Here is a 44,391-nt window from a genome sequence, read left to right on the forward strand (position 1 = left end):
CCCGAGCCCCCGGGCACTCGACGTACGGACTGCCGACCATGGCGAACGACCTCACCTTCAGCATCACCAGGACACGGTTCGACGAGGACTACTCCCCGTCGGACAGCTCCCGGCTGACCACGAACTTCGCCAACCTGGCGCGCGGCGAGCACCGCCAGCAGAACCTCCGCGCCGCCCTCGACATGATCGACCGGCGCTGCAACGACCTCGCTGGCTCGGCCGGCTCGGCCAGCTCGGCCAGCTCGGCCGGTGATCGCTACCGCGTCGAGCTCGACATCGTCTCGGTCACGGCGCACTTCGTCGACCGGGGTGCCGCGGGCGAGTTCCCGTTGCTCGAGATGCTCGACGTCACGATCGTCGATCGGCACACCGGCGAGCGCCACCAGGGGATCCTGGGCAACAACTTCTCCTCGTACCTCCGCGACTACGACTTCGCCGTGCTGCTGCCGTCGCTCGACAAGAGCGCTGGCATCCCTTCGGACTTCGGCGAGCTGCACGGGCAGCTCTTCCAGCGCTTCCTCGAGTCCAATGCCTTCCGGTCGCAGTTCGATGCCGAGCCGGTGGTCTGCATCAGCGTCTCCACGAGCCAGACCTACCGGCAGACGGAGTACGTCCACCCGGTCCTCGGGGCCGAGTACGACCACGAGCACTCGTCGCTCACCGACGACTACTTCGGTCGGATGGGCATGCAGGTGCGCTACTTCATGCCCGCTGGCGGGAAGGCGCCGCTCGCGTTCTACACGCGCGGCGACCTGGTCAACGACTACTCGGACCTGCAGCTCATCGGCACGATCAGCACCATGGAGACGTTCCAGAAGATCTACCGACCGGAGATCTACAACGCGAACACGGCCGCTCCGAGCACCTACCGCCCGAGCCTCGCGCACACGGACTACTCGGTGCCCTCCGTCTCCTACGACCGCGAGGAACGGAGCCGCCTCGCGATCACCCAGGGCCGGTACACCGAGGAGCACCTCGTCACGCCGCACCGGGCACTCCTCGAGCGGTGGGCCACAGGCGCCGCCGTCCCTTCCCTCTGACCGACACCCCACCCGACAGGAACCACCTGCACATGAGCACCCTCCTGCCCACCGCGATCGTCGGCAGCCTGCCGAAACCGTCCTGGCTCGCCGAGCCCGAGCGACTCTGGTCCCCCTGGCTGCTCGAGGGGGCAGCACTGACCGAGGGCAAGCAGGACGCACTCCGAGCCGCTGTCCATGAGCAGGAGCGGCACGGCCTCGACATCGTCAGCGACGGCGAGCAGACGCGCCAGCACTTCGTCACGACGTTCATCGAGCACCTGGACGGCGTTGACCTCGAGCGCAAGGAGACCGTCCGCATCCGTGACCGGTACGACGCGGCCGTCCCCACCGTCGTCGGTGCCGTCAGCCGCCGGGCGCCCGTGTTCGTGGACGACGCTCGCTTCCTGCGTGCCCAGACCGATCGCCCGATCAAGTGGGCGCTCCCCGGCCCGATGACCATGATCGACACGCTCTCCGACCAGCACTACAAGAGCCGCGAGAAGCTGGCGTGGGAGTTCGCCACGATCTTGAACCAAGAAGCCCGGGAGCTCGAAGCGGCCGGCGTCGACGTCATTCAGTTCGACGAGCCCGCCTTCACGGTCTTCCACGACGAGGTGCAGGACTGGGGTGTCGCCGCACTCGAACGTGCAGCCGAGGGCCTCCGCGCCGAGACGGCCGTGCACATCTGTTACGGCTACGGCATCGAGGCGAACAACAAGTGGAAGGAGACGCTCGGGGCGGAGTGGCGCCAGTACGAGCAGTCGTTCCCGCTCCTGCAGCAGTCGTCGATCGACATCATCTCGCTCGAGTGCATCCACTCCAAGGTCCCGCTCGAGCTCGTCGAGCTGATCCGTGGGAAGAAGATCATGCTCGGGGCAATCGACGTCGCGACCGAAACCGTCGAGACCCCGGAGGAGGTCGCGGAGGTGCTTCGTCGTGCCCTGGAGTTCGTCGACGCCGACAAGCTCATCCCCAGCTCCAACTGCGGAATGGCTCCCCTGGCACGGGGTGCCGCGCTGGACAAGCTCGGCGCGCTGGCGGCAGGGGCGGCCATCGTCCGAGCTGAGCTCGTCGGCACCGCCGTCCCGTCCGAGCGCTAGACGACACCAGCTGCAGGGCGGCTCACCTCCGGAAGGAGGCGAGCCGCCCTGTTCGTCGCGTCCGCAAGGTGCTCGGCACTTGATCCGGCCTGGAGGCTCGGCTGCCGTCCGACCGACAGGTCGCCTTGGTACCGGCGTCACTCGTCTACTGAATGCTGACCGACGGACCGACAGGGCCAGCAGCGTGGAGCACGAAGCTGCCTACCGATTGCTCGATGCGCAGCGGCGACGCTCCAGAACGCTCCCGCAAGCAGCACGGCGGCGCAGAGGATCACCGCGGACACGTCGTTCGTCCGCCCCGTCACAGCTGCGGCCATCCCGAGCGCGATGACGCCGCCGGCAGCAACACTGGTGGGCAGCACAGCAGCCTGATGCCCTCGGCGCCAGGTTGCCGCGTCGTGCATCGTCGCTCGCGTACGAACACCGACGATCGAGTTCCGGCCGATCACACCGCGCGCGGGCAACACGGCGAAGGCCACGGTCAACACCGCAGCAACCATCTCGACGAAAACCATTTGCTGTCTCACTTTCTCATGGGGGAAGGAACCAGTACGGAACTGGCGGGACTTCACCGCCGCGCCTCCTGCTCGATGAGCGCCGTGGCGATCGTGTCGGCCGCATGGGGAGCCTTCGCGAGCGTGTGGACCGCGGCGGTGATCCCTGCCGCATTGGCGATGACCGCTCCTGCCGCCCGCACCTCGCCGTTGATCCAGGTCGATGCTCCTTCTCGCTGCCAGCTGACCGAACGAGCCGGCTCAGCACCAGGCTCGAGCGCCCAGTCGGCATAGCGACAGAGATCGTCGAACGCGGACCAGACGCCGCCGGCAGCCGCGAACGACGACTCCCCGAGAGCCCACGGCTTGATCGGACGCCCGAAGAGCCTCGGCACCACGCGCTCTGCCGGAGCAGGCACGAGCACCGCCGTACTGATCCCCGCCGGTTCGAGAACCTGCTGGCGCACGGCGGCGAACCAGTCGCCGTGCACGGCGTCGAGCACGGCGCCGAGGAGCGCGTACCCGAGGTTCGAGTACACGAACCGGCCGCGGGGTGCGACTGGTACCGCGGCCGCCAGCTCCAGGGGAACGCCGACGGCCTTTCGGTACGGGTCGCGAAACAAGCTGTCGCGGATCGCGGCCGGAAGCCGCGGCAACCCGGAGGTGTGGTGGACGAGGTCAGCAACGGTCATCTCGGCGTCGGGCACATCGGGGAGGTAGTGCACGACCGGCCGCTCGACCTCGAGGGTGAGCCAGGCCGTCGTGCCCACGAGTCCTTTCGTGATGCTCCCCCACTCGAGCAACGAAGCGGAGGCGTACGGCCCGCGGGGCTCACGGAGCGTGTTCCAGCCATCGCCGGCGCGAAGACTTGCGCGCCAGTGTCCAGAGCTCTCAAGCGGATTCCGCACTGTGTCCCTCTCTCTGCAAACGGGCCGAGATGCGGGCGGCAGCGCCGTCCCACAACGACCGAGCGCGGCGCTGGAGACCGACGACGTGGGCGTTCACGAAGAGCAGATCAAACGCGGCCATCACGAGGGCGAACGACGTCAGCCCCATGAGCACGGCAATCGCCAGGTGAAAAGTGAGCATCGCCGTCACTGCGACGGGCCTCCCCGCACGGAAGAAGACAAGGACGGGGAAGAACACCGAAGTGAGGACAGTGACGTATGCACCGATGACCATCAACCAATCGGACTGCACGAGCAACGGGGTGATCCCCGGGAGGAAGAACTCCGGCACGTTGAGGATGTAGTACAGGGCCGTGCCGTCTTGCCAGAGCTCACCCTGCACCTTGTACAACCCAGCCATGAGGTAGACGACCGTCACCTGGGTCACCAGGAGCAGGAGTCCCGTGTTGTTGAGGACCGACGCGAACGGGCCTGCCTCCCGATTTCGACGTCCTTTGACGATGGTGAACGCCGAGTAGCACCTGGTTAGCAAGAGGAAGAGCACTGCTGACGCGGCCAAGGCATCGCCACCGTCCATGAACGCCGGGTTCGCCATGTAGAGCGACCAGAGGAGCACGTAGTGCGCCGCGAGGAACGGACGGCCACCCGCGCCGAGCGTGACAAGCAGCGCGACCACCAGGCCGATGTGAAAGACGACCTCGAAGAACACCACCGAATCCGACGCTGCGTAGAGGCTCCAGGTCCCGATACCGGCCGTGTAATCGCGGATGCCTTCGAGTCCGTAGACACCGTCCGGACCGAAGAACGTTGATCGCCCCGCGTACTGCCTGATGTACAGCGCCGCCGACACCACACCGATGACCGCCCTGAGCAGGCTCAGGGCGGTGGTCGCACGAGGCGCGTCCACCATCCAGTCGGCAACGGCACGGATTCGGGAACGAAGCGCGCGGGTCACAAGGGGATCCATTCCGAGTCTGTGATGCGAGGCTCTGCGCGGGCTGCATCGTCGCTGCGCTTCGACCACGGCGGGAGCGATTGGACGACGTATCGAAGTTGCACGGCAGAGGGCTGGTCGTCAGCGTTTATCGCGGATGGGCACAGCACCCGCAGTGCCGCGTAGCGAGCCAGGACGCGCTCTGCTCGTCGCTCGGTCCCGACGTCGGAGGGCACGAGGTCTTCCTTGCCCTTGGTCTCGAGTCGTTTGCTGATGTCGTCCTGTGCAAAGCGCTCGACGAGAGCATTGCTGACGATCCGGCTCTCACGATCCGGGAAGAACCTCGACGATTGGGTCCGCGCGATGGCGGACGAAGAGATGTCGGTCCAATCCGTCGCCTCGCCTTGGCACCGCACGCGAGCAACCACACCGCGCTCATCGCTGATGGGATCCGGCGCGAAGAGCTGCCAGTTCTGGGAGAGGTGTGGATTCAGCAGGGACGTCACCGGGGCAACGTCGAACTTGATCGGCGTGACCGGACCAGCCAGCACCAGGGCGCAAGCACCGAACGTTCCCGCGACTGCCACTCCAGTGGCTGCAAGCAAGGACTTCTGCATGGTTCTCCAGGAGGAAGGGGCCCGCCCACTGGGACGGGCCCCTCGTACTCGTCAGCGATCGAAGTAGGCGGACTCGAGCTGTGCCGACGGCTGCCTTGCCTCCGCGGCGAAACCGAGGATGCTCGCGAGACGAGCGACGTTCCCCGCCGCCCGCGGCGCATTGGCCGCCTTGAACCCTGCTGCCAAAGCCTTCGCGACACCCACCACTCCGCGCTGCTCTGGCTCAGAGGCCATCGACGAGGCACCGTGGTTCGCGACGACCTCTGCCATCGCGCTGGACTGCTCGTAGGACCCCTGAGCAGCCTGAGCCGGCGCAGTCAGCAGGAACGTGCCTCCGACCGCGACTACAGCAGCGGAAGCGATGAGCTTCGTTCTGAACTTCATCTTCGAACTCCAATCTGTTGTTTGGAGTACCTGTGTATCAGTTGCAGACCGACAGGTCTACCTGTCAGACGCGATGCAATTGGAGCTCGAAGCCGCGGGCGTCGACATCATCCAGTTCGACGAGCCCGCCTTCACCGTCTTCCACGACGAAGTGCAGGACTGGGGCGTCGCCGCACTCGAACGCGCAGCCGAGGGCCTCCGCGCGCAGACCGCCGTGCACATCTGTTACGGCTACGGGATCGAAGCCAACAACAACTGGAAGGCGACGCTCGGGCCGGAGTGGCGGCAGTACGAGCAGTCGTTCCCGCTCCTGCAGCAGTCATCCATCGACATCATCTCGCTCGAGAGCATCCACTCAAAGGTGCCGCTCGAGCTCGTCGAGCTCATCCCGAGCTCCAACTGCGGGATGGCTCCCCTGGCGTGGGGTGCTGCGCTGGACAAGCTCGGCGCGCTGGCGGCGGGTGCGGCCATCGTGCGAAGCGAACTCACCGGCACTGCCGCGTCGGCAGCGAGCTAGCGGCTCGGCTCCGCAGGGCGGCTCAGCTCCACAGGACGGCTTGCCTCAGCAACGAGGCGAGCCGTCCTGCACGTCGCGTCCGCGAGGCGCCTGGCTCGCGGTCCGGTCTGGAGACGCGGCTCGGCTCCGGCCAGCAGCTCACGTTGGCCGAGCGCTCCGTTCTTCGGGCCTGACCGTCGGTCAGCTCCGCTTCGTCACTCCTGGCTGTCGAGAACCATTTTGTCGAAGTCACCCGCAATGCACTGCGAGCTGCCGTCGATCGTGTACCCCCGGGGATCGGCGCGGAAGTCCGAAGAACTCACCGGACCGCCCCTGCCCCGCACTCCGAGGATGGGGTCCTCCCCGCCGGTCTGGTAGCGCTCCGTCGTGACCCCGAGGTCCTTCCAGTGACGCTCCACCGCAACGACATCCGCCTTCGGGTCAGCGCTCGCAGAACGGACCATCGCGTAAACGTACTGGACGCCGCCTTGCCCCATGCCGAGACCGCACTTCCCGAGTCGCGGGCCGTCACTGGGCTCCCACCCGCTACCGACCACGCTGGTCGATCCGTCGACGAACTTGACGATGGACTGTCTCGCTTCTTTCGCGTTCATGCCAGATCCTTCGCTGCAACCAGTGAGAAGGGCGACGGTGAGCAGGGCTGCTCCTGTTGCCCAGAGGACGGTGACGGCTTTCCGCCGAGGTGGTTTCATCTGGCAGTTCCTTCCAGATCGGCTCGCTTCAGCGAGATCGGCGTGATCACTTCGTCAACAGTTCTGGCTGGCCGGTCGTGGCGTACCCGACGTTCTGCAGCGACTGCGTGTTCTCGTCGAGGTACCCGCCGCCGTACCAGGTGTGCACCCCGTGGTCACGGACAGGTTTGAGGCCCGGCGCCCCGTCAGCGCCGAAGCTCGTCGCGCCGAACTCCGGAGCAGTCGGATCTTGATGATGGTCAGAGCTGAAGTCACGCCCGACCGCCGCCCATTCGTCGCCACTCCAGTGCTCGATGATCGGCTTCACCACTTCTGCCTGCCCCGCGTAGACCGCATCCGCATGAATCTCGTCTGCCCCGTGGATGCTGTCCGGGATGCCTGCCGACGCGATCGCGGTGAACGAATCGACGTGCACACCCTCGGTCGTGAGGGCATAGGACGCAGTCGTCGTGCCGTAGGAGTGCCCGAGGACGTTGACCGTGGGAATCGTACCGGCCCTCGTCGCATCGAGGCCCGTGATCGACGCGGCCAGCTTCTCTCCACCGGCTTTCGCGAAGTCGCTGCCGAACACGGCGGCACTCGCCGGCGGGACCGGCGGCGCCTCGTACCCCATCCACGCGACGACGGCGTTCGTGGTGCCGCGACCCGCGGGGACCGCCTTGGCTTGCTCGCTGTAGACGTTCTGAGCGGCATCCGTCCAATCGGTCATGCTGCCCGTGCTCGATCCCATCCCCGGCACCGCCCAGGTGACGTTGGCGGCTTCGTCGAGATCGCCGATGGAGACCGCTGCCAGGGGCGGATGGTCCGCGCTGAGCACCGTGAGCGTGCGCGGTGCACTCGGACCGCCGGAGCTGAGAGAAGACTTGATCGATTCGAGTGCGGAGAGGTCTTCGGCGTTCTTGCGCGCTTCAGCGCTGTAGACGCGGTCCGGACGATCGAGGTCGTCGAGGAACTGTTTCGCGGACGCGATCCGGCGATCGAGCACGGCGACGTTCGCAGCGCTGCGTGCCCAGTACGGTGCCCCTTCGAGATTCCCCAACACGGTCAGCACCGAGGTCGGAAGCAGAGCGAGGTCCGTAGCGTCTTCCCTCGTGAGACCGAGGTCCGTCCACACCGCGGCGACCTCGGTCGGGGTCAGTCCCGTCGTGAAGAGCCGCTGAACGTCTCGGACGAGCTCGTCGTCGGTCACCCTGTCGATCGCGGCATTCGTCAGTGATCCGACGCCCCCCGCCTGCTCGAACGCGTCGGCGATGCGGTCGATCCACGCAGCATCGGCTCGGTTCTCCTCGAGGAACCGTTCGAACCCCGTCACGAAGGTGCACCCGTCGATCGTCACCCAGGAGCACGACGCGGTGAAGGTCTTCCACGAGCTGGCGAGCGTCGAGGCCTTCGCTGCTACAGCAGCATCGTTCGCCCGGCTGACCGTGCTGAAGTCGCGTAGCCGTGCCGGGTCTGCCGAGCTCCGCCCCTGACCCGTGCCGCCCCCGGACCGCCTGCGTTCCCGGGGTGCGAACGCCGCATGGATCAACGGCGGTCGCACCGCAACCTCCGACGGTTTCGGTGCCAGGATCACGACCGGGGGCAGGGTGCTCGTGGCGATCAGCGACGTCGCCGCAGCGTGCTGGCGTCTGCGATCGGCTTCGTTCCACGCGTCGAGGGCGTCCAGCCGGTCTTCCTCGGCTTCCGCAGCGGTCTTTGCGTCGCGCACCTGACCGACGAGGTCGTCGAGGACGGACGCCAACTTGCCCCGGTCGGTCGACTCAGTCGAGGCAGACTCGGTGAATCGGTCCGCGTAGGCTCCGGAAAAGTCAGCCGCTGCTTCCTCGACGGCGGACCGACGAGCCCCCGACTGAGCGCGAAGCTCGTCCTTCGCCGACGTGGCCGCTCTGATGACGGCGTCTGCCGCCGCCTCGTCGAACTCGATCTTTCCCATGACGTCCCCCTCCGGCCCACCCCGGTCCGGGTTCCGACCCTAGCGTGAAGCTCCCCCTGAAGTCACGTATTCCACATGCCAGTTTTCGATCGGGCGGCTGTCCGAGCTGCAGGTCATCACTGGCCTCCCACTCGTCGCCGACCGTGCTGGACGATCCGTCGACGCACGTGACGATGCACTGTCATGCGGGAGCTCCACCCAGACCGCTGCGCTGTAGCAACATCTCCACGATCATCTCGTGAGGCGCTCGAGCCGGCCGCGCGGGCGCTGACACAAACGGGTCAGGCCTGGGGCGTTGACTACACGCATGATCACCAAGAGCATGATCTACGGAGGTCAAAAGCGCGCCAGTTCGAGATCGCGACGGCGCATCGGTCGGCAAGGTCGCGCAGGTCTTCCCCTCCGACGAGGACGGCAGCGCTGCGTTCGTCAGCGTCGCGACAGGACTCTTCGGAGGCCACTCCGCGCTCGTCCCGGTCGAAGACGCCACCTTCGACGGAACGGATCTGCACGTCGGGTACGCGAAGAGCGCGATCAAGGGTGCACCCTCCCCCGGAGCCGGAAACACCGTGTCCGCCACTGAGGCGAACGCCGTCCGCAAGCACTTCGGGCTGTCCCCCATTGGCAGAGCGACCGGCGACATGGGTGATCCGCACGAGAACCTCGATCAGGCCGGTACAGGTCCTGCGGGAGCAGACGACAATGAGGGTGCAGGTACGACGCCTCCGGCATGAGCAGCGCCGGTGACCCGAGGAAGCGCGGGAGCGCGGGGGCCGCCAGCGCGGCGCGAACTGACATCTTCCGAGGCGAGCTGTCGGGGCGGAGCTGACGGTACTGCTCCATCTCCTCGGACTGGAGGCACGGTGCCAGCTGGCACCGCGCCTCCAGTCAGGCACAGGGTCGCGGACACGCGGACGGCGGGGTGCCCCTCACATGTCGGCGATGAGCCGGAGCGTGTAGCCGTCGGGGACCGTCTGGTGTTCGACGTAGTGCACGGACACCGGCGTAGCGCTCGACAAGCTCGGCGCGCTGGCGGCGGGAGCGGACATCGTCCGGAACGAGCTTGTCGCCCCCGACGGCAAGTTGGAGCACTGGCCGCTGGGAGCCCCGGCCGCACCATGAGACGAAGCAACCTCACCCCTAGACTCGCCAGACGCTCGAGAGCCGTCGCCTTCCACTGTGGGCGGGTCGCACGGCCGCGCTGCTGGGCATCGTGCTCGTGGCGTTCACCCTCCGCCAAGCGGTCGCTGCGGTCTCGCCGATCATCGGCGACATCCGGACCGACTTCCCCGTCTCGAACCTCGACGTCAGCCTGCTCGGCACCCTCCCGCCACTGCTGTTCGCGGCTTCGGGATTCACGGCACCACGCGTCGCACGGCGGCTCGGGCTCGACGGCGGGATCGTCCTCGCGCTGGCCCTCATCACCGTCGGCCACCTCGTCCGCGCGGTCGCACCGGGCGTCGCGATGCTGCTCGTCGGCAGCATCCTGGCCTTCGCCGGGACGGGTGTCGGCAACGTGCTGTTACCGTCCGTCGTTCGTCGCTACTTCCCCGACCGGGTGGCCCTGCTGACTGCGGTCTACGCGTGCATCGTGGGGGTCAGCACCGCGGTGCCGGCCGCTCTGGCTGCACCCATCGCGCAGTACGCCGGCTGGCGGACCTCACTCGCCGTCTGGGCAGTGACCTCGGCGGCAGCACTCGTCCCTTGGCTCATCGTCCTCGCACAGCAGCGCCGACTCCGCCGCACGGACGCCGGTCTCGTCAGCCCCGCACCCACCGAGGTCGTCACCCGTCTGTGGCGATCCCGCGCCGCGCTGTCGATCACCGCGCTCTTCTCCTCGAGCACGATCTGCACCTACGCGGCCTTCGCCTGGCTGCCGGAGATCCTGCAGGACGTCGCCGGATCGACACCGACCGAAGCGGGCGCGCTCCTCGCCGTCACCGGCGTGATCAGTGTTCCCGGCGCGCTGATCGCTCCCCTGCTCGTGCCCCGACTCCGCAACGTCGGCTGGCTGATCGCCGCCGGCGTCATGAGCTTCGCACTCGGGTAGCTCGGCCTGCTGCTCGCGCCTGTGCCGCTCATTCTGCTCTGGGTGCTCCTGATCGGCTGCTGCTCGATCCTGTTCCCCGTCTGCCTCGTGCTCATCAACGTCCGCACCCGGACACACAGCGGAACCGTCGCGTTGAGAGGATTCGCCCAGGGCACCGCATACGCTCTCGGCGCGCTCGGCCCGCTGCTCGTCGGGCTGCTCCACGACGCCAGTGGCGGCTGGACACTGCCGCTACTGTTCCTCCTCGCCGTCACGCTCGCGGCAGCGATCCCGGCGATCACACTCGGCCGTCCGACGTTCGTCGAGGACGAGCTCAGCCGGTAGCGGATGCGACCGACGCGGTCCATGCGATCAGCTTGAGCGGACATAGTCCGAAACGAGCTGTCGGCAGGCAGCTGAGTGCGCTGCTCCGTCTGGTCGGCCTGGAGGCTCGGTGCCGGCTGGTACCGAGCCTCCCGTCCGGATCAGGGTCACAGACACGCGGCGGCTGCGCCCCACCCCTCACATGTCGGCGATGAGACGGAGCGTGTAGCCGTCGGGGACCGTCTGGTGTTCGACGTAGTGCACGAACACCGGCGCTGCCTGGTCGGCCGTGAAGAGCTCTGACGGGTGCCGCGGCTCGTGAGCAGCCTGCACGTCGATGGTCTCGGTGAGCGGTTCGGCGAGGTCGTGGTCACGGCCGATCACGTAGAACCGGTACTCGCCGTCGTCCTCAAGACGGCGGAGCTCGACGCTCATCTTCTCCGCGGTGCCCCCGGCCTGGAGGTAGGAGTTGCCGTACTCGTCAATGACCGACTGCGGACCGGCGCGCCAGGTCTGATCGTCGATCGATGCGGAGAAGACGAGCCACGCGAAGTGGTCGCCGTTGTCGAGCAGGCCAAGGCTGCGGCGGATCTGGTCAGGGATCGGGCGGAACGTGTCGTTCAGGACGCTGCTGACAGAACCGTTGGTCTTCATGATGATCAAAGCGGGCTACTCCACGTGCTCGTAGGCGACAGAGGTGATCTTGATGCGCTCCCCACGCAGCGTTGCATACGCAGGCTTGTCATAGGAAACGCCGTTGTCAAACGCCTCCTGACTGGCGTCCTTCGACGTGCCACTCTTCACTTCAATTCCTTCGTACGTGCCGTCCGCCTTCTTCACCAGACCGTCGTAGTACCGAACCCGGTCTGCTCCGTCTTGTGATGCGCGCACGCGAGTGACGTCGACGTCGACGCCACGCTGCTCCTCGTACTGCTTGAGGCCCTGTGCCTCCTTCTGAGCGGAGTCAGCACGCGCCTTGTCGTTGCCCTCCGACCGGTACTCACCCTTGTTGTTGCGCCCGGGATGGTTCTCATTCGGGCCGTTCGGGTCTTTCTTCGCCTGCTCGACGTGGTCGGTGCGGTTGGGGCTGACTCGGTCATCGGTCATCGCGTGCACACCGAGCTGGCTTGCGCCTGCTGCAGCCGCTGTGGCACCCGCTGCCATCACCGCCGCACCGGAGATGTTCAACGGCACTCCGGCGATCGCTCCCACGCCGGTGATGTCGAGTGCGACACCCCCGCCTTCCATCGCTGCTCCTCCAACCATCGTCGCCAGGCCACCGAGGAGTTCGATGATCTCGTCCGGGTGGTGGACCATGGCATTGCCCATCGAGGCGAACACGTTCCCGGCGACCGCTGCAGCATCCTGCACGTACGGCCACGCCGCTTCTGCTTCCGCGCGGAGGACTGCCTCGCCCACGTCTTCGAGATTCCCCAAGGCGTTCAGCACCGAGGTCGCCGCGACCTCGGTGGGGGTCAAGCCCTTGGCGAAGAGCCGCTCAACATTGCGGACGAGCTTGTCGTCGGTCATCTTGTCGATGGCGGTGTTCTTCAGGGACCTATCGCTCCCAGCACGTTCGAATGCGTCTGCGATGCGGTCGATCCACACAGCATCAGCGCGGTTCTCCTCAAGGAACCGCTCAAACCCCGTCAGGAAGGTACACCCGTCGATCCGCACCCAAGAGCACGAAGCGGTGAACGCCTTCCACGAAACGGCGAGGGTCACGGCCTTTGCTTCCGCAGCTACGTCATTCGCCGTACTGACGGTGCTGAAGCCACGCAGTCGTGCCGGGTCTGCCGAGCTCCGCCCCTGACCCGTGCCGCCCCCGGATCGGCTTCGTTCGCGAGGTGTGAACGCCGCGTGGATCGCCGGCGGTTGCACTGCGACCTCCGAGGGTTTCGGTGCCCGGATTGCGAGCGGGGGCAGGGTACTCATGGCGATCAGCGACGTCGCCGCGGCTTGCTGGCGGTTGCGTTCGGCTTCATTCCAGGCATCGAGGGCGTCCAGCCGCTCTTCCTCGGCCTCCGCGGCGGCCTTGGCGTCGCGCACCTGCCCGGCTAGGTCGTTCAGGACCGACGCCAGCTTGCCCCGGTCAGCCGACTCGGCCAAGGCGGACTCGGTGAACCGGTCCGCGTAGGTTCCAGAGAAGTCTGCCGCTGCATCCTCGACCGCGGACCGCCGAGCACCGGCCTGAGCGCGGAGCTCGTCCTCCGCCGATGTGGCCGCCCTGATGACGGCATCTGCTGCCGCTGCGTCGAACTCGATCTTCCCCATGACGTCCCCCTCCGACCCACCCCGGTTCGGACTGCGACTCTAGTGGAAGGCTGCGCCTGAACCGTCTTCTCCTCAGATCCCGCCTCATCGCAGGCGCCTGCAATCGCAGAAGTCGGTGCGAACACCTCGAATAACCCGCACGTTCCGCCCGAACTCGTCGAACTCGTCCGCGGGAAGAACGTCATGCTCGGGGCGATCGACGTCGCGACCGAGACCGTCGAGACACCCGAAGAAGTCGCCGAGGTCCTGCGCCGCGCGCTCGCGTTCGTCGACGCCGACAAGCTCAGATGCTTTGGTTCATTTTGACAGAACTCCTTGTGCAGCCAGGACACGGGTTGGCACAACAAAGCGCCCCGCAGGCCGAAGCCAGCGGGGCGCCCCAGAGTCACACCAGGATCAGAAGTCCCAGTCCTCGTCCTCAGTGCTCTCCGCCTTGCCGATGACGTACGACGAGCCAGAACCCGAGAAGAAGTCGTGGTTCTCGTCCGCGTTGGGCGACAGCGCCGACAGGATCGCCGGGTTCACGTCCGTCGTCTCCTTCGGGAACATCGGCTCGTAGCCCAGGTTCATCAGCGCCTTGTTGGCGTTGTAGTGCAGGAACTTCTTGACGTCCTCGGTCAGCCCGACCTGGTCGTAGAGGTCCTGCGTGTACTGGATCTCGTTCTCGTAGAGCTCGAACAGCAGGCTGAACGTGTAGTCCTTGATCTCCTGCTTGCGCTCCTCGGAAGCGCCTTCGAGGCCCTTCTGGAACTTGTACCCGATGTAGTACCCGTGGACGGCTTCGTCGCGGATGATCAGGCGGATCAGGTCAGCAGTGTTCGTGAGCTTCGCACGCGAGGACCAGTACATCGGCAGGTAGAAGCCGGAGTAGAACAGGAACGACTCGAGCAGCGTCGACGCGACCTTGCGCTTCAGTGGGTCGTCACCGGTGTAGTAGTCGAGGACGATCTGCGCCTTCTTCTGCAGGTTCACGTTTTCCGTGGACCAGCGGAAAGCGTCGTCGATCTCGGGCGTCGACGCCAGGGTCGAGAAGATCGACGAGTAGCTTTTGGCGTGCACCGACTCCATGAACGCGATGTTCGTGTAGACGGACTCCTCGTGCGGCGTGATCGCGTCGGGGATCAGGCTGATCGCGCCGACGGTGCCCTGGATGGTGTCCAGGAGCGTCAGACCCGTGAACACGCGCATGGTGAGCTGCTGCTCCTCCGGCGTGAGGGTGTTCCACGACTGCACGTCGTTCGACAGCGGCACCTTCTCGGGCAGCCAGAAGTTGTTGACGAGGCGGTTCCAGACCTCGACGTCCTTCTCGTCCTGGATGCGGTTCCAGTTGATCGCGCTGACCGAACGGATCAGCGGGATGGCCTTGCCCGTGGCGTGGACCGGGTCGGTGAGGGTCATGGTCTCTTCCTGGATATGGCTTGCCGTCGAGGTAGGCGGGGCAGGCGTGAACCTGCCCCGCCCCAGCGCTACACGCGCTGCGTGATGGTGTCGTCGGGGTTTCGCTTCGCGCTTGCTGCTGTCACAAACTGCCCAGTACCAGCGGAACGATTCACCGTGCGGGAGTTGCCTGTGCCGCTACCCACACGCTCGGTGGTCGTCTTCGACGGCCAACGAGCGGCGGCAGCTGCATTGACGAAGCGGCCACTTGCAGCGCTTCGGTTGACACTTTTACCCACTGTCTTCACCTCCTCTCGGGACTGATTCAGCCCCGAGAGCCTGACCCGACTGGCCAGTTCGACTCATGTACAGTGGACGTTCCAGCGCTCAGTTGGAGTCCCTGTTAGGGGCTGTTCAGGACCAGGTTTTCGCGAACCTGGTCCTGAGCTCTTTGTGGACTTGTGCGGATCTGAAGGCGCGGTGCGGGCTGGCACCGCGCCTCCAGGCCGGGGGTGGTCGCGTCAGCGACCGGTGGTCGGCGTCGATGACGCCGAAGGCGTCACAGCATGCAGCTGACGCAGCCCTCGACCTCGGTGCCCTCGAGCGCGAGCTGACGCAGACGGATGTAGTAGATCGTCTTGATGCCCTTGCGCCATGCGTAGATCTGCGCCTTGTTGATGTCACGCGTGGTGGCGGTGTCCTTGAAGAACAGCGTCAGGGACAGGCCCTGGTCCACGTGCTGCGTCGCCGCGGCGTACGTGTCGATGATCTTCTCGGGGCCGATCTCGTACGCGTCCTGGTAGTAGTCCAGGTTGTCGTTCGTCATGAACGGCGCCGGGTAGTAGACGCGGCCGAGCTTGCCTTCCTTGCGGATCTCGATCTTCGACGCGATCGGGTGGATCGACGACGTCGAGTGGTTGATGTACGAGATCGAACCGGTCGGCGGGACGGCCTGCAGGTTCTGGTTGTAGATGCCGTGCTCCTGGACGGACGCCTTCAGCGCCTTCCAGTCGTCCTGCGTCGGGATGGTGATGTTCGCGTTGTCGAACAGCGACGCGACGCGGGGGGTGGCCGGCGTCCAGACCTGGTCGGTGTACTTGTCGAAGAACTCACCCGACGCGTACTTCGAGTCGCGGAAGCCGTCGAAGGTCTCGCCGGTCTCGATCGCGATGGCGTTCGAGGCACGCAGGGCGTGGAACAGCACCGTGTAGAAGTAGATGTTCGTGAAGTCGATGCCCTCTTCGGAGCCGTAGAACACGCGCTCACGAGCCAGGTAGCCGTGCAGGTTCATCTGGCCGAGGCCGATGGCGTGCGACTTGTCGTTGCCGTCCTCGACGGAGCGAACAGAGGTGATGTGCGACATCTGCGAGACCGAGGTCAGGCCGCGGATGGCGGTCTCGATGGTCTTGCCGAAGTCCGGCGAGTCCATCGTCAGCGCGATGTTCAGCGAGCCGAGGTTGCAGGAGATGTCCTTGCCGATCTCCTTGTACGAGAGGTCCTCGTTGAAGGTGGTCGGGGTGTTGACCTGCAGGATCTCCGAGCACAGGTTGGACATGTTGATCCGACCCTTGATCGGGTTGGCCTTGTTCACCGTGTCCTCGAACACGATGTACGGGTAGCCCGACTCGAACTGGATCTCCGCGATGGTCTGGAAGAACTCGCGGGCCTTGATCTTCGTCTTCTTGATGCGCGAGTCGTCGACCATCGCGCGGTAGTTCTCGGAGATCGGGACGTCGCCGAAGGGGACGCCGTAGACCTTCTCGACGTCGTACGGCGAGAACAGGTACATGTCCTCGTTGTTCTTCGCGAGCTCGAACGTGATGTCCGGCACGACGACGCCGAGGGACAGCGTCTTGATGCGGATCTTCTCGTCGGCGTTCTCGCGCTTGGTGTCGAGGAACTTCATGATGTCCGGGTGGTGGGCGCTGAGGTAGACCGCGCCAGCACCCTGACGCGCACCGAGCTGGTTCGCGTAGGAGAAGGAGTCTTCCAGCAGCTTCATCACGGGGATGATGCCCGAGGACTGGTTCTCGATCTGCTTGATCGGGGCGCCGGCCTCACGGATGTTGGAGAGCAGCAGGGCCACGCCGCCGCCGCGCTTCGAGAGCTGCAGCGACGAGTTGATGCCACGCGAGATCGACTCCATGTTGTCCTCGATGCGCAGGAGGAAGCAGGAGACGAGTTCACCGCGCTGGGCCTTCGCGGTGTTGAGGAACGTCGGCGTCGCGGGCTGGAAGCGGCCGGCGATGATCTCCTCGACGAGGTCGATCGCGAGTTGCTCGTTGCCCTGGGCCAGGCCGAGGGCGGTCATCACGACGCGGTCCTCGAAGCGCTCGAGGTAGCGCTTGCCGTCGAACGTCTTGAGCGTGTAGCTCGTGTAGTACTTGAACGCACCGAGGAACGTCTGGAACCGGAACTTCTTCGAGTACGCCAGGTCGTTGAGCCGCTGGATGAAGTCCATCGAGTACAGGTCGATCGTCGCCTGCTCGTAGTACTCGTTCTCGACCAGGTAGTCCAGCCGCTCCTTCAGGTTGTGGAAGAAGACGGTGTTCTGGTTGACGTGCTGCAGGAAGAACTGCTTGGCCGCCTCACGATCCTTGTCGAACTGGATGTTCCCGTCCGCGTCGTAGAGGTTGAGCATCGCGTTGAGGGAGTGGTAGTCCATCCCCGTCTGCGGAGACGTCAGATCGACGTCTGCAACTGCTGCGTCCAAAATGCTTCCAATCCTGAGTTGACCGCCACCACGTCGTCGGGGGTCCCGAAGACTTCGAAGCGGTAGAGAACGGGGACTCCGCACTTGCGCGCGACGATGTCCCCGGCGAGACCGAACGCCTCGCCGAAGTTGGTGTTCCCGCCGACGATGACTCCCCGGATCAGTGCCCGGTTGTGTTCGTCGTTGAGGAACTTGATGACCTGCTTGGGGACCGCTCCGTGTCCGTTGCCGCCACCGTAGGTGGGGAGGACCAGGACGTACGGGCCGTCCGCCCGCAGGGGCGGCTCACTCGCGTGCAGCGGGATCCGGTCGGCGTCCTGGCCGAGCTTCTCCACGAACCGGGCGGTGTTGCCCGAGACACTCGAGAAGTAGACGAGGCGGCTCATGGTGCGCTCCCTGACGAAGGTGCGGACTGCGGACCGGAGGGGTGTGGTGGGCGTTGGACGAGCCTCCTGGCCGTCCACCCGCCACCGGGCGTCGCGGGCCGAGTGGCCCGCGAGGCGTCAGGCCAGTTCGGCGCTGAGGGTGGCGATCTTGTCGGGGCGGAAGCCCGACCAGTGGTCGTCGTCGGTCACGACGACTGGGGCCTGCATGTAGCCCAGGCTCTTGACGTGCTCGAGGGCGGCTTCGTCCGTGGAGACGTCGTGCACTTCGTACTCGATGCCCTTGTTGTCGAGGGCGCGGTACGTCGCAGTGCACTGGACGCAAGACGGCTTGGTGTACACGGTGACGGCCATGATCTCCCCTGGTTCTGGGCCCGGTTGGAGGCCCGTCGTTCTGGTGCTGTGTTGTCGATGACGCTACTACATGTAGTGCCCGATGGGCGGGTGGACCACTAGAGGAAGTGTTACACCCCTGTAGTTTCCACAACGTCATCCACAGTCTGTGGATTCCCGTGAGGCCCGGTTTTCCGCCACTCTGCCACCGCCCACCGACACTTCCCACACCCTGTTGGGGGGCCTTGTCCACGGGTGTGGAAACCTCCCGCTCGGCGTGTCTGAGAGCGCTGCGCGGACACCGCCCCGAGCGCCGTCCCCCGCACGGGTGGCACGGTTCTCCACAGCTGCCGCAACGCGATCCGTCCGGTCCGTACACTCGTCTCGTGAGCGCGTACGGGTCCCTGCTGAAGACGCCCGGGGTCAGCCGGGTCATCGCCGCGCAACTCACCGCGCGGTTCCCGTTCGGCATGCTGTCGCTGGCGTACCTGCTGCACGTCGAGCACATCTTCGACTCGTACGGCGCAGCCGGACTCGTCCTGGCGACCACGAGCATCGGCCAGGCCCTCGCCGGTCCGCTCACCAGCCGCTGGATGGGCCGCTGGGGCATGCGCCCCGTCCTCATCCTGACGAGCATCGTGGCGCTGGTGACGATGGGCGTCATCGCCTTCTTCGTGATGCCGCTCTGGGCCTACGTCGTGATCGGCTTCGTCGGCGGTCTGGCGGTCCCGCCGGTGCAGCCTGCCGTCCGCACCATCTACCCGAAGATGGTCACGTCCTCGCAGCTCACCCCGCTCTTCTCCCTCGACGCCAGCGCGCAGGAGCTCATCTGGGTCGCCGGCCCGGTCATCACCACGTTCGTCGCGACGCAGATCGGCACGGTCCAGGCGATCGTCGTCGCGATGGTGTTCCTGCTCATCGGTGGCGCCTGGTTCATCGCCTCCCCCGAGCTCGGCCGGGTCCGCATCCCCCGCTCGAAGCGCGCGTTCGGGGTCGTCATGAAGCGGCCGTCGGTCGTGGTCGCCACCGTCACCGGCCTGCTGCTCATCGGCGCATGTGCCGCGGTGGAGGCCAGCGTCACCAGCGTCTTCGGCGAGGGCAGCCCGAACGCCGGCATCGTCCTCGCCGTGTTCGCGGTCGGGTCGCTCGTCGGCGGTCTCGCGCTGGGGCACCTCCCGATCTCGCCGAACGCCCTCTGGTTGCGCATGACGATCGTCTTCGTCGGACTCGTGCTCGCGGTCGGCAACCCGACCTTCTGGTGGCTTTGCATCTCGCTGGTCATCGCCGGCGCCGGCATCGCCCCCGCCCTGACGGTGATGTTCGGCTCGGTCTCCGCCACCGTCAAGTTCTCCGACACGGCCGAGGCCTACGGCTGGATGGGCACCGGCCAGCTCATCGGTGCCGCCGGCGGCTCCGCGGTCGCGGGCTTCCTGATCGACAGCAACGGCCCGAGCGGCGGGCTGATGGTCGGAGCCGTGATGGCGGCGGCCGGTGTCGTCTTCCCCCTGGTCGTGCGTCGGTGGTTGCCCGACCTGCGTGGTCGTGACGCCAGCCCGCTGCCCGACACCGAGCCGGTCCACCTCCCCACCTGATCCGTCGGTCCGGGAGTTCTCCACAGGACGTCCTGGAGGCACGGCTCGCCCCCGTCACGGCGGGCAGGATGGGTGCATGGTCATCTCCACCCCCCTCCGCGACGGCCGGAGCATCCCCACCATCGGCTTCGGTGTCTACAAGGTCGACGACGCCCAGGCCGCGACAGCGGTCGGACTCGCGCTGGCGGCCGGGTACCGGCACGTCGACACGGCCGAGATGTACGGCAACGAGCGTGGCGTCGGGCAGGCGATCCGGGCCTCCCGGCTGGAGCGCGATGACGTGTTCGTGACCACGAAGGTGTGGAACGACCACCAGGGGCGTGACGGGACGCTGCGGGCGTTCGACGCCAGTCTCGAGCGGTTGGGGCTCGACGCGGTCGACCTGTACCTGATCCACTGGCCGGCGGCGGCGAACGACCGCTACGTCGAGACCTGGCGCACCCTCGTCGAGCTCCGCGAGTCCGGGCGGGCGCGCAGTGTCGGCGTCTCGAACTTCCAGGTGCCGCACCTCGAACGGATCATCGACGAGACCGGCGAGGTCCCCGCCGTCAACCAGGTCGAACGGCACCCGTGGTTGCCGCAGTGCGAACTGATGGCGTTCCACGAGCAGCACGGCATCGTCACGGCCGCGTGGTCCCCGCTCGGCCGCGGGCGACTGATCGAGGATCCGGTCCTGGTCGGCATCGCGGCCGCGCACGACGTCAGCGTCGCCCAGGTGCTGGTCCGGTGGAACGTGCAGCAAGGCGTCGTCGTCCTGCCGAAGTCCGTGACGCCGTCGCGGATCCGCTCGAACCTCGACGTCGACGGCTTCGTCCTGACGGACGACGAACTCGCCGCGATCGCCGGCCTCGAGTCCGGTCAACGCACGGGCTCGCACCCCGACACCGTCGCCTGAGCGGGCCCGTAGCCGCATCCGCCGCCGTCGTCATCACGCGGAACACCGGTGCTCGTCAGTCGCGCCGCGGAAGCGCGCGGCGTCACCGACGAACACCGGTGTCTTGTCGAAGCCCAGAGCCCGAGGCCCAGAGGGGCTCAGCCCTGGCGGTCCTCCTCGGACTGCCACGGCAGGTGCAGGTCGCCCGGCTCCGGCTCGACGTCGCCGGCGTCGTCCGCGCCACCGGTCCCCGGGGCTGCGACGATGCGCGAGGGGTCGATGCCGTCCTCGCGCAGGTCGTCGTCGTCGCGCTGCTTCGTCTGGGACGCGTCCATCTCCCGCTCGCTCGACGGGCTGTACGACGTGTCGGCGGCCCGCTGCTCGCGCCCGCTCACCCCGTCGACGTCGTCGCTGTGCGCTGCCGAGGTCAGGGCGTCGGAGCGGTCCCGGTCGTCAGAGTGCTCGGGGCCTGCGATGTCGTTGCTCATGCTGTTTCCTCCCGTTTCCCCGAACGCTAGGCGGCGGACGGCTGCGGACTCCCAGGGCACCGGTCCGATCGGGGCACATTCGGACGCACCCTCGCAGGTCCGTTACGCTCGTCGGGCACTCGCCACCACCAGGAGGTCCCACCGTGACGATCGTCGCCGCCGCTGACGGCTCAGCCCTCGGCAACCCCGGCCCTGCCGGCTGGGCCTGGTACGTGGACGACGACCGCTGGGCTGCCGGCGGCTGGCCCCGTGGCACCAACAACCAGGGCGAGCTGACCGCCGTCCTGCAGCTCCTCAAGGCCACGAAGGACACCGGGGAACCGCTGCACATCCTCTGTGACAGTCAGTACGCGATCAAGGCCTGCACCGAGTGGCTCGCCGGATGGAAGCGCAAGGGCTGGCGGAAGGCCGACGGCAAGCCGGTGCTCAACGTGGAGATCATCCAGGAGCTCGACGCCGAGCTGCAGGGCCGCAAGGTGACGTTCGAGTGGGTCCGTGGGCACATGGGCCACGAGATGAACGAGGCCGCCGACGTCCGTGCCCGTGGTGCGGCGACGGCGTACCAGAACCGCACCGAGGTCCCGACCGGACCGGGCTGGCCGGGCGTCGACGTTCCGGAGCCGGCGGCGATCCCCGAGGTCGCTCCCCCCGCGACGCTCTTCTAGACCGCAGGACCGACAGCCACACGACAGACAGCGAGGGCGGGACCGTTCGGTCCCGCCCTCGCTGTCTGTCGTACTGGACTCAGTAGGTGCCGTCGCGGCGGTCCTGCCGGGTGATCTGCTCGCCGGAGGCCGGGTCGACCCCGGAGCGCGTGGTGGTGGTCGTCCGACGTCCGCCGAAGCCGACCGCCAGGCTGATGATGAGCAGGATGACGCCGGCGGCCATCAGGATGTAGCCGATGAGGCGCAGGTCGATGCCGGCGACCTGGTAGTCGACCGCGAACGCGACGATGGCGCCGATCACGATCAAGGCGATGCTGGAGCCGATTCGCATGGGGGTTCCTTCCGTGGGCTGCGGCTGACCGTACCCGGTCGGCAGCCCGCGTGTTCTGGCTCAGTCGACGTCGACCTCGGCCCACCCGTCGAAGCGTCCGATCTCGGTGACGCGGACCACGGCCTCGCCGGCGTCGTCGGAGGCGTCGAGGTCGATGGTCGCCGAGAACCCGAAGTCCTTGTCGCCCGCCGGGTCGGCGAAGATCTGCCGTGCACGCCAGGAGCGGCCCTGTTCGGAGAGCACGAGGTACTGCATGGACCGGGCTTCGGCGTCGATGCCGATCGTGTCGTGCTCGTCGTAGTACTCCTCGAGCACGTTGTCCCACGCGTGCTGGTCGAACCCGGCGGTGGCGTCGAGTTCGCCGAGTCCCTCGATGTCGTCCCGGGCGGCCAGCAGCACCCGCTGGAAGAGGGCGTTGCGCACGAGGACCCGGAAGGCCCGGACGTTCCCGGTCAGGCGGGCGGGCTGTGGCGGCGCGATCTCCTCGTGATCCGCTTCGGCGAGCGCGATGTCCCCGTTCATCAGCGCTTCCCACTCGTCGACGAGCGAGGAGTCGACCTGGCGGACGAGCTCGCCGAGCCACTCGATGATGTCGTCGAGCTCCTGGGTGCGGTGTTCGTCCGCGATGGTCTGCCGCATGGTGCGGTAGGCGTCCGACAGGTACCGCAGCACCAGGCCCTCGGAGCGCGTGAGCTGGTAGAAGCGCACGTAGTCACCGAAGGTCATCGCTCGCTCGTACATGTCGCGGACGACGGACTTCGGGGAGAGCGAGAAGTCGAGCACCCAGGGCTGTTCGTCGGCGTAGCTCTCGTACGCGGCGGTCAGCAGTTCGTCGAGTGGTTTCGGCCAGGTGACCTCTTCGAGGAGCTCCATCCGCTCGTCGTACTCGATGCCCTCCTGTTTCATCCGGGCGACCGCTTCGCCGCGTTCCTTGAACTGCTGCTGCGACAGGATCGCGCGGGGGTCGTCGAGGGTCGCTTCGACGATGGACACCATGTCGAGAGCGAAGGTCGGCGACTCCGGGTCGAGCAGTTCGAACGCGGCGAGCGCGAACGGTGACAGTGGCTGGTTGAGCGCGAAGTTCGCCTGGAGGTCGACGGTCAGTCGGTAGGTGCCGTCGACCTTCTCGATGACACGGGCGTTGATCAGCGTCCGCGCGATCGTGAGCGCCCGACGTGCCATCGCGAGCTGGCGGGCACGCGGTTCGTGGTTGTCGTAGACCAGGGAGCGGACGTCCTCGAACGCGTCCCCGCCGCGGGCGACGACGGACAGCACCATGGCGTGCGTGATCCGCATCCGGGACACCATCGGCTCGGGCTCGGCGGCGATCAGGCGTTCGAACGACGCCTGACCCCAGGACACGAAGCCCTCGGGTGCCTTCTTCCGCTTGATCTTGTTCTTCTTCTTCGGGTCGTCGCCGGCCTTGGCGACCGCGCGGGCGTTCTCGATGTCGTGCTCGGGTGCCTCGGCGACGACGTCGCCCTCGGTGTCGTACCCGGCACGTCCGGCACGTCCGGCGATCTGGTGGAACTCGCGTGCGGAGAGCTGGCGCATCTTGGTGCCGTCGAACTTCGTCAGACCGGTGAACAGGACGGCGCGGATCGGGACGTTGATGCCGACGCCGAGGGTGTCGGTGCCGCAGATGACGGGCAGCAGGCCACGCTGGGCGAGCTGTTCGACCAGCCGCCGGTACTTCGGCAGCATGCCGGCGTGGTGGACGCCGATGCCCGCCCGGATCAGGCGTGACAGGGTCTGCCCGAACCCGGCGCTGAAGCGGAAGCCGGCGATGGCCTCGGCGATCTGGTCCCGGCGTTCGCGGGAGGCGACCTTCGCGGACATGAGCGCCTGGGCTCGCTCGAGTGCCGCGGCCTGGGCGAAGTGCACGATGTAGACCGGTGCCTTGCCCTCGTCGAGCAGCCGTTCGACGGTCTCCTGCACGGGGGTCATCACGTACTCGTACTCGAGCGGCACGGGGCGCGAGACCCCGGTGACCCGTGCGGTCGACCGACCGGTACGGCGGGAGAGGTCGTCGGCGATGGTCGTGACGTCCCCGAGGGTGGCGGACATCAGCAGGAACTGCGCCTTCTCGAGCACGAGCAGCGGCACCTGCCACGCCCACCCCCGGTCGGCGTCGCCGTAGAAGTGGAACTCGTCCATGACCACGACGTCGACGTCCGCGTCGGGACCCTGGCGGAGCGCGAGGTTCGCGAGGATCTCGGCGGTGCAGCAGACGATCGGGGCGTCGGCGTTCACGGCGGAGTCGCCCGTGACCATGCCGACGTTCTGGGCGCCGAACAGGTCGACGAGCTGGAAGAACTTCTCGGACACCAGGGCCTTGATCGGCGCGGTGTAGTAGCTGCGCTTGCCCTCCGCGAGCGCGGCGAAGTGCGCACCGGCGGCGACGAGGGACTTGCCGGTGCCGGTCGGGGTGCTCAGGACGACGTTGGCGCCGGAGACGAGTTCGATGAGGGCTTCGTCCTGCGCCGGGTAGAGCGGACGTCCGCCGGAGGCCGCCCACTCGGCGAAGGCGAGGTAGACGGCGTCCGGATCGACGACACCGCCCTCGGCCGCCGGCAGTGCGGCGACGAGCGGAGGGGCGGTGGTGACGTCGGTCATGTGCCCATCCTCCCAGCCCCACGCCTGACACGGCCCGCACCTCCCGCAGATGCATGCGCCCGCATAGACTCGCCGTGTGCGTGAACTCGGATTCCTCTCCTTCGTCCCGAACCACGGCGGTGCTCCCGGTGCCGCGAGCGCCCTGGAGGACGGGCTGCGGCTCTTCCAGACCGCCGAAGCCCTGGGCTACGGCACCGGGTGGGTGCGCGGTCGGCACTTCGAGCCCTTCCTCACCAGCCCGATGACGTTCTTCGCCGCCGCAGCCCAGCGGACCAGCACGATCGGCTTCGGCACCGCGGTGCTCGGCATGCGCTACGAGGACCCGGTGCGCCTGGCCGAGGACGCCAGCACCGTCGACCTGCTCAGCGGCGGCCGGGTCCAGCTCGGCATCAGCACGGGCATCGCCGGCTACGGCCCGATCCTGGACCCGGTGTTCGGCGGCTCCGAGCGGTCCTTCCGCGACGAAGCCGAGGCACGCGCGGCCCGGCTGCTCGAGGTCCTGCACGGCGACGCCCTCGGCTCGGCCGGCAAGGGCTACGAGAGCATCCCCGCCGACGCCGAACTGACCCTGCAGCCGCAGAGCCCCGGCCTGCTCGACCGCGTCTGGTGGGGCGGCGGCAGCATGGGCACCGCGGTCCGCACGGCCGAGAAGGGCCTGCTGCTGCACTGCTCGACGCTGAACACCGAGGACACCGGCGCACCGTTCGCCGAAGCGCAGGCCGACCAGATCGCCGCGTACCGCTCCCGGTTCGCCGAACTGCACCCGGACCGACAGTCGAAGGTCGCCGTCGGCCGGATCATCGTCCCGCTGCTCGACGAGCACGACCGCGACGTCCACCGGGAGTTCCTCGCCGGGTACGCGTCCGGCATGGACGACGAGGGTCGACCGCTGTCGGGTCCGCCGTTCCGCTTCAGCAGGGTCCTGTCCGGCGAGCCGGCAGCCATCGTCGACGCCCTGCGCGCCGACCCGGCCGTGGCGGCGACCGACGAGCTGGTCGTGACCCTGCCCGCCAACGGTGACAGCGCCTCCCACGAGCGGATCCTGCGCATCGTCGCCGAGGAGATCGAACCGGCGGTCCGCGCCGTCTGACCGCACACGAGCGGCACCGGCGCCCGGCCCCGCCACCGACCCCGGCGCCGGGGCTCCGTCCGGCCTCAGCGTCCAGCGGGGCCCACGGGCCGGTGAGTTCCGTGGGCTGCACCGCCGGACGACCATCGGCGTTCCTGATCCGAACGCGATGGTGCACTCATCGTTCCACCTGCGCACCTTTTTGTCACCCGTGACGAATCCGCTCCGCACGACCACGGTGCCGCCGCGAGAACGAGGCCGTGCCGCCCGGGAACGAGGATGCGCCCCCGCAACGAGTGCGGGGGCGCATCAGGACGCATCAGGACCACCGGGGCGTCATCGGCCGGATCAGGAGGCCGCGACACTCGCTCGGCAGTCCTTGTTCGATGCGTGCGCCGACGGTAACCAGCCGACTGGCGCACCTCCGATCGTACCGATGCGACCAGGCACGGTGCGGAAAGTGGACGGAATCACAGCCTCCTGGCGCGCTCCAGTCCGAGGGTCACGGACGTCGTCGGCCCGCCTCCGGCCCGGCCGGTACCGTCCGTACCTGGCTGCGTCCACCACTGGCAGGGCAGGATGGGCGTGACCCGACCCGGGGTCTCGACGACGAGGTGGAGTGACGCGATGACGCGTGTAGTGGTGACCGGTGGCAGCGGCAAGCTCGGACGGGCGGTCGTCCGCGACCTCGACGAGCACGGGTACGACGTCGTGCTCCTCGACCGGGTGGCCTCCCCGGACAAGCCCGAGCGGGTGCAGTTCGTGCGGACGGACCTCACCGACTACGGGCAGGTGCTCAACACGTTCCTCGGCGTCGACGACCGCTACGACTCCGTGGACGCGGTCGTGCACCTCGCCGCCGTCCCCGCGCCGGGCCAGGTGCCGGACGTCGCACTCATCACGAACAACGTGACCGCCTCGATCAACGTGTTCCACGCTGCCCGCGCGGCCCGCATCCGGAACGTCGTGTGGGCCTCCAGTGAGACGCTGCTGGGGATCCCGATGGGCGAGCACCACCCGCCCTACCTGCCCGTCGACGAGGAGTTCGCGGTCCGCCCGCAGTCGTCGTACTCGCTCGGCAAGGCGGTGGAGGAGGAGATGGCGCGCCACTTCACCCGCTGGGACCCGCAGCTGAAGATGATCGGGCTGCGCTTCTCGAACGTGATGGACGAGACCGACTACCCGGCGTTCCCGTGGGTCGCCACCCCGGAGGCGAAGACGTTCAACCTGTGGTCCTACATCGACTCGCGCGACGGCGCCCAGGCAGTCCGCAGGGCCGTGGAGAGCGAGTTGACCGGGTTCGAGGCGTTCATCATCGCCAGCCCGGACACCGTGATGGACACCCCGACGCTGGAGCTCGTCGAGCAGTTCCTGCCGGACGTCGAGCGCCGCGCCGAGATCGACGGCGTCAGCTCGCTCCTGTCGTCGGAGAAGGCCCGCGAGCTCCTCGGCTACGCGCCCGAGCACACCTGGCGCCCCTGACCCTCCGCGGGTCTAGGCGGGGAGCAGCAGGCCGTCGAGGACCAGGTCGCGCAGGCGCGGCAGCAGGTCCGCGGTCAACGCCTGGTCGTCGACACCCGTGAGCTGGGCGATCGCGCCGATGATCTGGCCGACCGTCAGTTCACCGTCGGCGGCACCGACGAACGCGGCGAGCGCGGTGTCGGCGTCGACCCGTCGGCCGAACCCGCCGCCCTGTACGAGCGTCATCACGGTGGGGTCGTCGTTGCCGGGCCAGTAGTGCCGTTCCTCGGTGACGTCGCCGGCGACGCGGAGGTGCGCGGCGGCGAACGCGTCGTCGTCACGCTCGGCGAGCCAGGAGACGGCGTCCAGGACGCGGGCGATCGTCGCGCCGAGGCCGGCGGGGTTGGAGCCGAGCACCTGTGGGAGGCGTTCGAAGCGGCGGAGGTCGGGCGAGCCTCCGGACCGGACGACGACGTAGCCGAAGCCGACCCCGGTGACGTGGCGGTCGCGGAAGTCGTCCAGCCAGGCGTCGACCAGGTCGTCGAAGACGGGCGTGCCGGGCTTCGTGCCGCCGTCGCGGATCCAGGTCTCGGCGTAGGCGGGCGGGTCTTCGCGCTCCCGTTCGACCACCCACACGTCCAGGTCGGTGTCGGCGAACCAGGAGCGGACGCGCTCCAGTCCGTCCTGCCCCCACCGGTGTTCCCAGTTGCCGAGCAGCTGTGCGGTGCCGCCCGGCTCGAGGTGCCCGGCCAGCCCGCGGAGGACGGTCTCGACGAGGGCGTCGCCGACCATGCCGCCGTCCCGGTACTCGTAGGCGGGGACGCCCGCACGGCGGGGCGTGATGACGAACGGCGGGTTCGAGACGATCCGGTCGAACCGCTCCCCCGCGACCGGTTCGAACAGTGAGCCGAGACGGAAGTCGATGCCGTCGACGCCGTTGAGTTGCGCGTTGAACCGGGCGATGTCGATCGCCCGTCGTGAGATGTCGGTGGCGACGACCTGGTCGGCGAAGCGTCGGGCGTGCATCGCCTGGATGCCGCACCCGGTGCCGAGGTCGAGCACCCGCCGCACCGGCACGGGCAGCTGCAGGCCGCTCAACGTGGTGGTGGCCCCACCGACGCCGAGGACGTGCTCCTCGCTGATGGCGTGTCCGAGGGCGAGTTCACCGAGGTCGGAGACGATCCACCAGCTGCCGGCGCCCAGGTCGTCGACGAACGCGTAGGGGCGGAGGTCGACGGCCGCAGCGACGGTGTCCCCATCGACGCGCAGGACCCCGGCCGCGACCAAGGAGTCCACGCCGGCGGACGGGAACGCGGCCGAGGCATCGGCCCGCGGCACCGGCAGGCCGAGCACGAAGAGCGTGGCGATGGTGGACAGCGGTGTCGTCGGGCGGGCGGCGAGGGCCCGACGGGCGGCGACGCGCACCCCACGGTGCAGTGCGGCGGCCGCCTCGGTCCCCCAGAGTGCGTCGACCCCCTCGACGGAGTAGCCGGCGGTGGTCAGGTCCGCGGCGAGCGCCGAGGTGACGGCGGGCTCGGCGACGACGTCGGGCAGCGTGTCCGCGGCTGTGCGCTCCCCGCTCATGCCAGGGCCTCGGCACGGACCAGGCCGGCGGGCACCTGCCAGTCGAGGACCAGGTCGAGCAGGCCCGGGAACCGCTGCTGGAGTTCGTCGGTCCGGACGCGGCTGACCCGGGTCAGTCCCTCGAGGTGCTGCTCGAGCAGACCGGCTTCACGGAGCACCCGGAAGTGGTGCGTCAGCGTGGACTTCGGCCGGTCGATGCCGACCCACCCGCAGGAGCGCTGCTCGCCCGCGCCGTCCACGAGGTAGCGGTGCAGGATCGACAGCCGGATCGGGTCGGACAGGGCGTCCAGGACCGTCGGGAGGTCCATCTCGCCGACCGTGGGCTGCGGCAGCGGGCTGTGCTGCGGGAGCAGTTCGGCTCCGTCGGTGCGCTCGGGCATGCACGGACGGTACCACTCCGGGCTCGCCAGTACGAGTTGCGTCGTACAGGGCGCGTGCGGTACGAATGCACTCGTACAACGAAAGGGACGGCCATGCAGTCACCACGTTCGGTCGCAGGGTTCTGGATCCTCGCGACGATGCTCCTCGTCTCGGTCGCCTCGTCGGCCGTGCCGTCCCCGATCTACCCGGTCTACGCGGCCGAGTGGCACCTCACCCCGCTGATGCTCACGGCCGTGTTCGCGATCTACGTCGCCGGACTGCTGCTCAGCCTGCTCGTCGCCGGACGACTGTCGGACCACGTCGGTCGGAAGCCCGTCCTGATCGTCGGCGGCCTCGGCGTCGCCGTCTCGCTAGGCCTCTTCGCCGTCGCCGACGGGCTCGGCGCGCTCATCGTCGACCGCATCGTGCAGGGCGTCTCCGTGGGGCTGCTCATCGGCGCGCTCGGCGCGGCGCTCATCGACAACTCGCTCGAACGGCACCCCTCGCTCGCCGGCGTCCTCAACGGCGTCATCCCGCCGATCGCCCTCGCCACCGGTGCCCTGTCGAGCGGCGCCCTCGTCGAGTGGGGTCCTGCGCCGGAGCAGCTCGTCTACGTGCTGTTCGGGTCGCTCCTCGTGCTGCTCGTCATCGCCCTGGCGGTCGTCCCGGAGCAGGTCGTCCGTCGACCCGGCGCCCTGCGGTCGCTCCGTCCCACGGTGTCGGTTCCACGGGCCTCCCGTCGGCTGTTCCGGAGCGTCGCCGGATCGCTCGTGTCCAGCTGGGCGCTCGGCGGACTGTTCCTGTCCCTCGTCCCGTCCGCGCTCGGCGTGGTCTTCGGCATCCACAACCACTTCGCCGCGGGAGCCCTCATCGCCGTCGTCACCGGCGTCGGTGCCCTGACGGGACTGGCGATCCAGCGGATGGACACGCGGAAGGCGGTCCTGATCGGCCTCGTCGCCCTCGTGCTGGGACCGGTCGTCACCGTCACGTTCGTGTTCGTGCCGTCGCTGCCTGGCCTCGTCGTCGGCAGTGCGATCGCCGGTGTCGGCTTCGGCGCGGGCTTCCAGGCACCGCTCCGGATGCTGCTCGCCACCGCCGCCCCCACCCACCGCGCAGGACTGCTGTCGACGATCTACGTGGTCAGCTACCTGGCCTTCGGCGTCCCGAGCGTCGTCGGCGGGTTCCTCGAGCCGTCGCTCGGCCTCGTGCCGGTGCTCGCCGGGTACGGCGCGTTCATCGTCCTGGCAGCGGTCGTCGCCCTCGTGCTGCAGGTGACGTCGAAGGACGCCGCGCAGGTCGAGGAAGCCGCGGCGGAAGCGGTCGAACGGACGGCGACGGGCTCGGTCCGCACGGTCTGACGCGAGCGCCGGTGAGGGTCCTGGTCGCTAGTGCCCGGGACGCGCGGTCCGACCGCGCGGCCGCACCCCGACGTTCCGGTGTGCCTCGGCGTGCGCGGCGTCGACGTCCGCCTTGCCCCGGTCCGCCGCGTCCCGCATCCGCTTCGACGGCGCGTGACGCTTCGCCCAGTCCCAGAACCGGTGCAGCTTCGCACGGAGCCACGTGATGATCCGGTGGAAGAAGTGGAACTCGCTCGCCAGCACGGTCAGGCCGACGAAGACCACGAGCCACCCCGGACCGGGCAGCGGCACCAGGATCAGGCCGATGACGACGATCAGACCACCGACGATCCCGACCAGGACCTTGTAGAAGAGGTGCACGTGCGGGCGGGCGTGGATCCAGGTGCGCATGTCCCGGAACCACTGGAAGCGCTGGCGTCCGCCGTCACCCGGGTCCGTGGACGATGTCGCCGCGGACGCGTCGGGAACGCCACTCCGGGGAGGCTCAGTCGGGTCGCCGTGCATGTCCGAACGCTAGGGCGCGCGGCTGGGAAACCGCGGCGGAACCGGTCGGTGTTCGGTGCGGACGGCGCATCGCGTCCCGTGCTCCTGCGCACCCCGTGCCTCCGGTCCGGACGGGAGGCCCGTCACGCGTGCGCGACGCACGTCGCCGCCCACGGGACGGCGGCCAGGCGCGCCTCCGGGATCGGCTCCCCGCCCACGGCGCAGCTGCCGTAGGTCCCCGCGTCGAGGCGCCCGAGGGCTGCGTCCACCTGCTCGACGCGCCGGCGGGCGTCGTCCCGTACCGCGCCGAGGGACCCGCGCTCCCAGGCGAGGGTCGAACCCTCCGGGTCGTGTTCGTCGTCCGTGTTCGCGCCGTCCCGGGCGTCACTGACGTCCTGCATGCTCAGCTCGACGTCGACCAGCAGCTTGCTCGCGCGAGCCCGTTCAGCCTGCAGGGCGCTCCGCGGCTCGAAGTCCATGTCGCCGACGGTAGTCCGCGGAATGGACCTCCACCCGGATGCGTTCGCATGCACATGACGAAGATCGGGTTCCTCTCCTTCGGGCACTGGCGTGACGTCCCCGGGTCGAAGGTCCGCAGTGGGCGCGAGTCGCTCGTGCAGGCCATCGACCTCGCCGTGGCGGCCGAGGAGGCGGGCGTCGACGGCGCGTACTTCCGCGTGCACCACTTCGCACCCCAGCAGGCCGCACCCTTCCCCCTCCTGTCGGCGATCGCGGCCCGTACCAGCCGCATCGAGATCGGCACCGGCGTGATCGACATGCGCTACGAGAACCCGCTGTACATGGCGGAGGAGGCGGCGGCCACCGACCTCATCTCCGGCGGCCGACTGCAGCTCGGCGTGAGCCGGGGATCACCCGAGACCGCCCTCGCCGGCTACCGCTCGTTCGGCTACGTGCCGGAGGCGGAGGACGAGAACGGCGCCGACCTAGCCCGTGAACACACCGCGGTCTTCCGCCGCGCGATCGCCGGCGAGCCGATGGCGAACGCGAACCCGCAGATGACCGGTGCGGTCGGGTCGCTCGCGATCACGCCGCGGTCCGACACCCTGTCCGAGCGCATCTGGTGGGGTGCCGGCACCCGCGCCACCGCCGAGTGGACCGCCGAGCAGGGCATGAACCTGATGTCGTCGACCCTGCTCACCGAGGACACCGGCGTGCCCTTCGACCAGCTGCAGGCGGAGCAGATCGAGCGCTTCCGAGCCACTTGGCGCGAGAGCGGCTGGGACCACGAACCCCGGGTGAGCGTCAGCCGCAGCATCATCCCGATCATCGACGACGAGTCGCGCCACTACTTCGGCGTCCGCGCACAGGTGGAGGGGCAAGACCAGGTCGGGCACCTGGACGGGGGCCTCGCCCGGTTCGGCCGTTCGTACATCGGCGAACCCGAACAGCTCGTCGCGGAACTCGCCGCCGACCAGGCCGTCCGGGCTGCCGACACGGTCCTCGTCACGGTGCCGAACCAGCTCGGGGTGGACTTCAACGCCCGGCTGCTCGCCGCCGTCAAGGACGTCTTCACCGAGGTGGACGCCGCCCCGGCAGCGGTCTGAGGTGGGACCGGGCACCCCGGTCCCCCCTTCTGCCGACACCCGGTCTGGGGCAGCGCAGTCGGCACGTGCCGGGTAGCGTCGAGAGGCACTGACGACACCCGCACACACCAGGAGTTCCCCGTGACGCTGCCGGCCGCCGGCTGGTTCCCGGACCCGCAGGACACCGCACGACTTCGGTGGTGGGACGGTCACGCCTGGGGCGAGGCGACCCGGGTGCTGCCCCGCGAGGCACCTGACCCGATCATGTCCGTCCTCACCGCCATGCCCGCCGGACCGGCCTTCTCCGTCGAGGCGTCGGCCCGCGCCGTCGAGGCCCGCTCGTGGGCGTACGGCAGCACCGACCGACGGGTCTGCGTGTTCGCGGTCCTCGCCGTGGTGGCGGCGATCGTGTCCCTCGTGCTGAACCCGTGGGGGCTCTGCAGCCTGCTCGGCATCGCCGCGGGCCTGATCGCACTGGTGCGTCCGGGCGCGACCGGTCCCTGGCGGGTCGTCGGGCAGAGCATCGGGGCATCCGCGCTCGTGCTCGCCGTCGCGACCGGTGTCGTCGTCGCGAACGGGCACCTGCACCTGTTCTGAACCCGACGCCTGCCCGGCCGTCGGGCGTCGATCAGTCCTCCGACGGCCGCCGACGCTGCTGCTTCGTCGCCGAACGCTGCTGCTTGCTCGCCAGGCGGCGGCGTTGCGAGCCACGCGTCGGGCGGGTCGCGCGCCGTGCCGGGCCGGGCGGGGCGAGCGCGTCCCGTAGGAGTCCACGGAGCGCGTCGAGAGCGGCCTCACGGTTGCGCAACTGCGACCGCCGCTCGGACACCGTCACGGTGATCGTCCCCGCGGCCGTGCGCCGGGCGACCCGCTCGAGGATGCGCGTCCGCTGCTCGTCGCTGAGCACCGGCGACCCGGTGACGTCCCACGTCAGTTGGACGCGACTGTCGGACGTGTTGACGTGCTGGCCACCGGCGCCGGACGACCGCGAGAACCGCCACTGCAGTTCGGACTCGGGGATCGTCAGCCCCGGCCCCACCTCGAGGTCCATCCGGCAAGGGTCGCACGTTCCCCGCAGCGCCGCGATCCCTACCGCCGCGCCCGCGGGTGCGCCGTCTGGTACACGTCGCGCAGCATGTCCGCCGTCACCAGCGTGTAGATCTGCGTGGTCGCGACGCTCGCATGGCCGAGCAGCTCCTGCACCACCCGGACGTCGGCGCCGCCCTCGAGCAGGTGCGTGGCGAACGAGTGCCGGAAGGTGTGCGGTGAGACGTGCGCCGTCAGCTCGGCCCGCTCCGCAGCCGCCTGGATGACGAGCCAGGCGCTCTGCCGCGACAGTCGAGCGCCCCGCGCACCGAGGAACAGCGCGGGGGTCCCGGCCCCCCGGGCGGCGAACACCGGCCGCGCCCGCACCAGGTACGCGTCGACCGCCGCCCGGGCGTAGCTGCCGAGCGGCACGATGCGCTGCTTGTTCCCCTTGCCGGTGACCCGCACCACGGAGACGTCGGTGTCCTCGTCCGGGACCCCGTCCACGTCGGCGAGCGTGGTCACGTCGTCGACCGAGAGGCCCACCGCCTCCGAGATGCGGGCACCGGTCGCGTACAGCAGCTCGAGGAGCGCCCGATCGCGGAGCTGGACGGGGTCGTCGCCGACGACCGACCCGATCAGCCGCTCCATGTCGTGCACCGAGATCGCCTTCGGCAGGCGCATCGGGGCCTTCGGCGGGCGGACCGAAGCGCCCGGATCGAGTGGCAACCACCCCTCGCCGGCGGCGAACGCCGAGAACGAGCGCACCGAGCTGAGCATCCGCGCGACCGAGCGGGGCGCCAGCGGCCCCTCCGGTCGCGTGGTCAGGTACTGGACGAACCCGGCGAGGTCCGCGCGCGCCAGGCGTCCGACGTCCTCGAGGACCCCTGCCCCGCCGGCGCGGTCAGCCCCGGTGGACTCCACCACGGGCTGCGTGCCGACCCACGCACCGAACGTCACGAGATCGCGCCGGTACGCCGAGAGGGTGTGCTGCGACAGGCCCCGCTCGATGGCGATGTGCCGCAGGTAGTCCTGCACGGCACGCTCGAACGGCATCACCCGACGAGGCTACTGCGGCGCGGGACGGGCGACGGGCTAGCGGCGCTCGGCCGCCTCCACCGCGAGCGTCGCCACGATGAGTGCCGAGTTGTGCAGGCGCCCCTCGAGGATCCCGGCCACGAGTTCGGCACGCGGCACCCACCGGATCTCGATGTCGGCCTCCTCGGCCTCCCGCTCGAACGCGGACGAGGTCGCCCGCACGCCGGTCGCCCGGAACACCTCGATGAACTCGTTGCTCCCACCAGAGGACGTGTTGTACCGCACCAGGTGCTGCCAGTCGTCGGCCTCGACGTCGGCCTCCTCGGCCAGCTCGCGTTTCGCGGCGGTCAGGTGGTCCTCACCCTCGTGGTCCAGCAGTCCGGCCGGCAGCTCCCAGTCGCGCAGCTGCACCGGGTGCCGGTACTGCTGGATGACCAGGACGCGGCCGTCCTCGTCCTCCGCGAACACCGCGACCGCACCGGTGTGGTCGATGTACTCGCGGACCATGTCCTTGCCGTTGTAGTCGACGGTGTCGCGGGTGACGTCCCAGACGGCGCCCTCGAACACCCGCTCGGAGGCGGTCACGTCGAAGGAGGCGGATTCGTCGGCGATCGATGCGTCAGTCACCTCGCCATCCTGCCCCACCGTGGTCGACGCGCGTCCAGACCGGCAGGAGACGGACGGGAGGCTCCCCACCAGCTGGTGGGGAGCCTCCCGTCACACACGTGGTCGCGACCGCGACCTGCCGGATCAGGCGACCGCTTCGGTCTCCGGGTCGAACAGCCGCGTCGACTCGTTGCGCTCGATCGCCGCACCGACGAGGCCCGCGAAGAGCGGGTGCGCGCGGTTCGGACGCGACCGGAGCTCCGGGTGCGCCTGCGTGCCGATGTAGAACGGGTGCTCCGCACGGTCCAGCTCGACGTACTCCACCAGGGTGCCGTCGGGCGAGGTGCCGGAGAACACCATGCCGGCGTCCGCGATCTGCTCGCGGTAGTGGTTGTTGACCTCGTAGCGGTGACGGTGACGCTCGGACGCCTCGTGCGCGCCGTACAGCTCGGAGGCCAGGGAGCCCTCGAGGAACTTCGCCGGGTACATGCCGAGGCGCATCGTGCCACCCATGTCGCCGCCGGCGATGATGTCCACCTGCTCCGCCATCGTCGCGATGACCGGGGTGGAGGTCTCCGGGTCGAACTCGGTGCTCGACGCGTCGAGCAGGCCGGCCTCGTGGCGGGCGTACTCGATGACCATGCACTGCAGACCGAGGCACAGGCCGAGCGTCGGGATGTTCTGCTCACGCGCGAACTTCAGCGCACCGAGCTTGCCCTCGATGCCACGGATCCCGAACCCACCGGGGATGCAGATGCCGTCGACGTCCCCGAGGTTCTTCGCAGCGCCCTCCGGAGTCAGGCACTCGTCCGAGGCGACCCACTTCAGCGTCACCTTGGCGGTGTGGGCGAAGCCTCCGGCACGCAGCGCCTCGGTCACCGACAGGTACGCGTCGGGCAGGTCGATGTACTTGCCGACCAGGGCGATCGTGACGGCCTTCTTCGGCTCGTGCACCGCGGTCAGCACACCGTTCCAACGCGACCAGTCGACGTCGTGCGCCTCGAGGCGGAGGGCCTCGATGATGACCTGGTCGAGACCCTGGTCGTGCAGCATCGTCGGGATGTCGTAGATGGACGGGACGTCGACCGCGTTCACCACGGCGTCCTCGTCCACGTCGCACATCAGCGCGATCTTGCGCTTGTTCGCGTCCGAGACGGGGCGGTCCGAGCGGAGCACGAGGGCGTCCGGCTGGATGCCGATCGAGCGGAGCTGCGCGACCGAGTGCTGCGTCGGCTTCGTCTTCTGCTCACCCGAGGCCGCCATGAACGGCACCAGCGAGACGTGCACGAAGAACACGTTGTTCCGACCGAGCTCGTGCCGCACCTGCCGTGCCGCCTCGATGAAGGGCTGCGACTCGATGTCGCCGACCGTGCCACCGACCTCGGTGATGATGACGTCGGGCTGCGGGTCGTTCTCGGACTGCTCACGCATCCGACGCTTGATCTCGTCGGTGATGTGCGGGATGACCTGGACGGTGTCGCCGAGGTACTCGCCGCGACGCTCCTTGGCGATGACGGTCGAGTAGACCTGCCCGGTCGTGACGTTCGCCGACTGCGCCAGGTCGATGTCGAGGAAGCGCTCGTAGTGCCCGATGTCCAGGTCAGTCTCGGCGCCGTCGTCGGTCACGAAGACCTCGCCGTGCTGGAACGGGTTCATCGTGCCCGGGTCCACGTTGAGGTACGGGTCGAGCTTCTGCATGACGACCTTGAGGCCGCGTGCCGTGAGCAGGTTGCCGAGGCTGGCCGCCGTCAGGCCCTTGCCGAGAGACGAGACGACCCCGCCGGTCACGAAGATCTGCTTCGTCACCTTCGGGGTCGCGTTCGAAGAATTGGTTCCGCCGCTGAGAGTGTCCGCCACGGGGTTCCATCGTACGTCAGAAGTGCCGGGAGGCGCGACCCGCGTTCGCCGGGCGCGTTGCGTCTCGCACGTCCTCGCCGGGCGGAGCGTGCTCGCCGAGGCGGGGCGTGCCTCCCGGCTGTCGTGCCGGAGGGTCAGGCGGAGCGGCCGGCGACCTCGAGGAGTTCGCGTGCGTGCTCCATGCCGCTGGCACTGTCGCCGAGGCCGGAGAGCAGCCGTGCCATCTCCTGCAGGCGGTCGTCGCCCTCGAGGCGGCGGACGCTCGACGACGTCACGGCACCGCTGGCGTCCTTGACCACGTTGAGGTGGTTGTTCGCGAACGCCGCCACCTGCGCCAGGTGCGTGACCACGATGACCTGCGTCCGTTCGGCGAGCGCCGCCAGGCGCCGACCGATCTCGATCGCCGCGGCACCACCGACGCCCGCGTCGACCTCGTCGAACACGAAGGTCGGGACGGTGGTGCTGCCGGCCATCACGACCTCGATCGCGAGCATCACGCGTGAGAGCTCCCCGCCGGACGCACCCTTGCCGATCGGCCGCGGGTCGGTGCCCGAGTGCGGTTGCAGCAGGATCGCGACCTGGTCGCGCCCGTGTCGCCGGAACTCGCCCGCGTCGGTGACCTCGACCACCAGGGTCGCACCGGCCATCGCGAGGCTCTTCAGCTCCGCGGTGACCCGCTTCGCCAGGTCCGTCGCCGCCTTCGTCCGTACCTTCGTGAGCGCAGCGCCGGCCGCCTCGAGCGCTGCCCGGTCGGCCTCGACCGCCTGCTGCAGCTGCACGATGCGGTCGTCGTCGCCGTCGAGCTCGAGGAGCCGGTCGGAGGCACGCTGCCCGGCGGCGATGACGTCCTCGACACTCTCGCCGTACTTCCGGATCAGCCCGACGAGCAGTGCGCGTCGTTCGTTGATGAGCTCGAGGTCGTGGCCGGCCTCGGGCTCGAGCGAGCCGATGTAGCTCGACAGCGACGCGGAGGCCTCGCTCGCCTGGATCCCCAGCTCGGTGAGCTGCTCGAGCACGGGCTGCAGTGCCGGGTCGACGCCCGCGACGCGCTCGATCGCGCGTCGGGCGGACTCGACGAGACCGATGACGTCCGGACCGTCGAGCGACTCACTCGACACCGCCTCGTGCGCCAGGCCTGCGGACAGACGGAGGTCCTCGAGGTTCCCCAACCGCTCGGCACGTTCGGCGAGCTCGGTGTCCTCGCCCGGCTGCGGGTCCGCCGCCTCGATCTCGGCCGAGGCCTCACGGAGGCGCGCGGCCTCGGCGAGCCGCTCGTCGCGGTCGCGAGTCAGCGTCTCGAGGTCACCGGTGTGCTGCTGCCACGCGTCGTACACGGCGACGTACTTCGCCAGGGCCTTCTCGACCGCAGCGCCGCCGAAGCCGTCGAGGGCCGCCCGCTGCGCCGCCGCGGAAGTCAGCCGGATCTGGTCGGACTGTCCGTGCACGGTGACGAGCTGGTCGGCCAGTTCGCCGAGCACCGCGACCGGAGCGCTGCGGCCGCCCACGGTCGCGCGACTGCGGCCCTCGGCGGAGACCGTGCGGGTCAGGATGAGTTCGCCGTCCTCCACGGTCCCACCGGCGTCCTCGACCCGCTCGGCGACGGCCGCGTGGTCGGGCAGGTCCCAACGTCCTTCGACGACGGCGTTCGGCGCGCCGCGGCGGACCGAGCCGGCGTCCGCACGGGCACCGAGGAGCAGGCCGAGCGCGGTGACGATCATCGTCTTCCCGGCGCCGGTCTCCCCCGTGACGACGGTGAAGCCGGGGCCGAGCTCGAGGGTGGCGTCGCCGATCACGCCGAGGTCGGAGATGCGGATTTCCTCGATCACTGGATGTGCTCCTGCTGCTGGTTCACGTCGTGGTGCCGGTGCTCGTGCTGGTGCCGGTGGTCGTGTTCGTGCCGGTGGTCGTGCTCGTGGGGGTCGGTCGTGTTCGTTGGGATCGGTCGTGCTCGTGGACCGTGCGGGACCGGGCGGTGCGACGGGACGGCCGCGTCACACGTCCTCGTCGTCACGCTGCGGCCCGCGCCACCCGGCGACCGGAAGACGGAACTTCGCCACCAGACGATCGGCGAACGCGGCGTCCTTGATCCGGGCGACACGCACCGGCTCCGGGGACCGGCGCACCTCGACCCGAGCGCCGGGAGGCAGATCGTGCGTCCGCCGCCCGTCGCACCACAGCACACCCACACCGCTCGTCCGGCGCAGCACCTCGACCGCGAGGACCCGATCCGGTCCGACCACGATCGGACGGGAGAACAGGGCGTGTGCGCTCAGCGGCACCATCAGGATCGCGTCGACGTCGGGCCACACCACGGGGCCGCCGCCGGAGAAGGAGTACGCGGTCGAACCGGTCGGGGTCGAGAACACCACACCGTCGCACCCGAAGGAGGACAGCGGCCGGCCGTCGACCTCGGTGACGACCTCGAGCATGCGCTCACGGGAGGCCTTCTCGACCGTCGCTTCGTTGAGCGCCCAGCTGGAGTAGACGATCTCGTTGCCGACGACGACGTCGACCTGCAGGGCCACGCGCTCCTCGACCTTGTACTCGCCGGTCAGGGCGCGCTCGACCGTCTCGGCCAGGCCGTCGCGCTCGCTCTCGGCGAGGAAGCCGACGTGACCGAGGTTGACGCCGACGATCGGGGCCTTGGTGCCCCGCGCCAGTTCGGCGGCGCGGAGGATCGTCCCGTCACCGCCGAGGACGATGACGATCTCGATCTCGTCGGGACGGACGTCGACGCCCAGGATGTCGACCTGACCGACCGACGCTTCGGCCCGACGGATGTCGGCGTACTCGTCGAAGGGCATCACCGGGGTCACGCCGGCATCGTGCAGGATGTCGCACACCTCGACCGCGGCGTCGATCGAGTCACGCCGTCCGGTGTGCGAGACCAGCAGGATGTGTCGTTCGTCGCTCATGGAGCTCCCTCCGCCAGTTCCGTCGCCCGGAGGATCCATTCTGTCGGGTTCTCCCCGGCACCTCGCTGGAGACGCGCGAGGTACTCGTGGTTGCCGTGGGTACCGACGATCGGCGACGGCGCCAACCCCGCCGTTCCGAGGCCCAGGTCCCACGCAGCCCAGAGGACGTTCATGAGCGCGTCCTGGCGCAACGACGCATCCCGGACGATCCCTTCACGGATGCCGGTCCGGCCGACCTCGAACTGCGGCTTCACCAGGAGGACGAACTCGTCGGCCGGGACCGCCTCGACCAGGGCGGGCAACACCATGCGGAGGCTGATGAACGACAGGTCCCCCACCACCAGGCTGGTGCGCTCCGCAGCGGGGTCGAGGGCCAGGTAGTCGGCGCTCGTGAGGTTCCGGGCGTTGACCCCTTCGACCACGACGACCCGGTCGTCCAGGGCGATCGCCGGCGCCAGCTGACCGTGACCCACGTCCAGTGCGATCACGCGCGCGGCTCCCCGCGCCAGCAGCACCTGTGTGAACCCGCCGGTCGAGGCACCCACGTCCAGCACGGTCCGGCCATCCGGATCGACGCCGAACGCATCGAGCGCGCCGACGAGCTTCAGCGCGGCGCGGGAGACCCACTCGTCCTCGGCGTCCACCACGATGTCCGCGGAGGCGGTGACCGGGGTCGAGGCCTTCACGACCGAGACCCCGTCGATCGTCACACGACCGGCTTGGATGAGGGCGGCCGCTGCGGTCCGGGAGCGCGCCAGACCCCGCGCCGGGATCGCGGCGTCGAGGCGCATCGTGCCGACCGGCGTCGTCACCGGGTCCACGGCGGCGTCGTGGTCAGACACGAGCATCCCCGCCCTGTTCGAGTCGGGTCCGGAGTTCGTCGTGCAGCGCTGCGAACGCGTCCGCGCGGTCAGCCAGTGGAAGACGCTCCACCTCTGCAGCTCGGAACCCGACGCTCTCGGCTTCCTCGGTCGCCGCTCCGCTGCGAGACCCACCGGGGATCGGTCGCGATGGCCCGGGGACGACCCGAGACACCACTGGCACTCCGCCCGGCGAGGCCGGGAGAGCAGGGCCCGTCGCGTCGTCCGTCCGGGCTGGTTCCACGCCCGACACGCTACTCGCCGCCGTACAGCGCCGGGTCCACGTCGAGGCCGTAGATCGCCAGGCCGGAGTCCCAGATCACGGTCGCACCGGCGCGCAACAGGTCCATCTCGTCCGGTCCCACCTGTTCGGAGCGGACGACGTGCCCGCGCATCGAGACGGTCGACTCCCCCACGGTGACCCGACGTGTGCCGTCCGGGTCCTCACTGCGGATGGTCACCGGGTACGGCTCGTGCAGTCCGCGGAGGTCCTTGAGCACGTACGTCGGCCGTGAGCGCTGATCCGCGGCCAGGACCTGCTTGGGCTGGTCGATGCCGGTGAGCACGAGCACGCTCGGGATGCCGGCGTCGTTCGCGCCCTTGATGTCCGTGTCGAGACGGTCACCGATGAACAGCGGACGTTCGCCGCCGAACCGTGCCAGGGCGGCGTCGAAGATCGGTCGCTCGGGCTTCCCCGCCACGACGGGCATGCGACTGACGGCCTGGTGCACGGCCGCGACGAGGGTGCCGTTGCCGGGCGCGATGCCGCGCTCGACCGGGATCGACCAGTCCATGTTGGTCGCGACCCACGGCACGGAGGCATCCGCCAGCGCGAAGGACGCCTCGGCCAGCTGCTGCCACCCGAGGTCCGGCGAGAACCCCTGGATCACCGCTGCGGGGCTGTCGTCCGCACTGTCGGTGACCACGAAGCCCGCCTGCTCGACGATCGTCGTGAGTCCCAGCCCACCGATCACCAGCACGGTCGAACCTGCCGGCACCAGCGTGGCGAGCAACCGCGCCCCCGCCTGCGAGGACGTCACGACGTCGTCAGCGGTGACCTGGAGTCCGTACCGCTCGAGGTGCTCGGCGACGTCCACCGGACGACGCGAGGCGTTGTTGGTGATGTAGCCGACGCGCGCCGACGTCGCGGCCCGGGTGAGGGCCTCCACGGCGTGCGGGATCGCGTTCCGACCCCGGTAGACGACACCGTCGAGGTCCGTCAGGACCACGTCGATGCCGTCGACCGGAGTCCGCGGTGACTCAGCCGGCTGCGGAGCCGTCGATGTCGCGGGGGTTGTCCTCGTCGATCTCTCCGGGCTGGTCGGCGGCGTCGTCGGAGTCGTCGTCGAGGTCGTCGTCCCCGAGGGTGCTGACGTACCCGTTGCCCGGCTCGGCGTCGCCGAGTTCGGCGTCGTCGAGCTCGACGGACTCGTCGTCTCCGGACTCGTCGTCCCCGGATCCGTCGTCCCCGGATTCGTCGAACTCGTCGACTTCGATCGCTTCCTCGACCACATCCACTGTCTCCCAAGCATCGTCTTCAGCGGCTTCCGCGAGGGCTTCGGCCGCGCGGTCGACCCGGGCCCACCACTCGTCGGCCTCGTCCTGGCGACCGAGCTCCTCGAGCGTGGCCGCGTAAGCACTGTAGAGCGCCGGCGACCAGCTGTAGGCGGTCGAGGGGTCGAGCTGTGGAATCTCCAGCTCACCCAGCGCGGCTGTGGGGTTCCCGAGGTCCAGCCGAGCGCCGGACATCGCGATCGCGAGTTCGACCTGCACCGGCGTCTCGAGTGCGGCGCGGTCGACGGAGCGCCCGAGCTCGAGTGCACGCTCGGGGCGGCCGAGGCCACGCTCGCAGTCCACCATCATCGGGAGCTGGTCGTTCCGACCCGAGATGCGTCGGTACGTGCGGAGCTCACGGAGGGCCGTGGCGAAGTCACCCAGGCGGTACGCCGTGATCGCCGCGGTCTCTCGGACGACGGCCACCCGGCCGGCACGCCGGGCTGCGCTCAACGCGTGCTGGTTCGCTTCTTCCGGGTCCGAGTCGACGAGCAGCGCCGCGGTGACGAGGTGTCGCGCGACCCAGTCGGCGTTGTCCTTGCTGAGGGTCTTGAGCTCAGCACGCGCGGCGGGGTGGAGGTCACGCGCATCCACTTCCTCCGGGATCTCCGGGTCGTCGTGGCGCGGGCGGATCGATCGGGTGCCGTAGGGGTCGCGGTCTTCCCAGTCGTCACGGGCTGCCTCGCCGAAGCGCGCTCCGGCCGATCGGTTGCCGTCGCCGAAGCGCTTGCGTTCGGCGCCCCCATCGCGGGCCGGACGGTCGTCGTTGCCCCGGAACGGTCGGTCGTTGCCGCCACTGCGGAACGGGCGGTCTCCGTCCCGGCGCGGACGGTCGTCGCTCCCGCGGAACGGGCGGTCGTTGCCGCCGCTCCGTACGGGACGGTCTCCGTCACGACGAGGACGGTCATCGTTCCCACGGAACGGACGATCACCATCACGACGCGGACGGTCATCGTTCCCACGGAACGGACGGTCGTTGCCGCCACTGCGGAACGGGCGGTCTCCGTCCCGGCGCGGACGGTCGTCGTTCCCACGGAACGGGCGGTCGTTGCCACCGCTGCGCACCGGACGATCACCGTCACGACGGGGACGGTCATCGTTCCCACGGAAGGGACGATCACCATCACGACGGGGACGGTCGTCGTTCCCACGGAACAAACGATCGTTGCCGCCACTTCGGAACGGGCGGTCTCCGTCCCGACGCGGACGCTCGTCGTTCCCACGGAACGGACGGTCATTGCCACCGTTGCGAACCGGACGATCTCCGTCACGACGGGGACGGTCATCGTTCCCACGGAACGGGCGGTCTCCATCACGACGCGGACGGTCGTCATTCCCGCGGAACGGACGATCTTTGCCACCGCTGCGCACCGGACGGTCTCCGTCACGACGCGGACGGTCATCGTTCCCACGGAACGGACGATCACCATCACGACGCGGACGGTCATCGCTCCCACGGAACGGACGATCACCATCACGACGAGGGCGATCGGATGCGGGCCGGTCCGAGCGCCACGAAGGACGATCGTTCCGAGCGCCACCATCGCGGAAGTCACGGCCGGCCGGACGGCGGTCGGAGCTCTCATCGCGAGGACGATCACCGCGCGGAGCACCACGTTCCGCGCGATCGCCTTCACGACGCTCGAAATCGCGAGGGCCAGACGACCAACGACCGCTGTCGCCTGCACGTCGCGGTCGATCCGGACGGTCTCCGTCTCGGCCGTCTCGTCGCTGTTCGTCGTCGTTCGCCACCGTTGCTCCTCGTCGCGTGCCGATGACTCGTGTCTCGGCGATCGTCCGCTGTGTCGTTGTGTAGATGAAGCACCCCGGGCCGCGTGCTCCACCCAGTCCATCATGGACGGGAAGCAGAGTCGACCTCGAGCGCCCCTGATGCAACAGAAAATGGCCACCGGCCCTCACGAGAGCTGTTGCTCTCGATGGAGGGCCGATGGCCACATCATGAAAAGAAGTCCGGCGGCGTCCTACTCTCCCACAAGGTCCCCCTTGCAGTACCATCGGCGCTGAGAGGCTTAGCTTCCGGGTTCGGAATGTGACCGGGCGTTTCCCTCTCGCTAT

44 protein-coding genes, 1 rRNA gene and 1 pseudogene are annotated in these 44,391 nt (G+C 68.9%); 15 read left to right on the forward strand and 31 right to left on the reverse strand.

Annotation, left to right across the window (positions count from 1 at the left end; translation table 11 throughout):
• Positions 1-38: 38 nt before the first annotated feature.
• Together DEJ24_RS10280 and DEJ24_RS10285 are read left to right on the forward strand one after the other, a co-directional pair.
• The gene (locus DEJ24_RS10280) at positions 39-1,040 is read left to right on the forward strand and encodes a putative oxygenase MesX (protein ID WP_111078542.1); all 1,002 of its coding nucleotides are present in this window, start codon (positions 39-41) and stop codon (positions 1,038-1,040) included.
• Between the two features lie 32 nt (positions 1,041-1,072).
• A complete protein-coding gene (locus DEJ24_RS10285) occupies positions 1,073-2,122 on the forward strand; it encodes a methionine synthase (protein ID WP_111078543.1) in 1,050 nt (349 codons plus the stop codon).
• 137 nt (positions 2,123-2,259) lie between these two features.
• Here DEJ24_RS10285 and DEJ24_RS10290 read toward each other — a convergent pair whose 3' ends face one another.
• From DEJ24_RS10290 to DEJ24_RS10310, 5 genes are read right to left on the reverse strand one after another with little or no spacing between them, the layout of a single operon-like run.
• The gene (locus DEJ24_RS10290; protein WP_111078544.1) at positions 2,260-2,694 is read right to left on the reverse strand and encodes an SdpI family protein; all 435 of its coding nucleotides are present in this window, start codon (positions 2,692-2,694) and stop codon (positions 2,260-2,262) included.
• Complete coding sequence (locus DEJ24_RS10295; RefSeq protein WP_258374783.1) at positions 2,691-3,524, reverse strand: serine hydrolase; 834 nt, start codon at positions 3,522-3,524, stop codon at positions 2,691-2,693. The genes DEJ24_RS10290 and DEJ24_RS10295 overlap by 4 nt, the downstream gene beginning before the upstream one ends.
• Complete coding sequence (locus DEJ24_RS10300; RefSeq protein ID WP_181436580.1) at positions 3,508-4,479, reverse strand: HTTM domain-containing protein; 972 nt, start codon at positions 4,477-4,479, stop codon at positions 3,508-3,510. Before DEJ24_RS10300 ends, DEJ24_RS10295 begins: the two co-directional genes overlap by 17 nt.
• Positions 4,476-5,075, reverse strand: coding sequence for a DUF5819 family protein (locus DEJ24_RS10305; protein ID WP_146245972.1), 600 nt, complete (start codon positions 5,073-5,075; stop codon positions 4,476-4,478). Before DEJ24_RS10305 ends, DEJ24_RS10300 begins: the two co-directional genes overlap by 4 nt.
• A gap of 51 nt (positions 5,076-5,126) precedes the next feature.
• Positions 5,127-5,459, reverse strand: coding sequence for a hypothetical protein (locus tag DEJ24_RS10310; RefSeq protein ID WP_111078548.1), 333 nt, complete (start codon positions 5,457-5,459; stop codon positions 5,127-5,129).
• Between DEJ24_RS10310 and DEJ24_RS10315 the strand changes: the two genes are divergently transcribed.
• Positions 5,437-5,976 carry a hypothetical protein gene (locus tag DEJ24_RS10315; protein WP_258374784.1) on the forward strand — a complete coding sequence of 180 codons (540 nt, stop codon included), beginning with the start codon at positions 5,437-5,439 and terminating at the stop codon, positions 5,974-5,976. The two genes, DEJ24_RS10310 and DEJ24_RS10315, sit on opposite strands and share 23 nt — an antisense overlap.
• A 194-nt stretch (positions 5,977-6,170) precedes the next feature.
• Here the strand turns inward: DEJ24_RS10315 and DEJ24_RS10320 are convergent, their stop codons facing one another.
• Together DEJ24_RS10320 and DEJ24_RS10325 are read right to left on the reverse strand one after the other, a co-directional pair.
• The gene (locus DEJ24_RS10320; RefSeq protein ID WP_111078549.1) at positions 6,171-6,569 is read right to left on the reverse strand and encodes a hypothetical protein; all 399 of its coding nucleotides are present in this window, start codon (positions 6,567-6,569) and stop codon (positions 6,171-6,173) included.
• Positions 6,570-6,714: 145 nt separating this feature from the next.
• A complete protein-coding gene (locus DEJ24_RS10325; RefSeq protein WP_146245973.1) occupies positions 6,715-7,980 on the reverse strand; it encodes an alpha/beta hydrolase in 1,266 nt (421 codons plus the stop codon).
• Positions 7,981-7,984: 4 nt separating this feature from the next.
• Between DEJ24_RS10325 and DEJ24_RS16905 the strand changes: the two genes are divergently transcribed.
• The 3 genes from DEJ24_RS16905 to DEJ24_RS17245 all read left to right on the forward strand — a co-directional run bounded on the left by DEJ24_RS16905 (position 7,985) and on the right by DEJ24_RS17245 (position 10,975).
• Positions 7,985-8,140 carry a hypothetical protein gene (locus DEJ24_RS16905; protein ID WP_181436581.1) on the forward strand — a complete coding sequence of 52 codons (156 nt, stop codon included), beginning with the start codon at positions 7,985-7,987 and terminating at the stop codon, positions 8,138-8,140.
• A 1,680-nt stretch (positions 8,141-9,820) separates the two neighbouring features.
• Positions 9,821-10,651, forward strand: coding sequence for a CynX/NimT family MFS transporter (locus DEJ24_RS10330; RefSeq protein WP_258374785.1), 831 nt, complete (start codon positions 9,821-9,823; stop codon positions 10,649-10,651).
• A gap of 21 nt (positions 10,652-10,672) precedes the next feature.
• Positions 10,673-10,975 carry a hypothetical protein gene (locus DEJ24_RS17245; protein ID WP_258374786.1) on the forward strand — a complete coding sequence of 101 codons (303 nt, stop codon included), beginning with the start codon at positions 10,673-10,675 and terminating at the stop codon, positions 10,973-10,975.
• 177 nt (positions 10,976-11,152) lie between these two features.
• Here DEJ24_RS17245 and DEJ24_RS10335 read toward each other — a convergent pair whose 3' ends face one another.
• Together DEJ24_RS10335 and DEJ24_RS10340 are read right to left on the reverse strand one after the other, a co-directional pair.
• The gene (locus DEJ24_RS10335) at positions 11,153-11,617 is read right to left on the reverse strand and encodes a hypothetical protein (protein WP_111078551.1); all 465 of its coding nucleotides are present in this window, start codon (positions 11,615-11,617) and stop codon (positions 11,153-11,155) included.
• A 6-nt stretch (positions 11,618-11,623) separates the two neighbouring features.
• Positions 11,624-13,228: a hypothetical protein gene (locus DEJ24_RS10340; RefSeq protein WP_111078552.1), complete on the reverse strand. Its 1,605-nt coding sequence runs from the start codon at positions 13,226-13,228 to the stop codon at positions 11,624-11,626.
• Positions 13,229-13,354: 126 nt separating this feature from the next.
• Between DEJ24_RS10340 and DEJ24_RS10345 the strand changes: the two are divergent.
• Positions 13,355-13,513 (forward strand): annotated as a pseudogene (locus tag DEJ24_RS10345) (methionine synthase); the annotation flags it as partial.
• A gap of 111 nt (positions 13,514-13,624) precedes the next feature.
• Here DEJ24_RS10345 and nrdF read toward each other — a convergent pair.
• The 4 genes from nrdF to nrdH all read right to left on the reverse strand — a co-directional run bounded on the left by nrdF (position 13,625) and on the right by nrdH (position 18,055).
• The gene (gene nrdF / locus DEJ24_RS10350; protein WP_258374787.1) at positions 13,625-14,626 is read right to left on the reverse strand and encodes a class 1b ribonucleoside-diphosphate reductase subunit beta; all 1,002 of its coding nucleotides are present in this window, start codon (positions 14,624-14,626) and stop codon (positions 13,625-13,627) included.
• A gap of 538 nt (positions 14,627-15,164) precedes the next feature.
• Positions 15,165-17,270, reverse strand: a complete 2,106-nt coding sequence (nrdE, locus tag DEJ24_RS10360; RefSeq protein ID WP_111078554.1) for a class 1b ribonucleoside-diphosphate reductase subunit alpha — start codon at positions 17,268-17,270, stop codon at positions 15,165-15,167.
• A gap of 17 nt (positions 17,271-17,287) precedes the next feature.
• Complete coding sequence (nrdI, locus tag DEJ24_RS10365; protein ID WP_110904159.1) at positions 17,288-17,704, reverse strand: class Ib ribonucleoside-diphosphate reductase assembly flavoprotein NrdI; 417 nt, start codon at positions 17,702-17,704, stop codon at positions 17,288-17,290.
• Positions 17,705-17,821: 117 nt separating this feature from the next.
• A complete protein-coding gene (gene nrdH / locus DEJ24_RS10370) occupies positions 17,822-18,055 on the reverse strand; it encodes a glutaredoxin-like protein NrdH (RefSeq protein ID WP_017886897.1) in 234 nt (77 codons plus the stop codon).
• 365 nt (positions 18,056-18,420) lie between these two features.
• On the opposite strand from nrdH, the gene DEJ24_RS10375 reads away from it, so the two are divergent.
• Positions 18,421-19,626, forward strand: a complete 1,206-nt coding sequence (locus DEJ24_RS10375) for an MFS transporter (RefSeq protein WP_111078555.1) — start codon at positions 18,421-18,423, stop codon at positions 19,624-19,626.
• Positions 19,627-19,702: 76 nt separating this feature from the next.
• A complete protein-coding gene (locus DEJ24_RS10380; RefSeq protein WP_111078556.1) occupies positions 19,703-20,521 on the forward strand; it encodes an aldo/keto reductase in 819 nt (272 codons plus the stop codon).
• A gap of 137 nt (positions 20,522-20,658) precedes the next feature.
• Here DEJ24_RS10380 and DEJ24_RS10385 read toward each other — a convergent pair whose 3' ends face one another.
• Positions 20,659-20,988 (reverse strand): hypothetical protein, encoded by a 330-nt coding sequence (locus DEJ24_RS10385; RefSeq protein ID WP_111043927.1) that lies wholly within the window; start codon positions 20,986-20,988, stop codon positions 20,659-20,661.
• A 143-nt stretch (positions 20,989-21,131) separates the two neighbouring features.
• Here DEJ24_RS10385 and DEJ24_RS10390 point away from each other — a divergent pair, with 143 nt between their 5' ends.
• Entirely contained in the window at positions 21,132-21,653 is a 522-nt protein-coding gene (locus DEJ24_RS10390; protein ID WP_111078557.1) for a ribonuclease H, read from the forward strand.
• Positions 21,654-21,732: 79 nt separating this feature from the next.
• Here the strand turns inward: DEJ24_RS10390 and DEJ24_RS10395 are convergent, their stop codons facing one another.
• Both DEJ24_RS10395 and DEJ24_RS10400 read right to left on the reverse strand, forming a co-directional pair.
• Positions 21,733-21,984, reverse strand: a complete 252-nt coding sequence (locus DEJ24_RS10395) for a DUF6458 family protein (protein WP_111078558.1) — start codon at positions 21,982-21,984, stop codon at positions 21,733-21,735.
• 60 nt (positions 21,985-22,044) lie between these two features.
• Complete coding sequence (locus tag DEJ24_RS10400) at positions 22,045-24,600, reverse strand: RNA helicase (protein WP_111078559.1); 2,556 nt, start codon at positions 24,598-24,600, stop codon at positions 22,045-22,047.
• Positions 24,601-24,676: 76 nt separating this feature from the next.
• On the opposite strand from DEJ24_RS10400, the gene DEJ24_RS10405 reads away from it, so the two are divergent.
• Positions 24,677-25,690: an LLM class flavin-dependent oxidoreductase gene (locus DEJ24_RS10405; RefSeq protein WP_111078560.1), complete on the forward strand. Its 1,014-nt coding sequence runs from the start codon at positions 24,677-24,679 to the stop codon at positions 25,688-25,690.
• Positions 25,691-26,296: 606 nt separating this feature from the next.
• Complete coding sequence (locus tag DEJ24_RS10410) at positions 26,297-27,151, forward strand: NAD(P)-dependent oxidoreductase (protein ID WP_111078561.1); 855 nt, start codon at positions 26,297-26,299, stop codon at positions 27,149-27,151.
• 12 nt (positions 27,152-27,163) lie between these two features.
• Here DEJ24_RS10410 and DEJ24_RS10415 read toward each other — a convergent pair whose 3' ends face one another.
• Together DEJ24_RS10415 and DEJ24_RS10420 are read right to left on the reverse strand one after the other, a co-directional pair.
• The gene (locus DEJ24_RS10415) at positions 27,164-28,714 is read right to left on the reverse strand and encodes a class I SAM-dependent methyltransferase (protein ID WP_111078562.1); all 1,551 of its coding nucleotides are present in this window, start codon (positions 28,712-28,714) and stop codon (positions 27,164-27,166) included.
• Positions 28,711-29,094, reverse strand: a complete 384-nt coding sequence (locus DEJ24_RS10420; RefSeq protein WP_111078563.1) for a helix-turn-helix transcriptional regulator — start codon at positions 29,092-29,094, stop codon at positions 28,711-28,713. The genes DEJ24_RS10415 and DEJ24_RS10420 overlap by 4 nt, the downstream gene beginning before the upstream one ends.
• Before the next feature lie 93 nt (positions 29,095-29,187).
• Here DEJ24_RS10420 and DEJ24_RS10425 point away from each other — a divergent pair, with 93 nt between their 5' ends.
• On the forward strand, positions 29,188-30,432 hold the full coding sequence (locus DEJ24_RS10425) for an MFS transporter (RefSeq protein WP_111078564.1): 1,245 nt from the start codon (positions 29,188-29,190) through the stop codon (positions 30,430-30,432).
• A gap of 27 nt (positions 30,433-30,459) precedes the next feature.
• Here DEJ24_RS10425 and DEJ24_RS10430 read toward each other — a convergent pair whose 3' ends face one another.
• Positions 30,460-30,936 carry a TIGR02611 family protein gene (locus DEJ24_RS10430; protein WP_258366319.1) on the reverse strand — a complete coding sequence of 159 codons (477 nt, stop codon included), beginning with the start codon at positions 30,934-30,936 and terminating at the stop codon, positions 30,460-30,462.
• 122 nt (positions 30,937-31,058) lie between these two features.
• Positions 31,059-31,394 carry a TraR/DksA C4-type zinc finger protein gene (locus DEJ24_RS10435; RefSeq protein WP_111078566.1) on the reverse strand — a complete coding sequence of 112 codons (336 nt, stop codon included), beginning with the start codon at positions 31,392-31,394 and terminating at the stop codon, positions 31,059-31,061.
• Positions 31,395-31,442: 48 nt separating this feature from the next.
• On the opposite strand from DEJ24_RS10435, the gene DEJ24_RS10440 reads away from it, so the two are divergent.
• Both DEJ24_RS10440 and DEJ24_RS10445 read left to right on the forward strand, forming a co-directional pair.
• Complete coding sequence (locus DEJ24_RS10440; RefSeq protein ID WP_111078567.1) at positions 31,443-32,480, forward strand: LLM class flavin-dependent oxidoreductase; 1,038 nt, start codon at positions 31,443-31,445, stop codon at positions 32,478-32,480.
• Between the two features lie 120 nt (positions 32,481-32,600).
• Positions 32,601-33,056 (forward strand): DUF2510 domain-containing protein, encoded by a 456-nt coding sequence (locus DEJ24_RS10445; protein WP_111078568.1) that lies wholly within the window; start codon positions 32,601-32,603, stop codon positions 33,054-33,056.
• A 31-nt stretch (positions 33,057-33,087) separates the two neighbouring features.
• Here the strand turns inward: DEJ24_RS10445 and arfB are convergent, their stop codons facing one another.
• From arfB to rrf, 11 genes are all read right to left on the reverse strand, one after another.
• Positions 33,088-33,510: an alternative ribosome rescue aminoacyl-tRNA hydrolase ArfB gene (gene arfB, locus DEJ24_RS10450; protein WP_111078569.1), complete on the reverse strand. Its 423-nt coding sequence runs from the start codon at positions 33,508-33,510 to the stop codon at positions 33,088-33,090.
• A gap of 38 nt (positions 33,511-33,548) precedes the next feature.
• Positions 33,549-34,541 carry a site-specific tyrosine recombinase XerD gene (locus DEJ24_RS10455; RefSeq protein WP_111078570.1) on the reverse strand — a complete coding sequence of 331 codons (993 nt, stop codon included), beginning with the start codon at positions 34,539-34,541 and terminating at the stop codon, positions 33,549-33,551.
• A 39-nt stretch (positions 34,542-34,580) separates the two neighbouring features.
• Positions 34,581-35,150 carry an NUDIX hydrolase gene (locus DEJ24_RS10460; RefSeq protein WP_111078571.1) on the reverse strand — a complete coding sequence of 190 codons (570 nt, stop codon included), beginning with the start codon at positions 35,148-35,150 and terminating at the stop codon, positions 34,581-34,583.
• A gap of 123 nt (positions 35,151-35,273) precedes the next feature.
• Complete coding sequence (locus tag DEJ24_RS10465) at positions 35,274-36,986, reverse strand: CTP synthase (RefSeq protein ID WP_111078572.1); 1,713 nt, start codon at positions 36,984-36,986, stop codon at positions 35,274-35,276.
• A gap of 134 nt (positions 36,987-37,120) precedes the next feature.
• Positions 37,121-38,812 carry a DNA repair protein RecN gene (recN, locus tag DEJ24_RS10470; protein WP_111078573.1) on the reverse strand — a complete coding sequence of 564 codons (1,692 nt, stop codon included), beginning with the start codon at positions 38,810-38,812 and terminating at the stop codon, positions 37,121-37,123.
• A 165-nt stretch (positions 38,813-38,977) separates the two neighbouring features.
• Positions 38,978-39,901, reverse strand: coding sequence for an NAD kinase (locus tag DEJ24_RS10475; RefSeq protein WP_110904138.1), 924 nt, complete (start codon positions 39,899-39,901; stop codon positions 38,978-38,980).
• A complete protein-coding gene (locus DEJ24_RS10480; RefSeq protein WP_181432797.1) occupies positions 39,898-40,692 on the reverse strand; it encodes a TlyA family RNA methyltransferase in 795 nt (264 codons plus the stop codon). The genes DEJ24_RS10475 and DEJ24_RS10480 overlap by 4 nt, the downstream gene beginning before the upstream one ends.
• Before the next feature lie 323 nt (positions 40,693-41,015).
• On the reverse strand, positions 41,016-41,990 hold the full coding sequence (locus DEJ24_RS10490; protein WP_258374788.1) for an HAD-IIA family hydrolase: 975 nt from the start codon (positions 41,988-41,990) through the stop codon (positions 41,016-41,018).
• Between the two features lie 31 nt (positions 41,991-42,021).
• Positions 42,022-42,768, reverse strand: a complete 747-nt coding sequence (locus DEJ24_RS10495) for a hypothetical protein (protein WP_258374789.1) — start codon at positions 42,766-42,768, stop codon at positions 42,022-42,024.
• The gene (locus DEJ24_RS17250) at positions 42,765-43,916 is read right to left on the reverse strand and encodes a hypothetical protein (protein ID WP_258374790.1); all 1,152 of its coding nucleotides are present in this window, start codon (positions 43,914-43,916) and stop codon (positions 42,765-42,767) included. Before DEJ24_RS17250 ends, DEJ24_RS10495 begins: the two co-directional genes overlap by 4 nt.
• A gap of 368 nt (positions 43,917-44,284) precedes the next feature.
• Positions 44,285-44,391 (reverse strand): 5S ribosomal RNA (gene rrf, locus DEJ24_RS10500); the annotation flags it as partial.

Origin of the sequence: Curtobacterium sp. MCPF17_001, assembly GCF_003234615.1 — a bacterium.
Lineage (GTDB): Bacteria > Actinomycetota > Actinomycetes > Actinomycetales > Microbacteriaceae > Curtobacterium.

Coding starts and splice junctions, on each gene's coding strand:
- nrdF (WP_258374787.1), bottom strand. CDS start 14,626: ATGACCCTCACCGACCCGGTCCACGCCACGGGCAAGGCCATCCCGCTG.
- DEJ24_RS10280 (WP_111078542.1), top strand. CDS start 39: ATGGCGAACGACCTCACCTTCAGCATCACCAGGACACGGTTCGACGAG.
- nrdI (WP_110904159.1), bottom strand. CDS start 17,704: ATGAGCCGCCTCGTCTACTTCTCGAGTGTCTCGGGCAACACCGCCCGG.
- DEJ24_RS10480 (WP_181432797.1), bottom strand. CDS start 40,692: ATGCGCCTCGACGCCGCGATCCCGGCGCGGGGTCTGGCGCGCTCCCGG.
- DEJ24_RS10385 (WP_111043927.1), bottom strand. CDS start 20,988: ATGAGCAACGACATCGCAGGCCCCGAGCACTCTGACGACCGGGACCGC.
- DEJ24_RS10315 (WP_258374784.1), top strand. CDS start 5,437: ATGAGCTTCGTTCTGAACTTCATCTTCGAACTCCAATCTGTTGTTTGG.
- DEJ24_RS10395 (WP_111078558.1), bottom strand. CDS start 21,984: ATGCGAATCGGCTCCAGCATCGCCTTGATCGTGATCGGCGCCATCGTC.
- DEJ24_RS10475 (WP_110904138.1), bottom strand. CDS start 39,901: ATGAGCGACGAACGACACATCCTGCTGGTCTCGCACACCGGACGGCGT.
- DEJ24_RS10435 (WP_111078566.1), bottom strand. CDS start 31,394: ATGGACTTCGAGCCGCGGAGCGCCCTGCAGGCTGAACGGGCTCGCGCG.
- DEJ24_RS10440 (WP_111078567.1), top strand. CDS start 31,443: ATGCACATGACGAAGATCGGGTTCCTCTCCTTCGGGCACTGGCGTGAC.
- DEJ24_RS10410 (WP_111078561.1), top strand. CDS start 26,297: ATGACGCGTGTAGTGGTGACCGGTGGCAGCGGCAAGCTCGGACGGGCG.
- DEJ24_RS10285 (WP_111078543.1), top strand. CDS start 1,073: ATGAGCACCCTCCTGCCCACCGCGATCGTCGGCAGCCTGCCGAAACCG.
- DEJ24_RS10400 (WP_111078559.1), bottom strand. CDS start 24,600: ATGACCGACGTCACCACCGCCCCTCCGCTCGTCGCCGCACTGCCGGCG.
- nrdE (WP_111078554.1), bottom strand. CDS start 17,270: ATGGACTACCACTCCCTCAACGCGATGCTCAACCTCTACGACGCGGAC.
- DEJ24_RS10320 (WP_111078549.1), bottom strand. CDS start 6,569: ATGAACGCGAAAGAAGCGAGACAGTCCATCGTCAAGTTCGTCGACGGA.
- DEJ24_RS10430 (WP_258366319.1), bottom strand. CDS start 30,936: ATGCACGGCGACCCGACTGAGCCTCCCCGGAGTGGCGTTCCCGACGCG.
- DEJ24_RS10340 (WP_111078552.1), bottom strand. CDS start 13,228: ATGGGGAAGATCGAGTTCGACGCAGCGGCAGCAGATGCCGTCATCAGG.
- nrdH (WP_017886897.1), bottom strand. CDS start 18,055: ATGGCCGTCACCGTGTACACCAAGCCGTCTTGCGTCCAGTGCACTGCG.
- DEJ24_RS10415 (WP_111078562.1), bottom strand. CDS start 28,714: ATGAGCGGGGAGCGCACAGCCGCGGACACGCTGCCCGACGTCGTCGCC.
- DEJ24_RS10420 (WP_111078563.1), bottom strand. CDS start 29,094: ATGCCCGAGCGCACCGACGGAGCCGAACTGCTCCCGCAGCACAGCCCG.
- arfB (WP_111078569.1), bottom strand. CDS start 33,510: ATGGACCTCGAGGTGGGGCCGGGGCTGACGATCCCCGAGTCCGAACTG.
- DEJ24_RS10310 (WP_111078548.1), bottom strand. CDS start 5,459: ATGAAGTTCAGAACGAAGCTCATCGCTTCCGCTGCTGTAGTCGCGGTC.
- DEJ24_RS10455 (WP_111078570.1), bottom strand. CDS start 34,541: ATGCCGTTCGAGCGTGCCGTGCAGGACTACCTGCGGCACATCGCCATC.
- DEJ24_RS10305 (WP_146245972.1), bottom strand. CDS start 5,075: ATGCAGAAGTCCTTGCTTGCAGCCACTGGAGTGGCAGTCGCGGGAACG.
- DEJ24_RS10380 (WP_111078556.1), top strand. CDS start 19,703: ATGGTCATCTCCACCCCCCTCCGCGACGGCCGGAGCATCCCCACCATC.
- DEJ24_RS10425 (WP_111078564.1), top strand. CDS start 29,188: ATGCAGTCACCACGTTCGGTCGCAGGGTTCTGGATCCTCGCGACGATG.